The 40,429-nt window shown below is 41.1% G+C and carries 33 protein-coding genes and 16 tRNA genes (1 of these 49 cut by a window edge); 31 read left to right on the top strand and 18 right to left on the bottom strand.

Translation table 11 applies throughout. The annotated features are described in order from the left end of the window. Nucleotides 1-23 precede the first annotated feature (23 nt). The 16 genes from BN3772_RS02830 (at nucleotide 24) to BN3772_RS02755 (ending at nucleotide 1,728) form a co-directional block, all read left to right on the top strand. Nucleotides 24-99: transfer RNA gene (locus BN3772_RS02830), tRNA-Asn, on the top strand. A 3-nt stretch (nucleotides 100-102) separates the two neighbouring features. Further along, nucleotides 103-192, top strand: a tRNA-Ser gene (locus BN3772_RS02825). Between the two features lie 25 nt (nucleotides 193-217). Continuing rightward, nucleotides 218-292: transfer RNA gene (locus BN3772_RS02820), tRNA-Glu, on the top strand. 66 nt (nucleotides 293-358) lie between these two features. After that, a tRNA-Val gene (locus tag BN3772_RS02815) sits at nucleotides 359-434 on the top strand. A 17-nt stretch (nucleotides 435-451) separates the two neighbouring features. Then, nucleotides 452-525, top strand: a tRNA-Met gene (locus BN3772_RS02810). A gap of 6 nt (nucleotides 526-531) precedes the next feature. Continuing rightward, nucleotides 532-609 (top strand) — tRNA-Asp (locus BN3772_RS02805). Nucleotides 610-629: 20 nt separating this feature from the next. Further along, nucleotides 630-705, top strand: a tRNA-Phe gene (locus BN3772_RS02800). Nucleotides 706-725: 20 nt separating this feature from the next. Further along, nucleotides 726-801, top strand: a tRNA-Thr gene (locus tag BN3772_RS02795). A gap of 5 nt (nucleotides 802-806) precedes the next feature. Beyond that, nucleotides 807-892: transfer RNA gene (locus BN3772_RS02790), tRNA-Tyr, on the top strand. A 5-nt stretch (nucleotides 893-897) separates the two neighbouring features. After that, a tRNA-Trp gene (locus BN3772_RS02785) sits at nucleotides 898-971 on the top strand. Nucleotides 972-996: 25 nt separating this feature from the next. Beyond that, nucleotides 997-1,072 (top strand) — tRNA-His (locus tag BN3772_RS02780). 40 nt (nucleotides 1,073-1,112) lie between these two features. After that, nucleotides 1,113-1,185: transfer RNA gene (locus BN3772_RS02775), tRNA-His, on the top strand. Nucleotides 1,186-1,219: 34 nt separating this feature from the next. Then, nucleotides 1,220-1,294, top strand: a tRNA-Gln gene (locus BN3772_RS02770). 5 nt (nucleotides 1,295-1,299) lie between these two features. Beyond that, a tRNA-Gly gene (locus BN3772_RS02765) sits at nucleotides 1,300-1,374 on the top strand. A gap of 6 nt (nucleotides 1,375-1,380) precedes the next feature. Next, a tRNA-Cys gene (locus tag BN3772_RS02760) sits at nucleotides 1,381-1,454 on the top strand. Nucleotides 1,455-1,649: 195 nt separating this feature from the next. Next, nucleotides 1,650-1,728: transfer RNA gene (locus BN3772_RS02755), tRNA-Leu, on the top strand. A gap of 36 nt (nucleotides 1,729-1,764) precedes the next feature. Here the strand turns inward: BN3772_RS02755 and BN3772_RS02750 are convergent. From BN3772_RS02750 to BN3772_RS02740, 3 genes are all read right to left on the bottom strand, one after another. After that, nucleotides 1,765-2,982, bottom strand: coding sequence for a site-specific integrase (locus BN3772_RS02750; RefSeq protein ID WP_042196374.1), 1,218 nt, complete (start codon nucleotides 2,980-2,982; stop codon nucleotides 1,765-1,767). 77 nt (nucleotides 2,983-3,059) lie between these two features. Further along, nucleotides 3,060-3,329, bottom strand: a complete 270-nt coding sequence (locus tag BN3772_RS02745) for a helix-turn-helix domain-containing protein (RefSeq protein WP_042196373.1) — start codon at nucleotides 3,327-3,329, stop codon at nucleotides 3,060-3,062. A gap of 925 nt (nucleotides 3,330-4,254) precedes the next feature. Beyond that, nucleotides 4,255-4,860 carry an RraA family protein gene (locus tag BN3772_RS02740; protein ID WP_042196371.1) on the bottom strand — a complete coding sequence of 202 codons (606 nt, stop codon included), beginning with the start codon at nucleotides 4,858-4,860 and terminating at the stop codon, nucleotides 4,255-4,257. Nucleotides 4,861-5,108: 248 nt separating this feature from the next. Here BN3772_RS02740 and BN3772_RS02735 point away from each other — a divergent pair, with 248 nt between their 5' ends. The 6 genes from BN3772_RS02735 to BN3772_RS02710 all read left to right on the top strand — a co-directional run bounded on the left by BN3772_RS02735 (nucleotide 5,109) and on the right by BN3772_RS02710 (nucleotide 13,027). Further along, complete coding sequence (locus BN3772_RS02735) at nucleotides 5,109-6,191, top strand: isocitrate/isopropylmalate dehydrogenase family protein (protein ID WP_042196369.1); 1,083 nt, start codon at nucleotides 5,109-5,111, stop codon at nucleotides 6,189-6,191. 69 nt (nucleotides 6,192-6,260) lie between these two features. Further along, nucleotides 6,261-6,923, top strand: a complete 663-nt coding sequence (locus tag BN3772_RS02730) for a class II aldolase/adducin family protein (protein ID WP_042196366.1) — start codon at nucleotides 6,261-6,263, stop codon at nucleotides 6,921-6,923. 4 nt (nucleotides 6,924-6,927) lie between these two features. Further along, nucleotides 6,928-7,602, top strand: coding sequence for an aspartate/glutamate racemase family protein (locus tag BN3772_RS02725; RefSeq protein ID WP_042196364.1), 675 nt, complete (start codon nucleotides 6,928-6,930; stop codon nucleotides 7,600-7,602). A 19-nt stretch (nucleotides 7,603-7,621) separates the two neighbouring features. Continuing rightward, complete coding sequence (locus BN3772_RS02720) at nucleotides 7,622-8,917, top strand: four-carbon acid sugar kinase family protein (RefSeq protein WP_042196362.1); 1,296 nt, start codon at nucleotides 7,622-7,624, stop codon at nucleotides 8,915-8,917. A 1-nt stretch (nucleotide 8,918) separates the two neighbouring features. Then, complete coding sequence (acnA, locus tag BN3772_RS02715; protein ID WP_042196360.1) at nucleotides 8,919-11,627, top strand: aconitate hydratase AcnA; 2,709 nt, start codon at nucleotides 8,919-8,921, stop codon at nucleotides 11,625-11,627. A 44-nt stretch (nucleotides 11,628-11,671) separates the two neighbouring features. Beyond that, nucleotides 11,672-13,027: a 2-hydroxycarboxylate transporter family protein gene (locus BN3772_RS02710; protein ID WP_052380349.1), complete on the top strand. Its 1,356-nt coding sequence runs from the start codon at nucleotides 11,672-11,674 to the stop codon at nucleotides 13,025-13,027. Nucleotides 13,028-13,128: 101 nt separating this feature from the next. On the opposite strand, the gene BN3772_RS02705 is transcribed toward BN3772_RS02710, so the two are convergent. The 5 genes from BN3772_RS02705 to BN3772_RS02685 all read right to left on the bottom strand — a co-directional run bounded on the left by BN3772_RS02705 (nucleotide 13,129) and on the right by BN3772_RS02685 (nucleotide 17,476). Beyond that, entirely contained in the window at nucleotides 13,129-14,043 is a 915-nt protein-coding gene (locus BN3772_RS02705) for an amidohydrolase family protein (protein ID WP_052380348.1), read from the bottom strand. Between the two features lie 50 nt (nucleotides 14,044-14,093). Further along, nucleotides 14,094-14,963 carry a LysR family transcriptional regulator gene (locus BN3772_RS02700; RefSeq protein ID WP_042196358.1) on the bottom strand — a complete coding sequence of 290 codons (870 nt, stop codon included), beginning with the start codon at nucleotides 14,961-14,963 and terminating at the stop codon, nucleotides 14,094-14,096. Nucleotides 14,964-15,364: 401 nt separating this feature from the next. Beyond that, nucleotides 15,365-15,562, bottom strand: coding sequence for a helix-turn-helix domain-containing protein (locus BN3772_RS02695; RefSeq protein WP_042196356.1), 198 nt, complete (start codon nucleotides 15,560-15,562; stop codon nucleotides 15,365-15,367). A 77-nt stretch (nucleotides 15,563-15,639) separates the two neighbouring features. Beyond that, on the bottom strand, nucleotides 15,640-16,035 hold the full coding sequence (locus tag BN3772_RS02690; RefSeq protein WP_244444663.1) for a sigma-70 family RNA polymerase sigma factor: 396 nt from the start codon (nucleotides 16,033-16,035) through the stop codon (nucleotides 15,640-15,642). A gap of 775 nt (nucleotides 16,036-16,810) precedes the next feature. After that, nucleotides 16,811-17,476, bottom strand: coding sequence for a TetR/AcrR family transcriptional regulator (locus BN3772_RS02685; RefSeq protein WP_042196447.1), 666 nt, complete (start codon nucleotides 17,474-17,476; stop codon nucleotides 16,811-16,813). 191 nt (nucleotides 17,477-17,667) lie between these two features. Between BN3772_RS02685 and BN3772_RS02680 the strand changes: the two genes are divergently transcribed. The 5 genes from BN3772_RS02680 to BN3772_RS02660 all read left to right on the top strand — a co-directional run bounded on the left by BN3772_RS02680 (nucleotide 17,668) and on the right by BN3772_RS02660 (nucleotide 25,019). After that, nucleotides 17,668-18,540 carry an SDR family oxidoreductase gene (locus BN3772_RS02680; protein ID WP_042196354.1) on the top strand — a complete coding sequence of 291 codons (873 nt, stop codon included), beginning with the start codon at nucleotides 17,668-17,670 and terminating at the stop codon, nucleotides 18,538-18,540. A gap of 1,380 nt (nucleotides 18,541-19,920) precedes the next feature. Then, nucleotides 19,921-21,417 (top strand): DUF5605 domain-containing protein, encoded by a 1,497-nt coding sequence (locus tag BN3772_RS02675; RefSeq protein WP_042196352.1) that lies wholly within the window; start codon nucleotides 19,921-19,923, stop codon nucleotides 21,415-21,417. Between the two features lie 106 nt (nucleotides 21,418-21,523). Further along, nucleotides 21,524-23,131 (top strand): extracellular solute-binding protein, encoded by a 1,608-nt coding sequence (locus tag BN3772_RS02670; protein ID WP_042196350.1) that lies wholly within the window; start codon nucleotides 21,524-21,526, stop codon nucleotides 23,129-23,131. A gap of 86 nt (nucleotides 23,132-23,217) precedes the next feature. Next, nucleotides 23,218-24,123, top strand: a complete 906-nt coding sequence (locus BN3772_RS02665) for an ABC transporter permease (RefSeq protein ID WP_209443607.1) — start codon at nucleotides 23,218-23,220, stop codon at nucleotides 24,121-24,123. 11 nt (nucleotides 24,124-24,134) lie between these two features. Beyond that, nucleotides 24,135-25,019, top strand: a complete 885-nt coding sequence (locus tag BN3772_RS02660) for a carbohydrate ABC transporter permease (RefSeq protein ID WP_042196349.1) — start codon at nucleotides 24,135-24,137, stop codon at nucleotides 25,017-25,019. Between the two features lie 120 nt (nucleotides 25,020-25,139). Here the strand turns inward: BN3772_RS02660 and BN3772_RS02655 are convergent, their stop codons facing one another. Then, nucleotides 25,140-26,195, bottom strand: coding sequence for a LacI family DNA-binding transcriptional regulator (locus tag BN3772_RS02655; RefSeq protein ID WP_042196347.1), 1,056 nt, complete (start codon nucleotides 26,193-26,195; stop codon nucleotides 25,140-25,142). A 265-nt stretch (nucleotides 26,196-26,460) separates the two neighbouring features. On the opposite strand from BN3772_RS02655, the gene BN3772_RS02650 reads away from it, so the two are divergent. From BN3772_RS02650 to glpK, 4 genes are read left to right on the top strand one after another with little or no spacing between them, the layout of a single operon-like run. Further along, nucleotides 26,461-27,924, top strand: a complete 1,464-nt coding sequence (locus tag BN3772_RS02650; protein WP_042196344.1) for an L-fucose/L-arabinose isomerase family protein — start codon at nucleotides 26,461-26,463, stop codon at nucleotides 27,922-27,924. 12 nt (nucleotides 27,925-27,936) lie between these two features. Continuing rightward, nucleotides 27,937-28,785 (top strand): transketolase, encoded by an 849-nt coding sequence (locus tag BN3772_RS02645; protein ID WP_042196342.1) that lies wholly within the window; start codon nucleotides 27,937-27,939, stop codon nucleotides 28,783-28,785. Then, on the top strand, nucleotides 28,785-29,735 hold the full coding sequence (locus BN3772_RS02640; protein ID WP_042196340.1) for a transketolase family protein: 951 nt from the start codon (nucleotides 28,785-28,787) through the stop codon (nucleotides 29,733-29,735). The genes BN3772_RS02645 and BN3772_RS02640 overlap by 1 nt, the downstream gene beginning before the upstream one ends. Nucleotides 29,736-29,737: 2 nt before the next feature. Next, entirely contained in the window at nucleotides 29,738-31,261 is a 1,524-nt protein-coding gene (glpK, locus tag BN3772_RS02635) for a glycerol kinase GlpK (protein WP_042196338.1), read from the top strand. A 1,120-nt stretch (nucleotides 31,262-32,381) separates the two neighbouring features. Here the strand turns inward: glpK and BN3772_RS31145 are convergent. The 9 genes from BN3772_RS31145 to BN3772_RS02590 all read right to left on the bottom strand — a co-directional run. After that, nucleotides 32,382-33,326 (bottom strand): hypothetical protein, encoded by a 945-nt coding sequence (locus BN3772_RS31145; RefSeq protein WP_244444662.1) that lies wholly within the window; start codon nucleotides 33,324-33,326, stop codon nucleotides 32,382-32,384. Nucleotides 33,327-33,493: 167 nt separating this feature from the next. Then, complete coding sequence (locus tag BN3772_RS02625; protein WP_042196336.1) at nucleotides 33,494-35,308, bottom strand: VirB4 family type IV secretion system protein; 1,815 nt, start codon at nucleotides 35,306-35,308, stop codon at nucleotides 33,494-33,496. A gap of 4 nt (nucleotides 35,309-35,312) precedes the next feature. Further along, the gene (locus BN3772_RS02620) at nucleotides 35,313-36,146 is read right to left on the bottom strand and encodes a C39 family peptidase (protein ID WP_244444661.1); all 834 of its coding nucleotides are present in this window, start codon (nucleotides 36,144-36,146) and stop codon (nucleotides 35,313-35,315) included. A gap of 2 nt (nucleotides 36,147-36,148) precedes the next feature. Further along, nucleotides 36,149-36,820 (bottom strand): hypothetical protein, encoded by a 672-nt coding sequence (locus BN3772_RS02615; protein WP_042196333.1) that lies wholly within the window; start codon nucleotides 36,818-36,820, stop codon nucleotides 36,149-36,151. 23 nt (nucleotides 36,821-36,843) lie between these two features. Next, the gene (locus tag BN3772_RS02610) at nucleotides 36,844-38,577 is read right to left on the bottom strand and encodes a DUF8193 domain-containing protein (protein WP_042196331.1); all 1,734 of its coding nucleotides are present in this window, start codon (nucleotides 38,575-38,577) and stop codon (nucleotides 36,844-36,846) included. A gap of 67 nt (nucleotides 38,578-38,644) precedes the next feature. Further along, nucleotides 38,645-39,256, bottom strand: a complete 612-nt coding sequence (locus tag BN3772_RS02605) for a DUF6550 family protein (protein WP_052380346.1) — start codon at nucleotides 39,254-39,256, stop codon at nucleotides 38,645-38,647. 139 nt (nucleotides 39,257-39,395) lie between these two features. Further along, complete coding sequence (locus tag BN3772_RS02600; RefSeq protein ID WP_042196329.1) at nucleotides 39,396-39,926, bottom strand: hypothetical protein; 531 nt, start codon at nucleotides 39,924-39,926, stop codon at nucleotides 39,396-39,398. Beyond that, a complete protein-coding gene (locus BN3772_RS02595) occupies nucleotides 39,923-40,315 on the bottom strand; it encodes a DUF4320 family protein (RefSeq protein ID WP_042196327.1) in 393 nt (130 codons plus the stop codon). Before BN3772_RS02595 ends, BN3772_RS02600 begins: the two co-directional genes overlap by 4 nt. 32 nt (nucleotides 40,316-40,347) lie before the next feature. Next, a protein-coding gene (locus BN3772_RS02590; protein WP_244444660.1) for a secretion protein F crosses the window boundary here: on the bottom strand, nucleotides 40,348-40,429 show its final stretch. It continues 821 nt past the right edge of the window; 82 of the gene's 903 nt are visible here — the last part of the coding sequence; its start codon lies off the right edge, out of view; its stop codon occupies nucleotides 40,348-40,350.

Genomic DNA, 40,429 nt, shown 5'->3' with positions numbered 1-40,429 from the left:
TTCAGGTGATCAAGCCTGTATATTCCCTGATAGCTCAGTTGGTAGAGCACTCGACTGTTAATCGAGTTGTCACAGGTTCGAGTCCTGTTCGGGGAGCCATCTGGAGAGGTGTCCGAGTTTGGCCGAAGGAGCACGATTGGAAATCGTGTAGGCGCCACAAGCGTCTCGAGGGTTCGAATCCCTCTCTCTCCGTTCCTTATGGATATATCATTAGTATGGCCCGTTGGTCAAGGGGTTAAGACACCTCCCTTTCACGGAGGTAACAGGGGTTCGAATCCCCTACGGGTCACCAATATTAATTTTAAAGCTTGACTTTTTAATTGAGAAATGATATGATATAAAAGTTGCTGGTTTTGATGGAGGCTTAGCTCAGCTGGGAGAGCATCTGCCTTACAAGCAGAGGGTCGGGGGTTCGATCCCCTCAGCCTCCACCATATATATTTATTACTGACGCGGGGTGGAGCAGCCCGGTAGCTCGTCGGGCTCATAACCCGAAGGCCGCAGGTTCAAATCCTGCCCCCGCAATTATTTGGAACCGTGGTGTAGTTGGCCTAACATGCCTGCCTGTCACGCAGGAGATCGCGGGTTCGAATCCCGTCGGTTCCGCCATTTGTATCACAACTTTATATGGCTCGGTAGCTCAGTCGGTAGAGCAAAGGACTGAAAATCCTTGTGTCGGGGGTTCGATTCCCTCCCGCGCCACCATGATTGTTACAATAGAATATGCCGGTGTAGCTCAATTGGTAGAGCAACTGACTTGTAATCAGTAGGTTGGGGGTTCAAGTCCTCTCGCCGGCACCATCTGTGGAGGCTTAGCGAAGTGGCCAAACGCATCAGACTGTAAATCTGCTCACGTACGTGTTCGGTGGTTCGAATCCATCAGCCTCCACCATCTTTAGGGGCATAGTTTAAAGGTAGAACAACGGTCTCCAAAACCGTTGGTGTGGGTTCAATTCCTGCTGCCCCTGCCAATGTAATACTTTAAAGCTTAATATGGCGGCCGTGGCGAAGGGGTTAACGCACCGGATTGTGGTTCCGGCATTCGTGGGTTCGAGACCCATCGGCCGCCCCATTAATTTTAAAGTGTCAAAATGTAATAATAGCTTAATATGGCGACTGTGGCGAAGGGGTTAACGCACCGGATTGTGGTTCCGGCATTCGTGGGTTCGAGACCCATCAGTCGCCCTTTTATTACTACAATGAAGATTGAAATGAATATTGGGGATTAGCCAAGCGGTAAGGCAACGGACTTTGACTCCGTCATGCATAGGTTCAAATCCTATATCCCCAGCCATTTATGCGGACGTGGCTCAGCGGTAGAGCATCGCCTTGCCAAGGCGAGGGTCGCGGGTTCGATTCCCGTCGTCCGCTCCATTTTATGGCGCCATAGCCAAGTGGTAAGGCAAAGCTCTGCAAAAGCTTTATCCCCAGTTCGAGTCTGGGTGGCGCCTCCATTGATTTTTGGAATAATAAGCTTGAATACGCCGGCGTGGCGGAATGGCAGACGCGCTCGACTCAAAATCGAGTTCGTAAGTCGAAGGAATCACCGCTAAAAGACTTGGTATGACTGGATTCTTCAAAATGTGTTTCAAAAGTTCTCTCCTGCAGTTCTCTCCTTTATCCAGAGGAGCGATAGAGACTTTAAATGTGCCGGCGTGGCGGAATGGCAGACGCGAACGACTCAAAATCGTTTGGGAAACCGTGGAGGTTCGAGTCCTCTCGCCGGTATTACTCTTACTAAGAACAGTTCATTAGATGGAAAATCTAATGGGCTGTTTTTATTTTTATCACTTCATTCATTCGGTTTGCGGAAGTGACTTTGGAACTGAACTCCAGGTGAGCATAGATGTTGGCCGTGGTTGAATAGTCACTGTGGCCCAACCATTCTTGAACTTCTTTCATGCTAACGCCATTTGCAAGCAGCAATGTGGCACAACTGTGTCTGAGATCATGAAAACGAATATGGGGCATATTGTTTTTTTTCAATACAAGATTGAAGTGCTGTGAGACGTAGTTGGGTTTGATACGTTCACCTAATTCATTCACGTATATATAGCCCGTGTAAGCTCTAGAATAGCTGTCTCCATATTGCTGTTGATTAATAGCCTGTTGATCCTTTAAATGTACCAGGAGGTCATAGAAGGCGTCTACAAGCGGCAGCGTACGTCGACTTGGCTTGTTCTTTGTACGATCTTTTTCAATAGTAATGTATTTTCCGTTTAATGATCCAGTAGTTACCGTATGTTTAATTGTAATGGTTCTGTTAACCAAATCAATTGCCGTCCATTTAAGACCGATGACTTCACTACGTCTTAAACCATAAAATGAAGCAAGCATAACACCAAGCTCGATAGGATCGCCTTTGATTACATTCAATAATTGGTTGACTTGTTCCGCATTGTAATAGCTGCCGACAAAAACCTCTTTTTTGGGACGAATGACTTTATCGGCTGGATTTGAAGAGATCCTTTCGGTAATAAAAGCATGATGAAGAGCTGAGCGAATATTGGCGTGATAATGGATTACCGTATTAGCTGAAAGTTTAAGAATATTTATTACATAGCTATAAAAATCTTGGATGTCCTTTGGTTTAAGTTCTTCAAGCGTAATACCTGTTTGATTGAAGTAGGGAACAATACGAACTTTAACAGCATTTGAGTAAGAAATATACGTTATGAGTTCTATACTCGGTTTTACCGTTTCCAACCACTCAAGCATGTAATCTGCAAAAAGAGTTTCTTTAACTTCATCAGAAATAATTGTGATTTCTTTCTTTTTCTTATCAATATTTACTGCCTGAATTGTTGCTTCTGGTTGGAAATTTCTGCGAGCATCCATAAGCAGCGATTCGGCTTTCCTTTTATTCCCCTTAACAGGAAGTCCGGTAGGAATCCACTTAGGCTTACGTTTACCATCTTCATCCTTACAGTTTAATACAATATAAAATAACCCTTTTTTCTCCTGAAGGTGACCCGCTATCACTCGTTTCCCTCCTTAATTTAGCGGCCCAATTCTCCTACCATTGACAGATCTTATTTTATCACAGTACACCAATTGATTCAATGCGTTAAAGCGGTGAAGTTTAAATCCGGCTGTTGATTAATCAAAATCTGCAGGTATAAAATAATTTGAATTTTAGGGATTTTATATGCTCGTCCTATTTTGAAATGTTGGATGCGATTGGCTTGAAGAAGTTTGTATGCTGTTTTGGTACTAATACCACCCAGCATATTGCAAAGTTGCTTGATATCAACGACATCAGGGTATTCTTGAAACATAAGTTCTAACAAATGCAAAGATTCAGGGTTAACTAATGGGCTGCTTTCCATAAGAATTATCTCCTTTCTTAATTATGTAGAAAGGATATGGAGGACCATTTGCATAGTAGACTATTTTCCTCATGCTTCATCTCCATTAGTTGAAGATTAAATCTGTTCCAAGCTGCCGCGGGTTAAGCGGCATCATAACCTTGGTCACCCAAAGTTCCCCCTCATCCGAGCGAGCTGCCCCCAATGCTGTGATGCTGGCCAGGCAGAAGTATCATAGTACCCTTTAACTGGTTATGGCGATTCATCCTACCAAAAGATGATTCTAGCCAGAAATTTGGTCGCTCAAGCCATTTAATGACTGTCGTGGCGTTTCCGCTATGTCGCTTTAGTTCTCACAAAGAAAAAGGAAAGTACTTGAAACAGTATATATTAAGTTTTCAAAGTTCAAAATAATTCAGGAGTAAATCATAAATTACTTCCTGTTATTTAAATGGGGTGAGTGAGCAGAAAAGGCAATCTAATAATGCATTGTTTTGTAGATAAATAAATTAAAATACTGACAATTTTCTGAAATGTCCAATTCAATTCATAAAAATAGAAAATAAACGGAGGTGGGCCTAAATGGGGCCAAAATTTTTTTGTATATTAAGTGAAGTTATATGGAAAAGACGGATAAGATTCTCAGGCATGCCGATGAAGAACTTATTTTTATACAAAAAAATAAATTAATAAGTGTGTAACTGACTTATTCAGCATGAATTATAATGAGATATACTCGCTCTAAAAAGATATTTCTTCTGGTAATGAACGAATTCACATTAAATAAAGATATATAAATAAGTCAAATACAAATAGCAACCCAAAACTATATTTAACAAGTCAAGGGTTGCCATAGGCAAGATATAAAAATTAATTATTATAATCAATTAGTAGATGAAGTGAACTTATTTACAAGTCAAGCTAAATTTGCGAACCAAAGTATACGTTAAAAATGAGATTTCAACATTTGGTCCAAATAGGCAAGCACTGCTTGTTTATTATTTGAAATTTTTGCTTCCCTTATCTCATCTTGTTTCATCTTTTCTTCTGCATTTAAGAAAATATTCTCTTTCAACTCTGCGGAAATTACAACGACCCCGTCAGCATCCCCAACAATAAAATCTTCAGGACGCACCGAAACACCTCCACAGGAAATAGGTACATTCAGCTCTCCCTTGCCTTCTTTATGAGAAGCAGCGACTGTACTTCCTTTTGAAAATACTGGGAAATCCAATTGTCGAATTCCTTCTATGTCACGAATAGCACCATCCACAACTATTGCTTGTATACCCATTGTTTTAGCCATTCCAACTACAAAATCGCCGGCTATAGCCCTAGATGTATCACCTTTAGCATCAATAACTAGAACATCACCCGGACATGATTCGCGAATAGCTCGTAGAACGATTAGATTATCACCAGGAACCATCTTCACGGTTAGCGCTTTTCCAGCAAATCGATAGCTGCCCTTCAAAGGTTTTATAGCTGCATCCATATTATTGATTCCCTGCATCGCATCCGAGAGACACGTTGTCGGTATAAATGCTGACATCTGGAACACCTCCTGAAAAAAGTATTATTTACACATTGTACCTTATAATAAATAGATGAAATAATAATAAATTTCTATTGATGTTAATAAAAAAGGCTGATACCAGTAAATGATATTACTCCGCAATTTAGACATAAAAAAATGTTATGAAATAGCATCAAAAGTCAATATTTTAAGTATTTGTAAAGCTGAACTATAGTGAAATCAAGCAAAGGCTTTAATCACTTTACTTGAGAGGATTGGAAAAGATGACAGTTTATAAGTTAGGTGCCTTATATGGCGATGGAATCGGTCCAGAGATTACGGAATCTGCAGTTGAAATTTTGAAAGCTGCTTCTCAACGAGCTGGTGTTGATATTGAGTTCGTTAAATTGCCGATGGGCTGGGAGGCTATTAACAGCCATACAGATCCTATCCCTCAATATACCAAGGATGAGCTTGAAAAGCTTCATGGTTGGATTATGGGGCCGCATGATTCTGCTGCTTATCCAGAACAATATCGTGCTTATCGTAATCCAAGCGGAGAGCTACGACATTACTTTGACCTCTTTTCCAACGTTCGTCCAGCCAAGAATATAAAGGGAATTAAAGGCGTAGTCGAAAATACAGATCTTATCATCTTCCGTGAGAATACAGAAGGGTATTATTGCGATCGGAATATGTATACAGGTGTAGGTGAGTGGCAGATTACAAAAGATGTCGTGGTATCCACAGGTGTTTTCACCAGAAAAGCGGTGGAGCGGATAGCTCATGAGGCATTCAGAATGGCTATGAAGCGGCGCAAGAAGGTGACCATTGTGCACAAAGCCAATGTAATTAAGCTGGGCACAGGATTATTTAAAAATGTCTGTCTTGAAGTGGCACAGCAGTATCCTGAGGTTCAGGTAGACGACTATCATATTGACGCCATGACCGCGCACCTGGTTAGAAGATCAAGGGATTTTGATGTTATTGTAACGGAAAACATGTTCGGTGATATTCTCTCCGATTTAACCGGTGAACTCGTGGGTAGTCTTGGTCTCGCACCATCCATTAATACAAATGATCAATTAGCAATGGCGCAGGCCGCTCACGGCTCTGCCCCGGATATTGCTGGTAAGAATATATCCAATCCGGTAGGTATTATTCTTTCAACAGTAATGCTGATGGAATGGCTCAGTGTCCGACATAATGATAAAAATCTAAAAACAGTTGCTGAATTAATAGAGAAGGGCGTATTTAAAACAATGGGCGAAGGTGTAAAAACAAAAGACTTGAAAGGCACCGCGTCAACAACTGAGTTTACAAAAACCATAGTATCAAATATTGAAAAAATATTCGTGGAAATGTAATTATCGTATAGTCCGGCTTGCTACCGGACTTCATATTATAACATTCAAAATTTACTTGGAGGCATCACAATGGAACTGAAAAAGGAATTGATTTCAGTTGGAAAATACTTGCTTAATAATCAATTAGCATGGGGTACATCGGGGAATATGAGTGCAAGGATTAATCATGAGCATATGGTTATTACCGCCTCTGGTACCTTTATGGGTAGTCTGAATGAAGATGATTTTGTCGTTACCCATATTTCGACCGGAACTCAAGAAGGGTTCCGCCGCGCCTCAAAAGAGATGCCTTTTCATACTGGAATTTATCAGAAGCGAGCAGATGCAGGAGCTATTATCCATTCCTCCCCGTTTTACAGCACGATGATGGCCTGTAGCAATCTTCCTATTCTTTCAGATTTATTTATAGAAACGATGTACTATCTGGAGCATATCGCTTACGTCGATTATCATCATCCGGGTACCCAAGGGTTAGGGGAAGCTATCGCTGAGCAATCTCTAAATGCGAACGTAATCATGATGAGCAACCATGGTGTTGTTGTGTTTGATGACAATATAAACGAAGCCAAAATGCGGCTAGAGACTTTAGAAATAGCTTGCAGAATGATTGTTCAAGCTCAGGCATCAGGAGTAAATTTAATACGCATTCCTGAGCAGGTAGTACGCAATTTTTTGGAGGATTCAATGTATAAACCCCGCAAAACGATGCCTAATCAACATAAGGAGATGTAGTCGGATGAATAGCTCTGGTAAACGTATCGGTCTTATCCATGCCACACTTAATTCGTTAAGTCCGATGAGTGAGGCAGTCCGGAGATATGCTCCAGATCTTGCTACGCTAAACTTTTTGGACGAAGGCCTTATCACAGACCTGAATGCATGTGGGAAGGTGACAAGAACAATGCTTCGGAGATTTATACACCTGTTGGAAAAAGCTGACGAAGCCGCAGTCGAAGGCGTTCTTCTCTCATGCTCATCCTTTACACCTTATGTGTCTTTGTTCAGAGAGTTATTTAATTTTCCCATTATCAGCGTGGATTACAGCATGCTAGAGCAAGCGGTAGAGCGGGGAAGTCATATTGGAGTAATTGCAACTGTGGCTACTGCGACTCCGACAACTGTTCAAATATTGAGAGACATTGCTGTACAAAAAGGGAAAGATATTCATCTCGAAACTTCGACTCTACCTGATGCTTTTGAGGCACTTCAAGCAGGCGATATAGAGCGCCATAACTCACTTATTCAGGAACATATCAAATTGTTATCCAAAACCTGTGAGGTCATTGTATTGGCGCAAATCTCTATGGCTAGAGCGCTTGACCATTACGACATTACTGACAAACAGGTACTGACAAGCCCGGAGAGCAGTATCCAAGCTTTAAAGCAGGCAATGAGCAAGCTTGAGCAATAGAAGGGAGTGAAAAAGACAAATGATAGGGGTAGTAGCCGATGATACAACAGGAGCAAATGACATAGGCATAATGTTCACTAACAATTGCTATGCGGTAAAGGTTATAACGTTTGATTCTAAGAATGCTCCTTCACCAGAGCAGGCAGATGTTATTGTTATAGATACTGACAGTAGATTGGATTCCGCTAAAGAGAGCTACGATAAGGTATTTAAAGCTACAAAACAGCTTCGTGAGCTTAATTGTACGACTTATTACAACAAAACATGTTCTGTATTCCGCGGAAATATAGGTGCTGAGCTTGATGCGATGATGGATGTGCTTGGAGAAAGCTTTGCAGTCATTTCCTTGGCATTCCCTAAAAATGGGAGAAAAACCAGACATGGCATTCATAGGGTAAACGGGAAGCGGCTTGAAGATTCCGAATTTGCCAAGGACCCGGTTCATCCGACACTGGAATCGGATCTTGTGAAGGTCCTGCAGTCACAAACCGCGCGCAAAGTATCTTTGATTCCAATTGAAACCGTCAGAAAAGGTATTTATGCCCTTAGCTTTGCTATCAGCAAAGCTAAGGAAAGATGCAATTACTGTATCATTGATTCGGAAACTCAGAATGACCTTAAGCTGGTTGCTCAAGCAATCTACCAGTTGCCGATTATTTGCGGAAGCTCTGCAATTGCCGAAGAGCTTCCTCTCTACTGGGGAGCCACAAATGGTTTGGAGCCGCTAAGACACAAGGATATGAGGGACTCGAATGGTGTACTTATCGTTTCGGGAAGCTTAACACCACAGACAAAAATGCAGACTGCTGCGCTAATTGTGCAAGGAATAAATTATATTGTTATGGACTCAAGAAAGTTTTTTAATTCTGAGTCATGCAACTTTGAAGTGGAAAGAGCGGTTTGTGAGGCAGTACCACTCATACATTCCGGCAAAGACGTTTTGGTCATGGCGGATAATAATCCTGACATCGTAAAAGAAACCAAACAAATAGGACAAAACTTAGGTCTAAACGAACTGAAGGTCAGTAAAACCGTATCTGCCATTCTGGCAGAGGTTACACATCAGGTGCTGTTAAAGACATCTTTCAAACGATTAATTGTAGCGGGCGGTGATACCTCGGGTACAGTCACTAGAAAATTGGGGATAGTAGGTAGTTACATTATTAAAGAAATAGAGACCGGCCTGCCATCAGGACTCAGCATTGGTCCCGAATTGTTAATTGTCTTGAAATCAGGCAGTTTTGGAACTGCAAATTTTTTGTCTCATGCTATCCAGCATCTTAAAGATTTATCTGTCGTGAAAGGAGGGGAATGAAATGACAAAAAATCCTTTCGAAGAAGCCACTGCTCATTTAGAAGTGAACGGACAAAGATATGAATATTTTAAACTCGATAAAGTCGAGAAGTATCAAAAAAATCTAGAAAAACTTCCTATAACAATAAAAATTCTATTGGAAGGTGCAATACGCAATTACAACGGATGGACTATTAATGAAAATCATGTTGATTTGCTTGGCTATTGGACTATGCTGCATGCACAAAAGGAAGTCCCCTTTTTTCCATCGAGGGTAGTGTTACAGGACTTGACCGGTCTTCCTGCTTTAATCGACTTGGCTGCAATGCGAGAAACATTAAATGATGCTGGAATAGATCCTAAACTCATTAACCCCGTGATTCCTGTTGACCTGGTCATCGACCATTCGGTTATGGTCGATTCATTCGGTACTCCTAAAGCCCGTGAAATCAACGAAACGATAGAATTTGCCCGCAACGAAGAGCGTTATCAATTTTTTCGCTGGGCGCAATCTGTATTTAGCAATCTAAATATTATTCCGCCAGATACTGGAATCGTCCATCAAATAAACTTAGAATACCTGTCACAAATAGTTGCTACTAAGCAATGCAACGATAAAATTATGGTTTATCCAGACTCTCTGGTCGGTACAGATTCCCATACAACAATGATAAACGGTTTGGGGGTGTTAGGTTGGGGAGTTGGCGGCATCGAAGCTGAAGCTGGAATGTTAGGTGAACCGTTGTACTTCGTTCAGCCTGAAGTGATTGGTTTTAAGCTTATAGGCAAACTACAGGAAGGAAGCACAGCAACGGATCTTGCGTTAACCATTACACAGCAGCTTCGGCTTAAAGACGTTGTAGGAAAATTCATAGAATTTTATGGCCCTGGCCTAAATGAATTAAGCTTGGAAGACCGGGCGACAATTGCCAACATGGCTCCCGAATACGGGGCGACAACGGCATATTTTCCGGTCGATTCCAAAACGCTTCATTATCTACACAAAACAGGCCGTTCTGAGGATCAAGTCCAACTCATAAAAGAATATTTTGTAGCGCAAGGAATTTTCCGCACAGAGGACTTTCCTGATCCTTTGTTTACAGATACGGTAGAACTTGATTTGTCTACAGTAACAACCAGCATTGCCGGCCCCAAGCGGCCCCAGGACCGCATGGACCTATTTGACATTAAACGGAACTGGAACAATATCTCTATTAAACCTGTCAGCAAAGGTGGTTATGGATTAAGTCCAGAGCAGTTAAACGCCTCTGTAAATGTACAGCTTAATAATGGAAAAAAAAGCTGTTTGACAGCGGGAGCCGTGGTACTGGCAGCTTTAACGAGCTGCACAAATACTTCAAACGCGAGCGTAATGATTGCAGCAGGCCTGTTGGCCCGCAAAGCGGTAGAGCTTGGACTGATTAAACAAGAATATGTGAAGACCTCCTTTACACCAGGTTCTCTTGTTGTTACTGAATACTTAATTCAGGCAGGGTTGATGGAGCCATTAGAAAGACTTGGATTTCATCTTGCCGGGTATGGCTGTGCTACCTGCATAGGTAACTCCGGTCCACTACCTGAAGAAATAAGCAGTGCCATTGCAGAACATAATTTAACCGTAGCATCTGTTCTTTCAGGCAACCGCAATTTTGAAGGCAGGATTCATCCGCAGATCAAAGCAAATTATTTAGCTTCCCCTCCTTTAGTAGTGGCTTTCGCTTTAGCGGGCAGAGTTAACATTGATTTTAAATCTGAGCCTATCGGTTATGACTCGTTTGGCAAGGCTGTTTATCTTGCCGATATTTGGCCAACCTCAATTGAAATCGCTGAAATTGAAGAGAGGGTCATTACTCGAAAGATGTATCGAGATAAATACAGGGATGTATACACTCAAAACAAGCGCTGGAATATGATTTCTAGTACGCAAAGCGAGCTTTATGCATGGGATAATTCTTCAACATATATAGTAAAACCGCCATTTTTTGATTGTTTTAATGAAAGCGCAAACAATAAAGAGGATATCAAAAGTGCAAGGGTGCTGCTACTCCTTGGCGATTCAGTTACGACGGATCATATATCGCCTGCAGGAAGCATTCGCACCAATTCCCCTGCCGGAGAATATTTACGAAGCTTCAGCATAATCCCAGAAGATTACAATTCCTACGGTTCCCGTAGGGGAAATCATCATGTCATGGTCAGAGGAACCTTTGCCAATAACCGTATACGGAACGAGCTTTTGCCCGCAACTGAAGGCGGATTCTCGATGCATTTGCCCGATCAGGAAGTGGGGAGTGTCTATAACACTGCAATGAAATATCGAATGTCTAGGACAGCCTTGCTTGTTATCGCCGGTAAGGAATATGGCACCGGTAGCTCCCGTGACTGGGCGGCTAAAGGCGCTCTTTTACTGGGAATAAAAGCTGTTCTTGCAGAAAGCTTCGAAAGAATTCATAGGTCTAATCTGGTAGGTATGGGGGTGCTTCCACTACAATTTACAAATGGTGAAACCGCAAAATCACTGGGTCTAACCGGCCGAGAAGTATACGATATCATAGGTTTGATTGATGAGCTAGAACCCGGAGGTCATGTAACTATTAATGTAACCCGTGAAGATGCCACTGTATTCAAATTTAAGGCCATTGTCCGTATAGATTCCAAGGTTGAACTGGTTTACTACAGTAACGGTGGCATGCTTAATCGAATTTTACGAACAAAACTAATGAAAAAATAGAAAATAAATCTTTAATTTTCAAGTAGATTGAAAGGGGCAAAATAATGCGAGCACAAATTGAAAAAACGGAACTAGAATTAGAAGGAGCTAATTTAAGAGGATTACCAAAATTCATGGCTATAAAGTTTTACGGAATTCCTTTGTCAATTTATCTTTTTGGAGTTGCTGTAGTTCTTTTGGGGCTAATTACTGGGTCTCTACCGAAAGATATAGCTGGTAGTATATTTCTAGTTTTTACTTGCGGCCTGGTGCTTGGGAAAATAGGTGATAATTTACCAATCTGGAAGGATTATTTGGGCGGCGGTGCCATTATGGCATTCCTGGTTACTTCTTGGTCAGTATACGCAGGAATTATTCCTTCTGAATATGCTCAGGGGGTTAATGATCTTTTTGACGGCATCGGATTTCTGGATTTATATATCGCGATTATTATTGCTGGCGCGTTGCTTTCTATAGATAAGAAGTTCCTCTTAAAAACCATTGGGGGCTTCATTCCAATGGTACTTATTGCGACGATGACGGGATTTGTCGGAGCTGCGTTAGGTGGTCTTATAGCTGGAATTTCCCCAAAAGAAGCATTGATGAACTATGCTCTTCCGATCATGGGTGGAGGGAATGGTGCCGGTGCAATTCCATTAAGCCAAATATGGGGAGAAGTTACAGGGAAAGATCCTAAAATATGGTACTCTTCCGCTGTATCTATTTTAACAATTGCAAATATTATAGCAATAATTTGTGCAGCACTACTTAATGGGATTGGTAAAAAAGTACCGAAATGGACCGGAAATGGAGAATTAATTAAAGGTGCAAAAAATGCTGAAGAAACGAAAAAGTCCATTAAAACAACCTTGGAAGACGGTGCGGTCGGTGTTTTTGTAACCCTGTTATTCTATGCAATAGGGAATATCCTTGGAACTGGATTATTGCCAAAGATTGGTGGCATTCTGATTCACCCATATGCGTACATGGTCATCATCATGCTGATTGCCAATGCTCTGGATTTGATTCCTGAACGGGCAAAAGCGGGTGCTAGACAGGTGAACAAATTTATGTCCGGTAACTTGTATTATGTAATGATTGCAGGTGTTGGGATTTCCATGGTTGACTTTGGAGAACTCATACATGCCGTCAATATCAATACCTTAGTTATTGCTGTTCTCACTGTGCTTGGAGCGATGTCAGGAGCATGGTTTTTCGCCAAAATTGTTGGTTTTTATGAAGTAGAATCCACTATTGCCGCAGCCCTTTGCCATGTAAACCGGGGCGGTTCAGGAGATCTGGAAGTATTGGGTGCAGCAAAGAGAATGAATCTGATGGCTTATGCGCAGATTGCAACCCGACTTGGCGGTGCGCTGGTATTAATTATCGGCAGCTTTATCTTTTCTTTCTGGGCACATTAAAACAATTTAGTAAGCGTTTTAATTGGCTGTTTCTTTAACCAATATTATTACTAAATCCCCTCTACTAAAGGATTAAACTCCTTTAGTAGAGGGGATTTATTTTAGAATCCATATAAAATCTCTGGATTAGCGACTAAAATTTGCCGCAGCATTGATTGATTTTGGGAGGTTATATCGCCTAACAGATCGATCAAAAGCGCATCATCAGGCATCCGTCTTCCGGCAGAATGTTCACTGGGATGCGGCCAATCGCTACCAAACAACATGCGCTGAGGTGCAAATTCGACGTAAGCTCTCCCTGTAGTGACGATGTCTGAATATTTGGGTTCCCCATCTAAGGAATCGTGGTAGAATCCAGAAAGTTTTACCCATGCTGAGCCTTTGTCGATGAGCTTACAAATGACTTTGTACGCAGGATGTAAGGTGCCAGCTGGTTGTGGTAGATGTCCGAAATGATCAAACACGAGTCTGACTGGAAGTTTGTTCAATAATGGCTCTAATTCAACCGTGTCGTTAGCACTCATCCAAAATTGAGCATGCCAATCCCATGCTTGAATTCGTTCAACGACTTGAGATATCCGATTTTCATTCATTGGATAAGGACCAGCAGCAAGATTAAAGCGGACTCCACGAACACCTAGTGTATTCATCTCTTCCAGCTCATGATTAGAGATTGAAGGATTAACAACAACTACTGCTCGTGCCTGTGATCCGAATTGCCTGAGGGCATCGAGTGTACAGCGATTGTCTATTCCATATGCAGAGGGTGTAACAACAACATTTCGCTGCAACCTCAGACGTTTTTGAAGCAACCGGTAATTGGCAACGGTGGCCTCTGGTTGATTGCGTGAATCATTAGGATGGTACGGGTATCTTGCCGGATCATATATATGATGATGACAGTCACATGAATTAAGGGGAATTGAAATTTCCGGATTCTTAACCCCAGAAGAATGGCGCACTAGTATTGATTCTTTAGTACCTTTATGTATATCTAATATGGGCTCGGTAATCATAAATCATCACTCCTTAAAAAATATCATAGTAACTGTTCTTCTTATTATGTTTAGATCTGTTTATAATACTCTCTTATAAAATGTATAAATGCGCGAATTGTCGGCATTTCCAAAAATTCTTTTCGGTATAGCATCCAAGTGGTCCATTTTACTAAATTTCCATGTTTGTCTGACAACGGCAACTGGCATAGGTCTTTATCTACATCTTCAATAATAAGGGAAGGTACGATAGCATAACCGAGCTTGTTTTTGACCATACGTTTAGCAATCTCCATATTATCTACATTAATAATAATAGTAGAGGGCTGACTAAACTGCATTTTCCACCAATTCTCTATGGTCATTATTAGTGCCGGATCAGTGTTATATGTTATTCTTGGAAGACCTGGCAGCATACTTATATCAATCGGATTTACAGATATTACACTAATGGTCTCTTCATCCAAAATTTCTTTTTCTTCAGCCCAATGGTGGTCTCCGCGTACAACTCCAATCTGAGCGTCTTGTTTGAAAACAGAAACAATAAGATCCATATTCAATCCGGTACTTACTTTATAATCAACCAGTGGATATGTATCAGAGAATTTTCTTAGAAATTTTGGAAGCTTATATAGAGCAATGCTTCTGGCTACAGCAAGTCTTAGTGTGCCTTCTACTTTTCCTTCCATATTAGAAAGAGATTCTTTGATCTTCGCCAAATCAGAAAGCATTTCCTGAGCATAACGAACCATAACTTCGCCTTGCTCTGTGAATTCGACTCCTCTTCGTCCGCGAAATAATAATGTAATATTAAAATCCTTCTCAATTTGGTTGAGGCGATATGTTAAGGATGGCTGGGAAATGTATAGTCGTTCTGCAGTTTTAGTAATATTTTTTTCCTGAGATAAGATATTCAACATCATCCAATCTTTCTCGTCCATATGCGCTCTCCTTTAAAATAGAACTTTAAAATATTTTATCATAAAGTAAGCGTTCTTATGGATATTTAAAAATTTATGCAAACTAGTTATTCTTTTTATTATTATCAATTTATTTAAATTAAAATATATATCCATTTGTAATTGTCTTAGTGCAATTTAATTGTTAGATTCAACATTTTATAAGCAGGAGACTGTCCATGGGTTATTTTTTATTGTTCTGAAACCGAGACACAAAGACTAGTGATAAAGAGAAGATTATTTATAAAGAAATAGGCCCTGTGGATAATTGGTGCAAAGTCACCTTTGAATTTAGAATTTTTTAAGCATTTCTTTATATGAGTCCATTTATATATAAAGGTAACAGGCTAAGTGTAGGTATTTCATACTTAGCCTGTTTTTATTCATTCGTAGCGACTAATATCAAAGCGGCGAGCTGCTAAAATAAAAGAAATCGACAACTGCTGTTTACAATCCTCATCAATAACTCCATTTTGCTTAGCATATTTTTTAATGACAGGTTCATACCGATTTATAAGTTGGGCTTCTGCGTCCTTATTACCCCTTTGTATCTGATAAAGTAAAGAGTAAACACTGTTCATGAATTATCCTCCCTTATCATCATTAAGTCAAAGGTCATCTGATAAAGGATATAGGGGGTCCACGCGGATAAAAAAATCTATGGGTCAATGATACTCTTAAGTTTAACCAAAATCTTTGATTTGTTTTTAGATACCGCCTGTCGACTTATTCCTAAAATTTCAGCTATCTCTTTGTCTGTTTTATCTTGGAAGTATTTGTAATATAAGAGTTTTTGTTCTTTATTATTGAGTTGAGGATGTTCAAGAAAATGAGAAATAGGTAGAGTATTTTGATTTTGAATATCGTCTTGGTAATGAATATGGAATTTAATATTGACTTCAAAAGTAACAGCATCCAAAGGCATAATATGAGATGAATGACGTCTTACCTTTACAAAATAATCTTTTCTCGCATTTCGAAGGCAAGCTATAACATAACTACTAAATGCTTTTTCAATCAATTTCTCGGTCTCTGTCATCTTTTCCAATTTCATAATTTCCCATCTCCTCTCTCTGTTATATGGGGAATAGAGCTGAAAAAGGCAACTATAGAACAAAAGAATAAAAAAATGGTAACCATCAAATTTTAATGTTGTACTCACTACAATTAAAGTTTGATAAATTTGTACAAAGAATATAACTTTCTCTATTTATCTCTTTACTCTGAAAGCAATCTTCGTTATCAATTCTATGTGATGGGCTGGATGTTAAAAACACTATATAGCTGTTCAAAAAGATGGCTCAATAATTAAAATGGTTGAAGCAGCGAATGAAGTGTGGTCCCATTCTGCAAGAGAATTCGATATAGGAGAGAGTATTCCAGCTTTTTTTAAAAATTGTGCACCAGCTAACTACATCAACCTTGGTATTATTATTTAATGGCAGCTCAGGCGTAAAAAAGGAGCCCCTGAACCTATATTCTCTGAATGCGGAAAAGTTGTGGAGTTCGAATTTTTGGAACTATTGTTCTTTGCCGCACCAATTCATATAGTGCATAGAGTTTTAAAAGCTTTTAATTTATAAAATTGCGCGGTGGTGAATCGTTTAAAAAGCAATTGGATTATGAAATATTCAAAAATCTCTACTAATTAAATTAATAGAGACACAGGCATTACTAATTATGATTGAATTGAGCTTTAATTAAATTCATAAGCGAGGCCTACTGTCTAGCTAGTTAGTCAGGTTAATTTTAATTGTATAACCCTCAGTTTTATAATTTATTTGCACAATCAATATGCGACATGCTACATAATCTACGAATATTCCTATTTATTTTCTTCTAGCCGGGTATTTCACGCCTCGTTCAAGACAAAATAACAGTTGATAAACAATTGTTTTAAAAGCCGAAATAAAGGTAGGAACCGAATCTGTGCCGGATAGTTCAATTGCTTCAAGTTGGATCTGAGATGTAACTGTTAGTGGAAATAACCCTGCAGCAAATACCATTTGGTTATTGAAAAATTCTAGTATATCTTCACTTTCAGTCTTAGGGAATAATTGCATTAACAAATCTGTCATTTCATCCTGAAGTTTAATAGTATCTTTTTTAAACTTAGTCAACGAGTCCAATGACACATTTTTCTCAATGGAGGTAAAAAGTATTGAATATAATTTTAATAATCTTTCATTTTCAACAATTGCGTTGACCCAAATCTCTACTATTTCTTCCATAGCGTAAACTTTATTAAATCGAAATGAACTTAGCAAAGATTTATGCCAACTCTTAAAATCATTGTTTAATATTTCTAAGAGTATTTCCTCTTTGGTGTTGAAATATCTATATATTGTTGGTCTAGTAAATTTAGTGAGTTTAGAGATTTCACTGAAATTTAATCCCTCATAACCGATGGAGTCATAAATTTTGGAGGTAGCATATATGATTTCATTCATTCGTTCTTGAACATGCTCATCAGATCTAGCTCTTTTAAATGTCATATCTTTCACCTTAAACCTCTCAGAAATAATTTTGTAATTTCATTATAAAGCATTTAATCAACACTTGATAATAAACATTGTAGATGTTATTATTTAATTAACGAACACGGTGTACATTAAACGGAGTATATAAGTAGAATATTAAACGAATACTAACTAAAAAGAAAGAACCCAGATTGGAGTTGATTTATATGACAAGAAGCAACATGAAAGGTAAAATTTGTTTGGTTACAGGTAGTAGTTCTGGAATAGGTAAAGCATCAGTGGTTGAATTGGCAAAAAAGGGAGCAACTGTAGTAATGATTTGCCGTAATCGTAAAAAAGGAGAGGCTGTACGAACTGAAATAAAAGAAGCTAACAAGGATGCAAAAGTTGATTTAATTATTGCTGATTTGTCAGAACTTTCACAAGTACATCGCGCAGCCAAAGAATTTAAAGAAAAGTATTCCCAGCTCCATGTACTAGTTAATAATGCAGGGGGAATCAATTCTGATCGTAAAGTTACTCCAGACGGTTTTGAATATACTTTTGCAACGAATTATCTTGCTTCATTTCTTCTCACTGATTTGTTATTGGATACCTTAAAAGCCAGTTCTCCTTCGCGAATTATTAATGTAAGTTCAACTGGTCATAAGATGGGTACAGGCACTATAAACTTTGATGATCTTCAAACAGAGCGCAAATACAACTATACTGTAGCGTATGCACAGTCCAAACTTGCCTTAATATTTTTTACGTATGAACTTGCAGAACGTCTTAAATCATCAGGTGTAACTGTAAATACGCTTCATCCAGGCGCAGTTAATTCAGGTTTCAACAATGGGTTTAAAGGGATTGCGCGTCTTTCTGTTGGAATCATGTATGCTATAACCGGCATAAGCGCCGAAAAAGGAGCTGAAACTATACTTTACTTGGCAACTTCTTCTGAGGTGGAAGGTGTAAGTGGTAAGTATTTTATTAACAAAAAAGCGGTACCATCTTCAAAGACCTCTTATGATCCAGACATCCGGCAACGTCTCTGGAAAGTAACTGAAGGTATGATGGAGCAACATAATTATGCTTAAAAACGTTTAACTAAATCCAATTTCTTTGCTTATAGAAGAAACGCTAAGCCCCTTATTTCTAAAGGCTTAGCGTTTTTAATTGAATAAAATAAATGGTAAATAGGAAAAATGGAAATGATAAAATTATGATAAATCTTAAAATACTAACGGGAAGATATTCCTTGTTACAGGAAGTGATTTGGGAACAGCTTTTGTATAAGTGTTAGAGCTAGCGAGATTTGGCGCCAAAGTGATTATGTTGTGCCGCAATGAACAAAAGGGTAAAGCTGCCCGAGATCGCTTTTTAAAATCAAAGGGGAATTACACATAATAGAAAAGAAAAAACTCAGGGGTTGGAGTCCATGTTTGCGGGGAACTATCTTGCCCTTATCTTTATAACAGTATCGTTATTAGAAGAAATGAAGGCAGCCGCTCCATCACTGATTGTACATGTATGTTCATCACAAAATTAACTTTGACAATTTGCAGACAGCTAAAATTTTCAATTATGAAAGCCTATGGACAGTCAAAGTTTGCACAGCTTTTATTCTCGTATCATTCGGCCAACCGACTTAATGACGAAAGATTAACAGTAAACGCACTGCACCCTGGATAAGTTGCATTTGAATTTAAAAGCGGCTACATGTTTTTTTGGGTTCATAATAAGTATTGTTAATTTCACTAAGGTATCTCGCCTGAAGAAGCCACGAAAACAATTTTGTATCAATCAACTTCTCATGAAGTTGATAATGTGACTGGTAAATATTATGTTGAATACAAGGGAAATCAATCATCTAAAGTATTAAAAGAAGTTGCCCTTCGAGAAAAATTATGGAAATTAACCGACAAGCTTTTAGAGGATAGAACAAAAACAGGCATATAAGCAATATGTTGAATACGGTTGGCAATGAAATAGCTGACCGTCGTCATCATTAATGCATATATATTATCAGTTTGATCAGCCTAATCAATTTAGCAGATTTAATTAAGCCATTCTTCTTGATTTAATGGGGAAGGGCTTTTTGAGTTTGCGGTTTTTGCAAAGATTTATATAAGGTTCAAAAAATAAATAAAGTACAAAAATGAGATTTGTCATAGATGTTCGATTTAAAGAATTAAATTAAGATTTGTTTATTAAGAAAGCTGAAAAATTGGAAGGTATAACTGTTATATTAAAAGTATACTAAAAACCTAACTTTTTTGTTAAGTTGATTATTTTTCTTTTGTTTAGGTTTTTTTATCGAAACTTAAATGAAATCGCTTAACTTTTAATTGACATGCTAATTATTATGATGATAATATATCGTTGACAAGTAAACGAATCCTTAACTTTTGTGTTTTGTTAAGTTAATTGCGTATGATGTATTAAGTTTTATTAGGTTGAAGAAAGGTTGATAAAAAATGCAGATTAAGAATCGGAATAGTTTAAATAATCAGTCGCAAGTGGAGAAATGGGGTAGGTTTGAAATAGTAATACAAGGGCCTCAAATTGGAAATCCATTTGTAGATGTCCGGTTGGCAGCAAAGTTTGAATTTGGACATCGAAGTATAGAGGTTGATGGCTTTTATAATGGCAACGGGGAGTATTGTATACGATTTATGCCAGATAAAGTTGGTGAGTGGATTTATAGAACTGTAAGCAATGTGCCTGAGCTAGATAGCATTACGGGAACTGTTACAGTTGAGGAGCCCGGAGAAGGTAATCACGGACCAGTCAGCGTAAGCAATACTTATCATTTTGCCTATGCTGACGGAACGCCGTTTTATCCTTTCGGGACTACAAGCTATGTTTGGAATCATCAGGGTGATCAGTTAGAAAAACAAACATTAAAAAGCCTGAGGGAGAGCGGTGCTTTTAATAAAATGAGAATGTGTATCTTCCCTAAGCACTATGATTATAATTTGCAGGAGCCATCCTGTTATCCTTTCCAAGGCTCTCCAGAGGCAGGTTGGGATTTCACAGCTTTTGACCCCGAATATTGGCGGCATCTAGAGCAGCGCATTAACGATTTGCAGGTTCTTGGCATAGAAATAGATCTTATTTTATTTCATCCATACGACCGTTGGGGATTTGCAAAAATGGATGAGGCTACCGATAATCTTTATCTCCAGTATGCTGTAGCGAGATTGTCTTCGTTCCGCGGGATCTGGTGGTCACTGGCAAATGAGTATGATTTAATGCGCAACAAGTCGATGAGCGATTGGGACCGTTTTTTCCGAATCATTCAGGAAAGTGATCCTTATCAACACCTTCGCTCAATTCACAATTGGCATCATAAGATGATTCATCGTCGAAGCGACGCTCATTGGTATGATCACAGTAAACCTTGGGTCACACATGTTAGTATTCAGCATAATGAGCTTGCTTACATTGACGACTGGAAAGAGATTTACCGGAAGCCGATTGTAATTGATGAATGCCGGTACGAAGGCAATATTGATCTTGGCTGGGGCAGCCTAAGCGCTGAAAGAATGGTTGAATGTTTTTGGCAGGGCGTAGCGCAAGGAGCCTATGTAACACATGGAGAAACCTATTTACATCCTGAAGGCATTATATGGTGGTCGCACGGTGGAACACTGCATGGAAACAGTCCTGCACGTATTCGGTTTTTAAAATCCATCATGGAGGATGGTCCGCAACTAGGTGAAGTCAAACTCAATTTTGATTGGGATACCGCAGCTGCTGGGGTGGACGAAAAGTATTATTTAGTATATTTCGTGGATAGCCGCCCGGCTTTCCGCTACCTCCCTCTACCTGATGAAAAGGAGTTTACAATAGAAATTATTGATACATGGGAGATGAAGATTACACAATTGCCGGGAACTTACTCAGGCCGTACACGAATTGAGCTTCCAGGAAAGCTGTATCAGGCTTTACGAATTAAGGCTGTCCTATAATTGTAATTTACTAAAGCGGGGGGGTGATAGATGGATTTTGCATTATTCTAAATTTTAGAATTTGATTTATCGGGGGTTCACTATTTCGATGAAAAGGGTGAATTAAATGAGAAAAATGTTAACGCTTACACTAGCTATTATTTTAATCTTAGCTGGATGCTCATCTAATGAAAATGATTCACAAGGTAATGTTGCTAATCCGGATAACAGCGAATTTAATACTATTCAGTTTGGTTCAGCTATTGATGTGAATAATTCTAATGCACTTAAGCTCAAAGATGTTACAGGTGAAATTTGGGAAGACAATCGTTGGACTGATTTATTTAAAGAAAAATTAAAGATAGATACTAAATACAAGTTAATGACACCAGCCGGGCAATATGAACAAAAATTGAGACTTGCTATTACCTCAAACGATCTTCCAGATATTTTTCAAGCACAAAATTTGACTGATATGAGGCAGTTAGCAGAAGGTGAGGCAATCCAAGAACTTGGACCGATTTACGATGAATATGCAAGTCCTCTGTTAAAAAGCATCATTGAGGCAGAGGGAAAGGAGGTTTTTTCTCCAGGAACATTTAACGGAAAGGTATACGGAATTCCTGTAAAAATGCCTTCCACAAATGGATACAATCATCTCTGGATTAGAGAAGATTGGTTGAATAAACTTGGTTTGAAACGGCCTCAAACTATTGAAGACGTATATAATATTGCGAAGGCGTTTACAGAGAATGATCCAGACGGAAACAACACTAATGACACAATCGGACTAACAATGAACAAGGATTTTCTCTCATCTTGGGCAGGAATGTCCGGTTTGTTTTGGGGTTATGGTGCTTACCCTGAGTTTTGGATTAAGGATACTAACGGTCAAATAACCAATGGATCAATTCAAGATAACATAAAGGAACCCCTTCGATTGCTTGCAAAAATGTATAAAGAGGGGCTTGTTGATAAGGAATTCGGTAGCAAAGATTTTAATAAAGCAAATGAACTTCTTGTGTCAGGAAAAGCAGGTATGTTCTATGGTCCTCATTGGTTTGCCGGCTTTGCTGATAATTCTAAACAAAATGACCCAAATGCAAAATGGATTACTGTGCCGTTGCCGACAAAAGAAGGAGTAGATATCAAAATACCGCTTAACATTGCAACAGACGGGTTTTATGTTGTTCGTTCAGATTTCGAGCATCCCGAAAAACTGGTGGAATTATTAAACCTTTATGTTGAAACATTGTTTAGCGAAGAGGCTGACCTTAGCAAGTGGTGGACTGAAGGGGATATAGATTTTGTTTGGCAGACAGCGCCGATTTACACACTTAAACCTTCTCTAGACATTGAAGCGCATGTGAATATGAAAGAAGCCATTAACAATGGAACAACTGATCAATTAACTGGCATAGCAAAAGGATTTTATGAAAGCATACAGAGGGGATCGGGGCAAATGGAACTGATGTTTGGTCCTACCGATACACCATTTGAATTCGTAGCCAGTACTTATCCGGACCAAATTTTATGGAATGAGTGGCAAAATGCACCTACAGCAACTCAGACTACTGCAGGAAGCTCATTAAGCGAATTGGTATACACATCCTTCACTAAAATTGTTATGGGAGAAGTAGATGTAGACGCTGGTTTTGAAAAGTTCGTTAATGACTGGAATAAGATCGGAGGAGAAAAGATCATTCAAGAAATAAACGAAGCAAAAGGTAATTAAAAAGTTGAGATTTCAGTTCGTGCAATCTGAGTCAACTATGTTGCCTCAGATTGCACGAACTGTTCTTCTTGGATGGAGGAGCAGAAATGTTGAAACGTAAGCAACTTAAGAGGGAACTTCCATTACACTTAATGTTAGTCCCAGGCTTAATATTAATTTTTATTTTTGCATACATTCCTATGTCAGGTATTATAATTGCCTTCCAGCAATTTAACCCTGTCAAAGGTCTTTTTGGAAATCAGCAGTGGATAGGATTAGCTAATTTCGAATATGTATTTTCTTTACCTAATATATGGCAAGTTGTATGGAATACCCTCAGAATTGCTATTATGAAAATTGTTGCTGGGATGTTTGTACCAATCGTATTTGCGCTTCTATTAAACGAGGTTCGTCAGGTTTTTTTTAAACGTATCACACAAACGATTATTTATTTTCCCTATTTTCTGTCTTGGGTAATCCTAAGCGGTGTTCTAATTGATATGTTATCTCCTTCTAGCGGATTGGTTAATACGCTGCTTAATACGTTGGGGTTTGAATCAGTATATTTTTTAGGGAATAACAATTGGTTTCCTGCAACAATGGTTGTTTCAGATATTTGGAAGAACTTTGGCTTTAATACGATTATATATCTCGCTGCAATTACTAGTATAGACCCTGTGTTATACGAGGCTGCAGAGATTGATGGAGCAAACCGCTGGAAAAAAATATGGCATGTAACTTTGCCGGGAATGCAAACGGTTATCATTCTTATGATGGTGTTAAGTCTTGGTAGTGTGCTGGATGCGGGGTTTGATCAAATTTTCAACATGTATAGTCCTCAGGTGTATGAATCAGGAGATATTATAGATACAATGGTTTATCGAATGGGACTCCTTCAAGCGCAATACAGTGCTTCAGCTGCTGTAGGACTATTGAAATCAGGCGTTTCATTGCTGCTTATATCAGTTTCATACTATTCAGCCTATCGACTTTTTGATCATCGAGTATTTTAAGGAGGGTATTCATGTCATCAGGATTATCAAGAGGGCAACGTGTTTTTGAAATATTTAATATTGTCTTTCTAACTTTAGCCGCATTTGCCTGTCTCGTACCCTTCATCCACATTGTTGCTGTGTCATTCAGTAATTCGGCTGCTGTGCAAGGTGGAATGGTCAATCTATGGCCAGTAAATTTCACTATCGAGCCCTACAAGTACGTTATGGAGAGGGGAGAGTTTTGGCGCTCTTTTGGTACGACATTGCAGAGAGTAGCAATTGGGGCAACACTTAATGTTCTTTTAGTTGTTTTAACTGCTTATCCGTTATCTAAATCAGTACGGAAATTAAAAGCGAGAACCATTTATGTCTGGATATTTTTCTTTGTAATGTTGTTTAATGGCGGACTAATCCCCAACTATCTTCTTGTAAAAGAGCTCAACTTACTGAATACAATTTGGGCTTTAGTGCTTCCCGGTGCTGTTCCAGTATTCAGCGTTATTTTAATGTTAAATTTCTTCCGTGAAATTCCTGATGAACTGGAAGAAGCCGCTTACGTAGATGGAGCTGGTCATTGGCGAATTTTATTCCAAATGTATATACCGCTCTCGCTACCGGCAGTAGCTACAATCTCCTTGTTTGCCATTGTCGGTCATTGGAATACTTGGTTTGACGGCCTAATTTACATGAAAAGCGAAAATTATCCGCTTCAGACTTATCTTCAGACAATTATCTCCAGTTTTCAGAATATGGAGTCGTTAAGTGCAACAGATTTAATGAGTCTTGCAAATCTCAATGACCGGTCCATTAAAGCGGCGCAGCTAATTCTAGGCGCATTGCCTGTTCTGTGTGTATATCCGTTCCTACAAAAGTATTTTGTTAAAGGAATCAGACTTGGTGGTGTGAAAGGTTAGATTAATGTAGTATGCAAGTCTGTATCTAGAAGATAGTCAGTTATATATAAAACGCACCGGTCAATGTCATCTGGACCAGTGCGTTTTTTATAAGTTCATAGACTTTCAAGCTTGTTCTCTTTAAACAGGGCTTACGTTAACCTCATTAAAGGCACAAGAACCCCGTTCAATAAAAGTGGTGTCTACCTTGATCTTTATATTAAGATTATCGCCATGTTCAATGCCCCTTGCTAATAGATCAACGGCGTAGGCGGCCATTCTTTCTTTTTCTACTTGGACTGTGGTTAATTCAGGTGTAATTACCCTAGCTTCAGTGATGTTATCAAATCCAATAATAGAACAATTATGAGGCACCTTTTTACCAAACTCAAACATTGTCTTCATCGCACTAATTGCAATATAATCACATTCACAAAACCAGGCGGTTGGTAGGGGACGGTTATTTATTTGCAGGGCAATCAGCTGTTTCTTCAACTCTTCTTGTGAGCTTAGTATCGTAGGTGCAACTGAGAGTCGATAGCTATTCTCAATTGATAAACCATGCTCTTCTAATGCCTTAATGAATCCCCGTTCCCGTTCGTCAAAATTGTGAATACGCACATTGGAAGCGATGTATCCTATTGATGTATGGCCATGTTCAATTAAATATCTTCCTGCTTGATAAGCCCCCATTACATTGTTAATTTCAATAAATGATAAGGGGAGGGTATCAAAACAGGTATCTAATACAACTAGATTAGAGAGATTCTCTCCAAGTACCGATATCTGCTCAGCAGTCAGGTTGGTCCCCAGCACAATCACACCATCACTGCGCTGCTCCTTAGCCAAATTTTCTACTCCTAGCTCAAATGATTTCATATCGATTGTCGTAAAGATCAACTCGTAGTTCCTCTGACGGCAACGTTCTCCAACAAATTGAATTAATTCTTTAAAAAAAGGCTGTTGATAATACTCCTCAAGCACAATGCCAGAATTGGTGAAAACAAGAAACAATATTGATTTCACTACTTTGTTGGTTCCTGTCGTTATTCTGCTCTTAGGTTTGTAGCCCGCCTCCCGGGCAATCAGAAGAATGCGGTCACGAGTTTCTGGCCCAATTCCTGGCTTTCCGCTAAATGCCAAAGATACAGCCGCTTTTGATACTTGTGCCATTTTAGCGATATCTTCCATCTTCATTTCTATATTCTCCGCTCTGCATATTTTAGGTGAATAATAATTTGAGTTTATATCATTTTAGTTAGTTTATCAACTTAGGGAGTTTAATTAAGTTGTTTAGTTTTATTTATTAATTTATTTAGTTATTTAAGATAAAAAAATATTGACCTCATTCTATATAAATGTTAATATTTGAGCAAAAGCAATAGTTTTAATGTGGTTTTTGATTAATAAAGCATCATATTAAGCTAATGTTAACTAAATTAAGTTGTTAGGGGTAGATGTAGTGAAGAAACTTAAATTAGGTTATGCACCTACACGTCGGTTCACGTTTAGTGCAGAGGATGCTTTTAAGTACAAGGTGGAAATTCGGCGGCAGATCGAAAGCTTTGGCATGGACATAGATATTGTTGATTTGGAGGGCATTAATGAAGAGGGATTGCTATATGACGATCATATTAATGCTGATTTAATTAGTAAGCGCTTTAAGCAGGAAGAAGTAGATGCGGTCTTTTTCCCACATTGTAATTTCGGGACAGAGGATACGGTCGCACGGGTAGCCAAAGAACTTGGGAAACCGGTATTGCTTTGGGGTCCTCGGGATGAAGCGCCACTGGCTAATGGGATGCGTCTGCGTGATACTCAGTGTGGTATTTTCGCTACAGGAAAAGTACTCCGCCGATTTAATGTTCCGTTTACCTATATTACTAACAGTTGGGTTAATGATCCTGTTTTTGAACGAGGATTTACCAATTTTGTAGCTGCAGCCAACGTAGTGCGTCAGTTCAAAAATCTGCGAATTCTGCAGATCGGCCCGCGGCCTTCTTCTTTCTGGACGATGATTTGCAACGAAGGAGAGCTATTAGAACGTTTTGGTATTGAGATTCACCCAATTACACTGGTCGATATTCAGCTGCGCACAAAAAAAATTGCTGCTGGCAATAGCTCTGAGCTTACGGAAGCGATGGATTATATTAAATCAGAGCTTGATTACAGCGAGGTTACAGAGGAGGATGTACGGCGGATAGCAGCATTAAAGGTTGCTATGAAAACCTTTGCCCAAGAGACAGGCAGCAGCGCAATTGCGATTCAATGTTGGTCATCTCTCCAAGATGCACTGTCGATTATGCCATGTCTGGCTAACGCTATCCTCACCGATGAACAGATTCCGGTTACCTGCGAGACAGATATCCATGGTGCGATTACTTCCATAATGGTACAGGCAGCAGCGATGAATGAACGACCAACCTTTTTTGCAGACATTACTGTACGGCATCCGGAAAATGAGAACGGAGAGTTGCTTTTCCACTGTGGAAACTTTCCGGTATCAATGTCGGTAGAGGAGAGACCGAAGCTACGCAAGCATTTTTTGTTCGATGACCATGCACCGGGAACTCACGAAGGTCAAGTGCGGGGCGGTGATATGACCATTGCCCGATTTGACGGTGACCATGGTGATTATTCAATCTTCCTTGGGCGTGCCCGCGGTATTGAGGGCCCATACACTCGTGGTTCATACGTTTGGGTAGAAGTCAACGATTGGCCGCTGTGGGAGGAAAAACTGGTTAAAGGGCCGTATGTGCATCACTCCGTCGGCATCCACGCTAACGTCATTCCGGCGATCTATGAAGCTTGTAATTATATTCCAGGTCTGACGCCTGATCCTGTCGATCCGACAGAGCAGGAAATCCAGCGCTGGTTAAGAGGCTCTGATTTGGCGAAAACTTCACGTTCAAACATTCTGGTTTAGGGGGAGGAAGACATGGACATTCGAGAGCTGAAAATTAAGGCTGCGCAAATTCGCATGGACTTACTTACAATCATTCACCGCGCAAAGACTGGACATACCGGCGGTTCGTTGAGCAACACAGATATTTTAACCGCTCTTTATTATGAAATAATGAAAATTGATCCTGCTCAGCCTAAGCTGGAGAATCGTGATCGTTTTGTAGCAAGTAAAGGCCACTCCGTCGAATCAATTTGGTGCATCCTTGCTGACAAGGGCTTTTTCCCAAAAGACGAGCTTGAGACTTATAGTCAATTTGGGACACGGCTTATCGGTCATCCGAACAATAAAGTACCGGGAATTGAAATGAACACTGGAGCATTGGGTCATGGACTTCCGATCTCTGTAGGCATGGCGCTTGCAGCCAAGCGTGACGGCAAACCATATCGTGTGTTCTGTCTAATGGGTGACGGAGAGCAGGCGGAAGGCTCGAATTGGGAAGCTGCTATGGCTGGAGCACATTATAAACTGGATAATTTAATCGGGATTGTTGACCGCAATGGCTTACAGATCAGTGGAACGACTGAAGAAGTAATGGGTTTGGAGCCTTTGCAAGATAAATGGGCGGCGTTTGGTTGGAACGTCGTACAGATTGACGGAAACGACATGGAAGCTCTGGTGAGTACGTTTCGTGAAGCACCAGCTATATCCGGCAAGCCGACACTTATCCTTGCTAACACGGTTAAAGGAAAAGGTGTATCATTTGCAGAAAATGTGCCTGCCTGGCATCATCATGTACCGAATGATGAGCAATTGGCACTCGCTCATGCCGAACTTAGTGCTCTTGTTGAACAATTGCGTAATGAAGGGATGGTGCATGAATAATGAACAGTATAGCGAACCGGCAGGTAATTTGTGAAACACTGCTAGAACTAGCGAAGGATGACCGGGATATTATTGTGCTGGCAAGTGACTCCCGTGGCTCTGCAGCAATGGGTCCTTTTGCCAAAGCTTATCCCGAACAATTTGTCGAAGTGGGTATCGCAGAACAAAATATTGTTGGTATGTCGGCTGGGCTGGCCCACAGTGGCAAGAAGCCGTTCGTTACTTCACCTGCATGCTTTCTGAGCATGCGCAGTATTGAGCAGGTAAAAGTGGATGTAGCTTATTCCCGCACCAATGTCAAGCTTATTGGCATTAGCGGGGGCATCAGCTATGGCGCGTTAGGGATGTCTCATCATTCCGTTCAAGATATTGCCGTAGCGCGGGCAATTCCAGGATTGGCCATCGTGCTACCTGCTGATCGTCATGAGACGAAGAAGATGACTGAGGCACTTGTACAATATGAGGGAGGCGTGTATGTGAGAATCGGCCGCAATGCGGTTGAAGATGTATATGAATCGGACGAATATGATTTTGAGATAGGCAAGGCAGTAACCATGAGGCAGGGGCAAGATGTTACAGTGATAGCTACAGGTGAGACGGTCCGTGTCGCGCTGGATGCCGCAGACCTTCTGGCTGAGGCAGGAATGAGTTGCCGTGTAATTAATATGCATACAATTAAACCATTAGATGAAGCGACAATCCTGGCCGCCGCCAGGGAAACTGGAGGTATTGTTACTGTTGAAGAGCATAGTATTTTTGGAGGATTAGGTGCAGCGGTAGCAGAGGTTGTTGTCCAGAATTATCCTATACCGATGAAGGTGATTGGAATTCCAGATGAGCCTGCCATTGCTGGCAAGACGGCAGAAGTCTTCCGCCATTATGGAATTACCGCTGAAAATGTGAAGGAAGTAGCAACGGAGCTAATTCAATATAAAGGCCGGGAAGTATAGCCATGCAGGAAAAGTATATATTGGCTATTGATCAGAGCACTTCAGGTACGAAAGCTCTTCTTGTTAATAAACGCGGAGAAGTTATTTCGCGCGCCACTAAAGAGCATATACAGTATTATCCTGCTCCAGGTTGGGTGGAGCATGACCCATTGGAGATATACGAAAATGTAAAATACACTGCTAGACTTGTACTCCAGCAGGCCAATATTTCACCAGCCACACTGTCTGCTTTAACTATTACTAACCAGAGGGAAACCGCGCTAGTTTGGAATAAAAATACAGGGATGCCGATCTATAACGCCGTAGTGTGGCAGTGCCAGCGCACAGCGGAGGCATGCTCCTTGCTAAAAGAACAGGGACTGGAGTCTCTTGTCCGAGCCAAAACCGGACTGATGTTAGATCCTTATTTTTCAGCAGCGAAGTTTAAATGGATTCTCGATTGCGTGGGAGATGCAGCACGGCAGCTTCAAGAAGGGGAACTACTGGCCGGAAATATCGACAGTTGGCTTATTTGGAAACTGACTGGTGGTCAGGTTCATGCCACAGATTATACGAACGCCAGCCGGACGTCACTATTCAATATTCATACCCTTACTTGGGATGAGGAACTGGCCGGAGTATTTGGTGTCCCCTTAAGCATAATGCCGGAAGTTAAGGATTCGGATATTCTGTTTGGATATACAGCAGATGCGGAGCTTTTCACAGAGCAGGTCCCAATTACAGGAGTGATAGGGGATTCCCAAGGTGCACTTTACGGTCATCTATGCCTTGAAACAGGAAGTGCCAAGGCAACATACGGAACCGGAACTTCAATCCTTATGAACACGGGAACACAGCCCGTAGACGGGGGAGAGGGGCTGGTGACTGCAATTGCCTGGGGGGTAGGTGGCACAGTAACCTATGCACTCGAAGCGGTTATACGCACTACTGGGGATAGCATTAAATGGACTCGGGATAATTTGGGACTTTTCTCGAACTTTGCAGAAATGCAGCAGCTGGTAGATGAAACAAAAGAAAATGAAGGAGTGTATTTAATACCTGCCTTCGTTGGTCTAGGTGCGCCTTATTGGAATCCCTATGCACGTGCAGCCATCATCGGTATGAACCGCGGAACAGGCAGAGGCCATATCCTTCGCGCTGCGCTGGAGAGTATTGCTTACCAAGTACGGGATGCAGCTGAATTTATCCAGGAGCGATCAGGCATTTCTTTGCTGGATTTGCGAACAGACGGAGGTGCTTCCGCTAATCCTTGGCTGATGGGTTTTCAAGCTGATATCCTCGGCATATCGGTGAAACGCTCAACATGCGCTGAATTATCTGCAATGGGCTCAGTGTATTTAGGAGGACTATGTACAGGCTTCTGGTCAGAACCTGAAGAATTATCAACTCTTCCGTCTGGTTACAATGAGTATGTTCCAAATATGAATAAAAAAACAAGAGATAGCTATTACTCCGGCTGGAAAGAAGCAGTTCTATCAATTATTCGAAAAGAGAATAAAAAGGAGCAATCTGAGGCGCTGATTTAGGCGCCTTATTTGTTAAACACAAGATATAAGGGAAGGCTACTTTTTTAAAAAATGAAAAATAGCCAACATGCCAGATTGCTGAATCGTAAGAGGTTTTTTGATTAAGATATCGCTTTATTGTTAACAAAATACTTGCTACGTACACCTTCGCCCCCACAAGAAGTTGCCAATTAAAGTATAGTTTTCGCTCCTTTTTCAGCTCCTATACCAAGTTATTGCATATATGAAAAAAACAGACGCGCAATTTCTTTTAACCCATTGAGTCTTTGGAAAGTAACTGAAGGTATGATTGAGTATCATAACCGTGCTTCAAAGGTTAAATAAAAATAATAATAAAATTCAATTAATCTACCAATAGTGTAACTATTAAAAGTTACTTAAAAAGCAATAAAAAAATCATCTGAATCATCACAAGAGTTTACCCTTCGAAGAAAATTATGGGAAATAACGGAACAGCCTTTAGTTGCCGATAGTACTCCTCAAATAGTTCTTTTCCATAAGTACCATGTAGTTACAAGTTCCTGTTATGGCTCACTTCTACCATTAATTCTCATTTCAGTTCTCATGATTTTTATGGTTTACTTGACCGCTGATTCAGCCAAGCCATTATGCTTGGTAAAGTATAACTCCTTTACCTATTTATCTATCACTTCTAACGTTAATCCATTTAATAGCTTAGTTTTGTATCTGTTAAAACACTCTGCCTTAAAATCCCCTCATACCCTCATTTCTCAAAGTGAGCAATACATATACCTATTAGTCAAGATGAGTTTAATGGTTTAATAACTTCGGACCAGCGTTGGCCCGAAGTTATTTTTTCTGGAATGTCTTATAAATGTTTGCAATCACCAGTATAAGCAACCATGAAAGCATTGCCCAATTTATAAGCAACAAAAGAACATGAGTTATGTTCCCGACATATAAGCAAACTAGCGTAATGTTACGTTGTCTCCGATTATACACTGATTGTGTATCGTTACTTATTGCTCGTAGTGAGCATTTTCATCTCTCGGTAGCTGTTCGTACTCGTTTTTATATTCTTCGTCAGAAATTCCATAGTCCTTTAAACAATTCCAATATCAGCTTCTCCTTTTTAATTATTATCTAAAATGAAACATGTTTAGCTTTCTATATAGAATTGAAGTAATTTCTTATGAAAATGCCCATTTACATTTGAATCAAATAGGTCATGAGAGTTACTACCAAAAACAATATCCCTGCTGATGCTCTGAACCAAATATGGTTTTAAATCTTCGGGAGCAAACAGCCCTAATGCTTGAGCAGGAAGTTCTCTGCAGCGGTCCATCGCTTTATAAAATACCGGCAGTTCATAAGGCATAGCCGAACCACAAAGCAATTGAAGGTCCGCATTTACAAAGGATTCCTGGAAGGTGCGATCTCCTAAGGTACCACAATCTATTACGATGAAATTATAAGGCTGATTTAGTTCGGGTGTTAAATAAAAATCAATCTGGTTCATAACATAGGCATTTCCTTGTTTATCTGGCTTAAACAATTGGATAATATGAGCTAGATGTTTACTGATATTTGCCTCTAAGTAGCAAGCAGTCCCGCCATGAGCGTTGATCCAGCAGGTCAAATTAAAGGCTGTGGTTGTAACACCTACTCGTCGGTCAGACCCTGCAATCGCAATCGTTATATTGCTACAGCCAAAGCGGTATTGTTCTTCATTCAATGGGAGAGAGGGCTTTTCTATCGAGATAATGGCGTTTTGAGAAGGTGGTTTAAAACGCTGCATGCCATCTTCGGAAAAGCAAGTTCGAAGCTCCGTTTGGATCTCCTCGATTTCAGTAGCCGTTACAATATTCACAATGCCAGCCTGTGTCAAATGATGCAAGAAAGAGCTGCTCAAGGGCAGCCCTTCCGCTATAAGTACCATACGCATATGATAGATGGTGAGGTAAGAGAGCAACGCTTGAGCTAAGTCATCATCTGATTCTGTTATCGCTGCCCGGTCCAAGGCTACATAACGGACATGAGCGAAGTGCCGCATATCTCTGACGACAAAGGATAAAAAGGAGAATTGTCCGACCAGTTTCTTCACTGGCAGTTCGTGTTCCTCCTCCAAGAAATCAAGTAGATTGACCTGGGCAGTACTGGTTAGATATAGAATCATCATTTATCCCTCTTTCATCACCAGTAGAATGATTCCGACGATAACTAGACCGATATACAGGAAAAGTTCAATGAGCTGCTTCTGCCTGTTCAATGTTATCGTCCTCCTGCTGTTCCCATATAGGCAAATTTATACTCTGGAATTTCAAAATGAGCATGCAATCGCTTGGAACCGATCATTAGTAAAGCATGCTCTCGTTTCTTGCTGGCCAGTAGTTCTTCCTCGGCATCCGTCAAATTGTATAGGTCCCGCGTTTCTTGCAAGTTTTTGCCGTCTGTTCCCATAAGTATCTTGATGCTAGGAATATCCAACAAAGCTTGACCGTACATCTTAATTTCAGGGGCCAGAAAGTCCACCACGCTATGCGAAATAATGGCTAAAGCCGCTTCATATTTCCGAGCACGCTTTTCAACGTTTCTTAAAAAAACCAAGCTCTGCGGTACATTGGGATCAATCATCAAGTAGCATTCGTCACTGATAAGCAGGACACGCTCATTTCGGTCTTGGGACATCTGTTCCCAGCACCAAGACAGCAAATTAAAGTACTGTGTCCGCTTAATGTTGTCAGAGGTATTTTGTAGCGTATGAGTATCCAGACAAATGCAGCGGCTACTGGTACGAATCGTACTGTGACCATTCCATAAGAAAGAATCCCCGCCGTGTGCAATATCATACAATAGCAGGGAAAGCTCTTTATACACATTGTCACCGAGTGCTTGCTCTTTGTTCTGAATATGAAGATGCAAATCCGAGAAGGTGGGAAAATCGGTATTTTGCAATTTGGAGATATCGGTAGTCCAGGTGATGTGGAATTGATTGTACAATTCAATCAGGCATTGCTTGAGAACCGCCTTTTGCATCATGGATAGGTCAGGATTGTACAGGTTAAAGAAAATCTCCAGGTTCTTAAGATGAAGAGCCATATCGGACATGCCGTTGCCTTCGTCTTTGTATAGAGGAAATTCTTCATGCTCATCATCCCGGGGAGCCGGACGTATCTGCAGGGGGTTAATCTTGCCGTTTGAACCGCCGCCAGCATTGATCCAATCGCCATTTAACAACTGACATAGCTCTTTATATTCCGACTCGGGATCAATAAAAATGACCTTGGTTCCCTTCATATACTCACTGAGGGCAATATGCTTTACAGCCGTTGATTTGCCTACACCCGCAACACCCATGACCACAATATTGGAATTTGTACGATCTCCGCCACGCTTCCATAGATCGACGATGACCAGTCCGCCGCTGGCATCCTTGGCCAGATAATAGCCAGTTCCATCATTAAAGCCGCTACTGGCGAAGGGGAAGCCGCCGACAAAGGTACTCATTGGCATAATTTTATTCAGAATATTTTCCATAGTCCCTTGGGACGGATAGATTGGGGACAAATGTCGGAAGCTCTCCTTCTGCAAGTGGGCCAGCGTACGTATTTTACAGCGCATCATACTAAAGGTGTTTTCCACGCGACGACAGGTACGGGCAAAAATTTGCTCATCCTCGGCAAATGGCATCACTAGCACATTCATTAATCCTACGGTTTCACCGTTCTGGTCAATTTGCAGCATAATACTTTCGCCATCGCTTGCCGCTTTCTCGGCACGCTGCCGTGTAAGAGGATCTTTCGCACTGTCGGCTAGACTTCGGTTCTGCGTAATGGACTTGGAAATAGCGGAAACCAGCGCGCTGTTGTCAATGGGCTGAAAGCCGATAGAAACCATTGTGGCCGGCAGATTGGTGAGCGTTGAAAGCCATCCTGCATTGGCCTTAGGCGGATACTGGATTACGCCGTACAACTTGGCGATTTGCTCTCCAATGACAAGACCATTTCGGGAAAACTCCAGTCCCATGGGTGTAATCACGTTGAGAAGAGAGGAATTTACGGAGGTTCCAGATGCGGTTTGTTTCATATGATTACAACTCCTTTTCACTGATAATCCAAAAAGGACCACCAGCGGCTGCGTTTTTGCGCGCTTCATTTAAAATGATGGAAAAGTCCCAAGATTGATTGCTGCGTTTACGGCTGGCCGGATCAGCGACTAAAATTTTGCCGTCAGCGGTTACGCCGCGGAGCACCATAAAATGGCCGGAGGATGTAAAGTGGCCCTTACCCATAATGGCAATAACCAGTTTACCCTGGGATAGGGCGTCAATCACTTTTTGCTGTTCTTGAATCTTGGCTCCTTGCACGTGTAGTCCATAATGCTTGGCCCCATCAGGAATAAGACTATGGTAGCTGCCAGTACCTTCCGCCAGATAGCCATTGTCATACGCCCATTTCGACATGGAAACGGGATCTACGGGGGTTGGGGTCAAAGTCGAAACAACGATGGACAAGGAGGTCGGTCCGCAGCCGGATACGCCTATGGTGTCGCGGGGACCGTAGGGCTTGTTCGCCCAGCGAGTGTCCATCTGATTGTAGTAGACAACCTCCCGACTGCCGTCCTGAAAAGTGACACCTTCATATTGCTGTCCTTGGCTCTCCAAATAGCCTTCGTCGGTTTCGTGCAGGGATTGAGTGTAGCCATAGTCCATGCGCATTTCATCGACAATGGGTGCTTCATGAGTCCCCAACAGCAGTTTGAGTGATTCGATGGGGGAGGTAAGCAGTTGCAACACCATCGCGGCAAGCAGCAAAAAACCAATAACGGGAGTAAGGATCAGCATCAATAGCCGCTTACGGGAATCTTCATCGACTGCAACCTTAACCGCAAGCTTTGCCAAGAGTTTCGCCGTTGCAGGGTCCATGCTTATACCTCCTGAAGAAAGGGGATGACGGCTTCCGGTTGGTTACTTTCCAGATGGGTGTAGGCTGGATTATTAACTAAATTACATAGTTGAACAATTTCCTGTTGCTTCAAAACATGAGCTTGAACCTGTCCGTCCTCGAAATGTTGGACCAATCGTTTAGCCTTTTCCTGCAAATCTCGTTCTCCGGTTTCTTGGCGTTGCCACAAGATTAGATAAAACTGTCGCTCCACCACTTCGCCGGACAAGGCAAAGCTGTTCATCTCCAACATTTCTTGTCGCAGCAACTCCTTCTGTTTGGCGTCGGCAGTGGGAAGCAGTGCGCCAAGCTCGGAAATCAGTGGAGAAATATCGACAGGACGACTTACGGCCAGAAACTTAAAGGGGAAGCGAACGGAGGAAAGCTCTGCCGTTAATTTGCTGGTGAGCAGTCGCTTCTCGGAAGGACTTAACAAGTCCAAGCTAGTCGGGAAAATACGCAAATAACACAGCAGCCAGCCATCCTGGGTATACAGGAAGTTCCCACGAATGTCTTGAACATTGACAAACTGCTGCGCCGTTTGAGCGGCAACGGATGGTTGTTCCTTGAGTTTGGGTTTGCTATTTTTCAAGTAAATTAAAACTGCCCCCCCGCCGATAAGGCAGAGGAGCAGCATCAGAATAGGCAGCAGCATTGATGCAGCACAACCCTTCTAGTTTATTTTTTTGGAGCGATGTGCCAATCGGAAAACAAATTCCCGGAAATAGTGATCGTGTCTTGCATCTGTAAGGTTAGCATGCCATCAGGAGTCCAGGCATCAAGGACGCGGGTAATCGGTGTGTAGGGACCATCGGGAAACCAGATAGGAGTGAAATGGACGCGACTATTATACGTAGAAAACTCATTAGGCTTCAACCAGAAGCTGGCACTATAACTCCGATCCTTTAGATCATGGAGACGCCAGTAGTTCTGATAATTATACTCTGGGAAATAAGTAACAGCATGCTGCGCTCCTGTAATATGATTACTAGGCGCATTGGAGGATAATGTCGTAGTGGTATTAATCTCTAGCCCATAGCCGGATTTCATGCTTTGTGAAGAATCAACAGGAGCTTTGGAATCGAGGGCAACAGTATGCTGAGCAAGTAGAGAAGCGGTATAACCGGTACGGGTATAATCCCACCAACCGTTGTCCTTCCAATATCCGTAATCCGTCCAATATCCACCGCCTTTCCCGTCTCCGATCCACTGCCAATTTGAAATCCATACCCAATATTCATGCCAGTCGGCGGACCAGATACCCCATGAGGTGGCTGTTTTGGCTGAGTAAGCGGGAATGTCAAGGAGATGAAAGGAAGAATTTCGGTCCGTTGCTTTCGGATCAGGAGGCGGGTTTTGATCTAAATCCATAATGGAAGCTGTGATCTGGTTTTCACTTAACCACCCGTCAGAGGCTGTAATTTGGATTTTTACGTTTTGAGGTTTGCCGGGAGTGCGCCATTTTACCCACACGATTTGGCTGTCTCCGTCCGGGATGACAATATTGGTTACCGAATAGCTGCTGCCCATTATAGAGAACGTGACGCGGGCTGGAGATTTTGGAGTGATTGCACTGCCAGTAGAGAGCCGAACTGAAGTAATGACATCCGTATTGGTACGGTACTGTACGTTGCTCTGGCTGGGAGGAGATGTAGTTGGAGCATCTCTAAAACGCACAATTCCTAAACCGAGGGAGCGGATAATTTGGTCGTCATTAACACGGTTAGTCGTCGAGCCATTCCAAGCTGTAAAGCCCAAATCAGGAGTTTCGAGAAATAAAGAAAGAGGTAGGTTTTGATGGGTAAGACTGACCATTTTGGAGCGCAAGCCACCGTTGAGTATTTGATTGTACAGGGCTGCTTCATGAGCCGTGATGGCCATCTTGGTGCCCTCAAATGTGATGTAGGCAATGGGTTCAAGAAGAAGTTTGTAATTACCGTTAGTCAAAGTGTCAAAATTAACATGACTGGCTTCTGCAATGTATCGAACAACCAGTTCATCGGTAAAATAGCTTTTTATTTCTTCAATACTGGTTTGCCCCCGATCTGATTTAATAATAAAGGGCAGTGCTTTTTGAGGTTGGACATAGGAGTAGATGCCAGTGTTGGGGGTCAAACGTGTTCCCTGTTTGTACTGTAGTTTGTTGATTTTTCCAAAGTGTAGGATGGTGCTGGAAGGTGTTCGATTTGTAAAATCAATGGGAGAAGTGACTGCTGTTTGATCGCTATCACGAATGATAGTAACACGCACACCTTCATCATGGGTGTTCCAGAAATTTTTGTTACTGCCATTGCCCATGCCCCCGCCACCATGATCAATGTTACCTTCTCCGTCACCGTCGGCAAAACTTGAATAAGGAAGGATGAGTAAGAGGGCAACAATGATGAGGAGTAAAGTGGTGAATTTTCTCAAAGGAAATCCTCCTCCAAAATGAAAAAAAACGTAGCAATTTTGCTACGCTTTTTAACAGGTTTTAAGTTTAGTCCATAGTGCCGACCTTATTGCCGGTCAGCTCATCACCTTCCTCGCCGACAGTCGTTCCTTGTCTCCCTCCTCCTTGATCTTCTACCCATCCGAAACCAGGAATATAGATTTGCCCCTTGTTATTCTTGTCTCCAGCTTCAGGTTTAGCCGCGGTATCCTTGTTAGGTGTTGTTTCTTTTTCCTCATAGCTGGGTGGTTTATCTGGAGATTGTGGCTTATCTGTTTTCTTAGGCTTCGGCTTTGGTGGTGCTGTTGGCTTTGATGTTGAGGGAGCTTTAGTTATAAAAACTTCAACTTGTTTTTTTTCTACATCTGGTTGAAGAACAGGGGTATCTGTTACATCCGTTTCTGTCGTTGACTCAATAACGGGCGCTTCTGTAACCTTAGGAACCGGAGTTAGGGGGGAAACAGAAGGAGAAGGACTAAGAGAAGCAGAAGGAGTAACATCAGGCACTATAACTAAAGAGGCCGTTGAATTGGAAAAAGGGGAGACGATAGGAAGAGTTTCAATATCAGCAGGTTTTTCACTTGATAGACTAAACAACCAGACGCTAATTACAGCCAGAAGAGCAATGCAGCCTGTACCGATCCAGGCTTTGCGTTTCATGGATTCTCAGCTCCTTTTACAGTGAAAATGGATAAATGTATAAATGTATTATACTGTATAAAAATGTAAAATAAAAGTCGGACCTTGATCCTGATTTTTAGCCTGAAATTCTGAATGAAGAGGGTTCGCATAAGTTCTCTTAAAATTTGGGACGGTACGCAGCTTTCATCTCTAAATTAGCTTGCATAGGCGGCAGATGCCCCCAGCCGAATGATAAAGGAACGGTAAGATGGATTTGCGCTTCGGCTGTAAAGGATTGAAAGTCGGGAAACAGCGGGGCAAATGGCGTATTAATGACATTCACTTGAAGATCAGAAATGCTGTATTCAATTATTTGATTAGACTTTCGAACATAACGGTTTCTCTCTTGAGTTAATCCCAAGTCCTGGCTGATACGGCGATACACATCGCCCGTTGTCCACGATTCTTTCCATTGATTTCCGGAACGGACAAAGCCGCCAGAATAGCTTTGTCGAAGTCCTGAATAGACATTGCTGTAATTCTCCGTAGCCACTGAAATCACGGCGCTCTGAACGGCATCCCGTACATGGGAAGCAATGATGCTAAGCCGCAAATACTCATAAATGACACATGAAATCATCAGCACAGCAAGCACGGCCGCTACAGTCAAGGGGAATCCGTTACCGGAGCGTTCCTTCCAAAACTTCATTTCCAGTACACCTCGCTTTTCCCCGAAGCCTTAGCCGTTAATTCAATCGGGAATGAACCGAAATCTCCGAATAAACCAATATTGACGTTAGTTCGCAAGGTGACGGTTACTTCTTGGTTAATGGGGATTTGCCCCGTCTTACTCCAAGAGATTAAAGGATGAAGTCCCGTTTTGGCCTGTAGCTCGGCTGCCCTTAACGTGGTTTCTTGGCCCACCCGTCCAAATACTTCTGCCTCCCGAGCCAGTTCATTTGCATAGGTATCCAATTGATGCTTGGTCACAAATACCGGCACAACCTTTACGACCAAAGCTACACAGAGCATCACGGCCATTACAAAAACGACGACATCTATATAGCCCTCGCCGCGATTATTGGTGAGGCATTTCATAGTCTGTCTCCTTTCCCCTTGGAATGAAAAACTCAAAAAAGGTTGCCCATCGCTTTCATGATCTCCATGCCTAAAATCACCATGTACATGAGCATAAAGCAGGTTAGCATCCAA

The organism is Paenibacillus camerounensis (assembly GCF_000723885.1).
GTDB lineage: Bacteria > Bacillota > Bacilli > Paenibacillales > Paenibacillaceae > Paenibacillus_AQ > Paenibacillus_AQ camerounensis.
This window is presented reverse-complemented; position numbering and strand designations above follow the sequence as displayed.

What these genes read in the sequence shown, in the direction of transcription:
- BN3772_RS02745 (WP_042196373.1), bottom strand. Translation starts at nt 3,329, where the DNA reads ATGGAAAGCAGCCCATTAGTTAACCCTGAATCTTTGCATTTGTTAGAA.
- BN3772_RS02740 (WP_042196371.1), bottom strand. Translation starts at nt 4,860, where the DNA reads ATGTCAGCATTTATACCGACAACGTGTCTCTCGGATGCGATGCAGGGA.
- BN3772_RS02735 (WP_042196369.1), top strand. Translation starts at nt 5,109, where the DNA reads ATGACAGTTTATAAGTTAGGTGCCTTATATGGCGATGGAATCGGTCCA.
- BN3772_RS02730 (WP_042196366.1), top strand. Translation starts at nt 6,261, where the DNA reads ATGGAACTGAAAAAGGAATTGATTTCAGTTGGAAAATACTTGCTTAAT.
- BN3772_RS02725 (WP_042196364.1), top strand. Translation starts at nt 6,928, where the DNA reads ATGAATAGCTCTGGTAAACGTATCGGTCTTATCCATGCCACACTTAAT.
- BN3772_RS02720 (WP_042196362.1), top strand. Translation starts at nt 7,622, where the DNA reads ATGATAGGGGTAGTAGCCGATGATACAACAGGAGCAAATGACATAGGC.
- acnA (WP_042196360.1), top strand. Translation starts at nt 8,919, where the DNA reads ATGACAAAAAATCCTTTCGAAGAAGCCACTGCTCATTTAGAAGTGAAC.
- BN3772_RS02710 (WP_052380349.1), top strand. Translation starts at nt 11,672, where the DNA reads ATGCGAGCACAAATTGAAAAAACGGAACTAGAATTAGAAGGAGCTAAT.
- BN3772_RS02705 (WP_052380348.1), bottom strand. Translation starts at nt 14,043, where the DNA reads ATGATTACCGAGCCCATATTAGATATACATAAAGGTACTAAAGAATCA.
- BN3772_RS02700 (WP_042196358.1), bottom strand. Translation starts at nt 14,963, where the DNA reads ATGGACGAGAAAGATTGGATGATGTTGAATATCTTATCTCAGGAAAAA.
- BN3772_RS02695 (WP_042196356.1), bottom strand. Translation starts at nt 15,562, where the DNA reads ATGAACAGTGTTTACTCTTTACTTTATCAGATACAAAGGGGTAATAAG.
- BN3772_RS02690 (WP_244444663.1), bottom strand. Translation starts at nt 16,035, where the DNA reads ATGAAATTGGAAAAGATGACAGAGACCGAGAAATTGATTGAAAAAGCA.
- BN3772_RS02685 (WP_042196447.1), bottom strand. Translation starts at nt 17,476, where the DNA reads ATGACATTTAAAAGAGCTAGATCTGATGAGCATGTTCAAGAACGAATG.
- BN3772_RS02680 (WP_042196354.1), top strand. Translation starts at nt 17,668, where the DNA reads ATGACAAGAAGCAACATGAAAGGTAAAATTTGTTTGGTTACAGGTAGT.
- BN3772_RS02675 (WP_042196352.1), top strand. Translation starts at nt 19,921, where the DNA reads ATGCAGATTAAGAATCGGAATAGTTTAAATAATCAGTCGCAAGTGGAG.
- BN3772_RS02670 (WP_042196350.1), top strand. Translation starts at nt 21,524, where the DNA reads ATGAGAAAAATGTTAACGCTTACACTAGCTATTATTTTAATCTTAGCT.
- BN3772_RS02665 (WP_209443607.1), top strand. Translation starts at nt 23,218, where the DNA reads ATGTTGAAACGTAAGCAACTTAAGAGGGAACTTCCATTACACTTAATG.
- BN3772_RS02660 (WP_042196349.1), top strand. Translation starts at nt 24,135, where the DNA reads ATGTCATCAGGATTATCAAGAGGGCAACGTGTTTTTGAAATATTTAAT.
- BN3772_RS02655 (WP_042196347.1), bottom strand. Translation starts at nt 26,195, where the DNA reads ATGAAGATGGAAGATATCGCTAAAATGGCACAAGTATCAAAAGCGGCT.
- BN3772_RS02645 (WP_042196342.1), top strand. Translation starts at nt 27,937, where the DNA reads ATGGACATTCGAGAGCTGAAAATTAAGGCTGCGCAAATTCGCATGGAC.
- BN3772_RS02640 (WP_042196340.1), top strand. Translation starts at nt 28,785, where the DNA reads ATGAACAGTATAGCGAACCGGCAGGTAATTTGTGAAACACTGCTAGAA.
- glpK (WP_042196338.1), top strand. Translation starts at nt 29,738, where the DNA reads ATGCAGGAAAAGTATATATTGGCTATTGATCAGAGCACTTCAGGTACG.
- BN3772_RS02625 (WP_042196336.1), bottom strand. Translation starts at nt 35,308, where the DNA reads ATGAAACAAACCGCATCTGGAACCTCCGTAAATTCCTCTCTTCTCAAC.
- BN3772_RS02620 (WP_244444661.1), bottom strand. Translation starts at nt 36,146, where the DNA reads ATGGACCCTGCAACGGCGAAACTCTTGGCAAAGCTTGCGGTTAAGGTT.
- BN3772_RS02615 (WP_042196333.1), bottom strand. Translation starts at nt 36,820, where the DNA reads ATGCTGCTGCCTATTCTGATGCTGCTCCTCTGCCTTATCGGCGGGGGG.
- BN3772_RS02605 (WP_052380346.1), bottom strand. Translation starts at nt 39,256, where the DNA reads ATGAAACGCAAAGCCTGGATCGGTACAGGCTGCATTGCTCTTCTGGCT.
- BN3772_RS02600 (WP_042196329.1), bottom strand. Translation starts at nt 39,926, where the DNA reads ATGAAGTTTTGGAAGGAACGCTCCGGTAACGGATTCCCCTTGACTGTA.
- BN3772_RS02595 (WP_042196327.1), bottom strand. Translation starts at nt 40,315, where the DNA reads ATGAAATGCCTCACCAATAATCGCGGCGAGGGCTATATAGATGTCGTC.